The following is a 57671-nucleotide window of genomic DNA, read 5'->3' as shown; positions in this document are numbered from 1 at the left end:
CAGGGGCAGTAGTAGAAGCGGATCGCGTTAACCCATCCAAGTTTTACGCACTTTCCGGAAGCACCTTCTATATAAGTACCGATAAAGGCGCCACATTCAAAGCATCAGCAGCAACCAACCTTCCGGCAGCGCGCAAATTCAAAGCCGTCTACGGTTATGAAGGCGATATTTGGGTAGCTGGTGGCAGCAAGACAACAACCTACGGCTTGTGGCACTCAACCGATTCTGGCGCAACTTTCTCGCAGCTCGCTAATGTAGAAGAAGCTGATAACGTTAGTTTCGGAAAAGCAGCTAGCGGCCAAACTTATCCAACCATTTTTATCATCGGCAAAGTTGACGGTGTGCGCGGTGCATTCCGCTCCACCAATCAAGGTGCAAGCTGGGTGAGAATCAATGATGACCAACATCAATACGGCAATTTTGGTGAAGCAATTTCGGGCGATCCACGTATTTATGGTCGTTTGTATTTAGGCACTAACGGTCGCGGATTACTTTATGGTGACTCAGCCGGAATTGTTACTTCATCAAGCTCAAGTTCAATCGCATCATCAAGTAGTTCGCTAAGCAGTTTATCAAGCAGTATTGCAAGTGTTGCCAGCAGCTCTCGCTCAAGCAGTTCGATTTCAATTTCATCGTCAAGCAGATCCAGTAGTTCGAGCAGCGCAATTTCATCCAGCGCATCGAGCAGTTGCACAACGCTAAACGAACAGTGCAATTGGTACGGCACGCTCTATCCAACATGCGTGACAACTCAAAGTGGTTGGGGTTGGGAAAATCAAAAGAGCTGCATTGCGCGCAGCACTTGTAATACGCAGCCAGCGCCGTTCGGAATTGTGTCTGCGTGCAGCGTTAATTCATCCATCGCCAGTTCAATTGCAAGCTCTATTGCAAGCTCAATTCGCAGTTCGGCTGCGAGCTCTGTAATTAGCTCGTCGATTAGCTCAGTAGCATCAAGCAAATCATCTGTCGCATCGAGTGCAATCAGCTCTGCATCGAACACCGGTAATATCACTGCTGCAATGAAAATCACCAGTGATTGGAATTCAGGATATTGCGCAAGCGTCACAGTTACCAACAATGGCACCAGCACGGTCACTTGGACGACCAGCATTACCATTACCGGAACACTCAGCAATGCATGGGGCGCAACTGCAACGCAGTCGGGTAGTACACTCGCATTGAAAGGTTTGGCTTGGAACGCTGAGCTGCAAGCAGGGAAATCAATTACCGATATTGGCTTCTGTGCAAATAAATAATTTGTTAGAAAACTGAAAATAAACATGGCAACGGGTGGTAGTTGTCATGTTTATTTGATGTGAATTTTACCTATGAATAAAAAATCTGTTTTAGGCGATTTATTTTTAAAATTAATTGAAATTGAGATAAGTTTTCTCTATTTTGTGAATTGATCGCGCTGTCAATTTGCGTTACCGTGGAATAATAAACATAACAATAGATCTACCGTTAAAAAGCCATTTTTAATGAACAAGAACATAGCGCCAAACGGATAATTAAGGCGCCAGTATTATAAAAGCCGTGATAAGAACGAGGGAAATAAGTGCCCAATTCGCGAGAGTTATGCACTTTTCTGCTTCACCTTCCAGTAGAAATTAATTTGCGCGAAAGCGTTTTTAGAGAAATTTTCCGGTCGTAAAAATTCATTTTCAATTTTTTCGCCGAAAACCTTTATTGACAATTTGTTAGCGCAATCATAATAAACAAAATATAACAAAGTAATAACAATAACCTGACTGAAAACAACAACAAAGGCGCGGACGACTATGAAGACGTTGATTGTTTATGCCCATCTCTTGGCTGCTTGTGTGGCCGTAGGTATTTTGCTTATCCAGGACTTGGCATTAGCCAAATCCAAAGGTAGTCCCCTGTCGGCAACAGCGATCAGGGATCTCACTAAATCTGCTGAAATTATGTTTATCGCTTTGGTCGTTTTGTGGATTTCCGGCTTGGCATTGGTGCTGCTCGGTTATCTGGAAAACCCGCAGCAATATCTGATGAATGAAAAGTTGTGGGCAAAATTTACAGTTGTATCTGTCCTCACACTTAATGGCATTGCCCTGCACTATTTCAGTTTCCCGCGCGTCACTTCGCGCAAGGGATTACTCGGGTTGCCAACATTTGAACAAATTCTTGTCGCACTGACTGGCGCTCTCTCCTCTGTCTCCTGGTTATTTGCCTGTTATCTCGGCATTGCCCGTCCGTGGAATTACACCGTGGACTACAGCTTCGTCATGTTCATTTATTCGGGCCTGCTGGTTGCAGCATTTATCGTTGCAGGAGAAGTGCTACGCGCTATGCGCCGGGCTGAACCAGAGCCGCCCACACTCACCGAGCAAATCCGGTTAAACGCTTCCCGTAAGTTTGATTAAAACCTTGGCTCGATACTTATGTATCGAGTCTTTGTGCATGAAAAAGGCCGTAAATGACAGCGCTGTAAATAGCTGCCACTTCGGCTGGGATGTTTGAGTTTTTTTGCTTTTGTTCCACTTGTTTTACCCGTTTTGACAATAACGATTGTTGATGACCGTTACCGGTGAGAGCCGGTATTTACCTCCGAGGAAGACACTATGAGTAGCTTTAAAGCCTCTGCGATCGACCCGCGCGTGGCGGGAGTGCTAACGCGCTCCCTCTGTGTGGCAGGGTTCTCCCTGGCTGTATCCGCTCTTTCCACCCAGGCTTATGCCGGCTGCCAATACGTAGTCGCTAACCAGTGGAATAATGGATATACCGCCACAATAAAAATAACCAACGATGGGTCTACCGCGATTAGTGGCTGGAACATTAACTGGCAGTACAGCGGCGATAACCGCATTACTAGCAGTTACAACGCCACTTTGACTGGCACCAACCCCTACTCTGCAACCAACCTGAGCTGGAATGGAACTATCCAGCCCAAACAATCGGTTGAGTTTGGTTTTCAGGGCAGCAAAGGCGCTGCTAACGCAGAGGTACCGGTCGTTAACGGTACGGTATGTGGAACCACCACCACATCTTCAGTTGCTGCAGTTTCCAGCTCACGCTCTTCATCCTCGGCAGTTAGCCAAGGCGTAGCGCCGCTGGTAGTACAAGGCAATAAAGTGACCGCTAACGGTCAACCAGCAAATCTGGCAGGCATGAGCTTGTTCTGGAGTAATACGGGTTGGGGCGGCGAGAACTACTACAACGCCCAAACCGTGTCTTGGTTGAAATCCGATTGGAAAGCCAATCTTGTGCGTGTGGCGGTAGGTGTTGAAGCCGACGGCGGCCTTCTGACCGATTCGACCAATAAGACTCGCGCGATGACCGTTATTGACGCGGCGATTGCCAATAACATGTATGTGATTATTGATTGGCACACCCATACTGCCGAAGCCAATAAGCCGGCTGCTATTGCCTTCTTTAAAGAAATGGCAACCAAGTATGGCAACTACAACAACGTGATTTATGAGGTGTATAACGAACCGCTGCAGGTATCCTGGAGCAATGTTATCAAGCCTTATGCGACTGACGTCATCAAAGAAATCCGCGCTATTGACCCGGACAACTTGATCATTGTTGGTACTCCTGCCTGGTCACAAGATGTTGATGTGGCGTCGCAAGACAAGATTACTGCCTACAGCAATATCGCTTACACCCTGCACTTCTACGCAGGCACGCACAAACAATTCCTGCGCGATAAGGCACAAACCGCGCTTAACAATGGCATTGCGTTGTTCGTGACCGAATGGGGCACAGTGAATGCGGATGGCGACGGCAGTGTAGATGCCACTGAAACCGCTACCTGGCTCAACTTCCTCAAAACCAACGGTATCAGCCATGCAAACTGGTCGCTGACCGATAAAGTCGAGGGCGCATCTGCGCTAGTTGCCGGTGCAAGTGCAAACGGCGGCTGGACAGCTGCACAACTGACTCCATCCGGTACTCTGGTTCGCAACGCTATTATCGCTAACAACGGCGGCACAGTAGCCACCAGTTCTTCGCGTTCCAGCACTGCACCATCGTCTGTATCGTCAAGTTCTACTGCTTCTGTAAATAACGGCGCAGGAGTTCTCTTCACCGAAACTTTTGAAAACGGTGCAGTAAATACCCAACCTACCGGCTGGCAAAACTTCATCAATTGGACTGCTAATAACAGCAATACAATCTCAGGCACCAGCTATGCGTTGATCGATAGCTCAAAAGCCTATTCCGGCAGTAAATCCATTCATTTCAAAGCCAACGCAAACCCTGCACCTGCGCAAATCGTGCGTGAAATCCCAGCCGGAACACAACGTCTGTACACTCGTGCATACGTTAATTTGAGCGTTCCTTTCGGCAATATCGTTGGTGATAATCATGAACACATCTTCGGTACCAAAGGAACACTTGATGCGAATAACGAAATTCGTGTCGGTCAAATTAAGGGAGTTCTTGGTACTAATGAGTTCGGCAGCGACAACATTTCACCAACTCGTCCCAAATGGGAGAGTGGACTTCAATTAGCGGCCAATACCTGGTACTGCGTAGAAGCTGCCTATCTGCTCGATCAGCCTTACGACACACTTCATATGTGGGTGAATGGCAATCTGGTTCACACTATCGATTCAGAAGATGACTGGGGCAATGGATCAGAACCAGCGGATTGGATGGCCGACAAATTCAAATATGTCATGTTTGGCTTCCACAGCTTCAGCCAACGTAATGCTGATGTATGGATGGACGATATAGTTGTATCAACCCAACCAATCGGCTGCGGCACTGTTGCTCAATCAAGCTCTAGCACACCTAGTTCTGTAGCACCTTCGTCCTCCAGCAGCTCATCTGTCGTTGTAGTTCCGCCTTCATCATCCAGTGTGGCAACTACCAGCTCCAGATCTTCGTCATCTGTTGTACCAAGCAGCAGCTCAGCTATCTCGTCATCATCAGCAGCAAACAACGCTGCCTGGTCACTGGATACTACTGCGTCTTACCTGAACTTTGTGACTACCAAAAACACCAGCAACGTGGAAGTGCATAACTTCACCACCATCAACGGCTCGATCAGCAGCGCCAACGTGGCAACCCTGACTATCGATTTGAGCACGGTAAACAGCGGCGTTGCACTGCGCGATCAGCGTATGCGTGACTTGTTGTTCGATGTGGTCAACTTCCCGTCAGCTACCGTGACCGTACCAGTACCTGCAACCCTGATCAGCAGTCTCGCAGTTGGCCAATCAGCTACCACTGATATTTCAGCCACCCTGAACCTGCACGGTGTGAATGGCACTATCACGACCAAAGTCTCCGTCCAAAAACTGTCCAGCAACCGCGTCCTCGTACAAAGCCTTTCTCCGATCCTGGTTAAAGCGGGCGATTACGCACTTGCCGATGGTGTAGAAGCCCTGCGCGCCGCAGTTGGTATCGCCTCGATCAATGTCTCCGTACCCGTGGACTTCGCGCTCGTCTTTGACGCCCGTTAATTGGATGAAGCATAGAGAGAACTTATCATGAAAAAATTATTGAAAATGTCGATGCTCTCCACCGGGTTAATGGCCCTGGGGATCATGGCATCCAGCGGCGTTAACGCCCAGGGTGCCTGTAGTGTGGCTTACGATACGGTAAACACCTGGGGCAACGGTGGCCAATACAAGGTCACTGTTACCAATACCGGTGCAGCCAAAACCAGCTGGGAACTCTGCTGGACGTTCGCAGGCAATGACGTTATCCCCAATCTTTGGGATGGCATCCTTACCCAAACTGGCAAAAACGTGTGCGTGAAAAATGCCGCGTACAACCCCAACCTGCCCGCCAACGGCACTGCAACCTTTGGTTTCCTGGTTAACAATCCGGGTACCATCCCCACAGCATTCACCTTGAATGGTGCATCCTGTGGTGGCACAGCTAGCAGTACGCCAAGCAGCGTGCCAACGACCAGTAGTAGTCGAAGCAGTAGCAGTGTGGCACCAACAACAGCCGCTCGTTGGTTACTGGATGGCACTAACTCCACCTTCAACTTTGTTACTGTGAAGAAAAATACCGCCGGTGTGGAAACACCTGAAAGTATGACCTTCACCCAGTTACAAGGCACAGTGGCAACCAGCGGCCAAGCGACTCTGACCATCCCTCTGACCAGCATTTCTTCTGGCGTGGATCTACGCAACACTCGCTTGAAAGAGATTCTGTTCGAGTCACAGTACTTACCAAGCCTGCACTTCACTACACAGCTTGATTTGGCAGCGATTGATGCCATGGCAGCCGGTAGCGTCGCAGTTCAAAGCGTGACGGGTAATCTGGTTCTGCACGGTGTAGTTAAGTCAGTAGTATTTGATGCATTGGTCGTGAAGCACGCGAACAACAGCGTCAGTTTCTCTCCACGCAAACCTATCGTAATCAACTCTGCTGATTTCGATTTGAATGCCGGAGTTGAGGCGCTACGTGCCCTGATGAGCCTCACCACTATTGGCGAAAAGGTTCCGGTTTACTTCAAAGTCTTCCTTAACCGCGACAACCCTACCAATATTGCTGCGATTACTTTGCCAACTGCACCTAACGCACCACTCAGCTTGAGCGGTACCGTTAGTAATGCTACTGGCGCCGCTAGCTTGAATTGGGCGGATGCAAGCAATAATGAAACCGGCTTTTTGGTTCGTCGCAAACTGGGAGCAACCGGCCTCTGGACAACGGTAACAGGCACTGCGGCTAACACTGTTAGCTACAGCGACGCTCTGACAACTGCCGGCAGCTATGACTACAAAGTCATCAGCTACACCGACAGCGTTCCATCAACTGCAACCAGCCCACTGACTCTGGTGTACGCAACTGCTACAACATCAGCATCTTCCGTAAGCAGCGGTTCGAGCACCTCAGCAACCTCGGTGAGTTCATCAAGCAAGAGCGCAAGTTCACTTAGCTCTGGTAGCTCAAGCAGCAGCGGTAATCTGGTGGGTGACGTAACTCGCGGCGCGGCGCTTTGGACCCAACGTAGTTGTGTCGGTTGCCATGGTGTGGACGGTGCGAAAAACGCCAACGGTACTGCAGCGATCATTCAGCTAAACCCTAACCGTACTTTCTATCGCCACAGAAACGATACTCAGGATCGCTCACTGCGTGACTTTATCGCCCTGTGGATGCCACAAGGTGCTGAAGGAACCTGTACTGGCCAATGTGCTGCTGACCTTGAGGCTTATATCTGGACCTTCCGTAAACCAAGTGATGGCACTCCGGATGTACCAGTGTCTTATTTCAGCTGTCCATCCAACGCGCCAAGCTACGGCCAAAGAACCTTGCGTTTGTTAACCAAGCTTGAATACCAACGTTCAGTCAAAGACTTGGTGGCTTACCAAGCAGATGTTACTGCAAGTTTGCCCGATGACTTTGTGTCTGGTGCGTTTGTAAATAACAACACCTTGTCTATCGATAAGACCCGCTACACCAGCTATCTGGCTAACGCAGAGCGTATCGCTACCGATGTTGCTACACGTTGGAATGCAGTACTTAGCTGTACTCCATCTACCAGCTGTGCAAGCACATTGGTTAATACTCTCGGCCCACGTATCTTCCGTCGTCCGCTGACTACCGAAGAACAAACAGCCTATTTGGCAGTTGCTAATGGCACCACCGGTGGTCGCACTGTGGCTGACGGTATGCAAGTAGCACTGACCGCCATGTTGTCATCACCGCAGTTCTTGTACCGTTCTGAAGTAGGTACGCTCTCAAGCAGCGGTGTGTACAAACTTGATGGTTACGAAATGGCGACTTACATGGCCTATACCTTCACCGGTACTACGCCAACACCTACGTTGATGGCGGCAGCTGCCAACGGAACCTTGAACACGGCTACCGGTATTCGCCAACAAGCAACGGCCTTGCTCAGCTCAGCTAACACTAAGCTCCTGTTAACCGATCTGGTAAACCGCTGGTTGTTGACTGAGAAAATCGAAACTCTTACCAAACCTGCGGTAAGCAATTTCGCTGCTCTCGGCGCAGACATGAAGAATGAGCTGGGTAAAAACTTTGCCTATGCGATGCTGGAAACCAATGGTTCATTTGCCAATATCTACAACCCAAGTTACACCCACGTTAACCAACGTCTGGCTACCCACTACGGCGTACCATTCAGCGGCACGCAGGACAGCGACGGCTTTGCTCGTGTAACTACCAATGATCGCGGCGGTATTCTGATGTCCGGTGCATTTATGTCCCGTTACGCCAGCACTACCGACTCCAACATGATCACCCGTGCAGTAGCGATTCGTCGTAAGTTGATGTGTCAGGATATTCCTGAGCCACCGTCAGGTGTGAGTCTTGATCGTGAACAATTGTTTGCGCAAGACCGCGAGTTCTATGAGAACCCACATACTACCCAACGCATGATTTTTGATCGTCTGACCGGTGGAACTACCTGTTCCAACTGCCACGGCGAGATCATCAACCCATTGGGTGGCGGACTGGAGAACTTTGACGTTGCTGGTCGTATTCGTACAACTGACCTGAAAGGTAATGCGATTGTGTCTAGCGGCACCTTCTACTCTCCTTATCCACAACTGCAGTTCCTGAACGATCCGGATCGCGTGCGCTACACACCAGAGATTCAATTCAACGGTGCCAAAGATCTTGCACGTACGATTGTTGAACACCCACAAGTAGCTGGCTTGGCTCAAACCTGTCTGGCTACCCAATTCGTGAGCTACAGCTCGGGTATCAACTCAATCTTCTTGATCGACTCCGATAGAGAAGTTGGCTACAAGCGCATCAGCAAAGAGGAAGAAAATGCTTACCGCTGCGATGTGTCTGACTTGACCAACATACTGACCACCAGAGGCCCACGTGCAATGCTTGAAGAAATTCCAGCATTGGAATCTGTGATGTACCGGAAGGAGTGGGCGCGCTAATGCGCGCCCCCTTTTCCCTCGCCTTGTTAACGAATTGGAGTAAATAAAAATGAGATATAGAGACTGCTTCGATAAAGAGCGTAGAGATTTTCTGCGCATCGTGAGCAACGCCGGTATTTCCGCCGGTTTGCTGAGAGCCTCCAGCCTGATTGGCGGAGTTATGCTGGCGCGTACAGCAGAAGCACAAAGTGGTGTACCAACCAAAAGCTGCTTGATTTTCTCCGGTGGCGGTTGCCAGCCTGCATTATGGTATCCAAATGGTGGAGTGTTTCCTGCCCAATCCGCGCCGCTGCAAACCCATTACAGCAAAATTGCAGTAATGAAAAACGCATCACTTACCGGTGCAGGCCACGGCATAATGTTCCATCGTTTCGATAACGCCTCTTTCTCCAGAGACAGCTTTGACGTAAACATGGGACGCACCATTGGTGCTAACTATCCGGTTAAATACCTGAACGTGGGAACTACTGAAGAGTCGCAGCTGAGCCGCGAAGGCAATGCGAGTAAACCGACTATCACTAGCCCGCAAACTGCACTGGATATCCTCTTTAGCGGCGGCACCAGTACCTCCAGCGGTACCGCACCAAGAAAATCCATTGTTGATCTGCACTATCCCGCTGTTAACAGTTTGAAAACCAAATTGGGACAGCATGAAAAAGAGAAACTGGACAGCCACTTCACGGCGATCCAGGAGATCGAAGCAGCAATTGGATCTGGCGGCGGTGGTGGTGGTGGCTCATGCCCAAGACCTTCCAGCACAGCAGTTACTGGTTTTGACTCTCTCGCAAAATTGCAAACTGATATTGCGGTGCTTGCACTGAATTGTAATTTGACTGCTTCAGTATCAATTGCATTCGGTTCAGATGCGCACAACCATATCTTTGATGCGTTGGGCGGTCGTTCATCACACCAATCGCACCACTTCAATCAAGCGCAATACACCGAAGACATTGCCTACATGCAGAGCTTAACCAAAAATGTATTGGATAAACTCAATGCTCAAGGTTTGCTGAGCTCCACCACTGTGTTCCAAATGTCGGACATGGGCCTTGCAGATGCACATGGCAATGATGATGTACCTATGATCCTCGCTGGTGCTGGTATTGCAGGTGGACGTACATTGGAATTGGGCAAAAAGACCCAAGCTGATATCTTCCACACCCTTGCGCTGAAAATGCGTGCAGACCAAAGTCCGAACAGCACTGCTTACCGTAACTGGGGTGGCAGTATTATCGCCGGACTCTAAGGCTTTACTTCTCCTTATGGCGTCGGAGTATTACCTCTGGCGTCTAAAGGAGATTTCAATTACATTTTCCCCGCTGTAACCTCCCGTTTTAGCAAAGCAACTTCATAGCTGTAAAAAAATCAAAACTATTTCTATAACAATAATGAGTAAATGCAACCATGATGAGAGATTCCAAAAACAGTTTCGGTATTGCCAGCATTTTTTTCCACTGGGTCAGCGCTTTATTGACTTTATTTTTATTTGGCCTTGGCGCCTATCTGACCAGCTACGGTTATTATTCCCCTGACTATTTGAGTATTGCGCATTTGCATTACGCGCTAGGAGTTATTCTGGCTGGCGTGATTATTGTCAGGCTTGTGTGGCGCCTCACCAGCAAAACACCCAAGACACTGGTTAATTCCGTACCTGCAAAAATAGGTATTCCACTGAGTAAATTTTTACTTTATGTTTTTCTATTTATTATCTTAATAAGTGGCTATTTAATTTGTACTGCAGAAGGCCAATCGATTAATGTCTTCGGTTTATTCCAGCTTCCGTCGGTAGTATTGTTGGAAGTGGAACAGCTGAATATCGCGGGATTAACTCACAAATATGTAGCCTGGATTCTGATGGGATTAGTGCTGATTCACGCTGGCGCCGCACTGGCGCATCACTTCTTTTTGCGCGACCGCACGCTGGTTCGCATGCTCAAGCCAAGTAAAGATTAATTTACTCTGTCCATTTCTTTATCGCCTACGCAGTGTAAATTTTCCTCACTTCGTCGGCGATAATCTGTGCCCCCTGCTCCACCACATTCGGATCCTGACAATAAGTTACACGAATGCACTCATGGGAATGCTGCCAATCCCCTTTCAAGCCCGGAAAAAAGTGATGTCCGGAAACAACTAAAACACCACGCGCTTTCAAACGTTGATAAAGTTCTTCACTACTGATCGGTAAATCCTTAAACCACAACCACAGAAAGATCGCGCCTTCCGGTTTATGGATAAAGCACGGCAGATCGCCAAGATGTTTTTTAAAGGTCGCAACCGCATGTTCCATTCGTGCACGATAAAATGGTGCAACGACCTCACGGCTCAACTGCAAAATTTTTCCATCCGTCAATAAATGCCTTGCTAACGCAGGGCCGAAATTTCCCGTCGCTAAACTCAAAATGGTATTGGCTTTAGCGAAAGCATTAATCACATCAGGATTCGCGATCACAATACCGGTACGCGCACCGGGCAAACCTAATTTGGAAAGGCTCAACACCAAAATGGTATTGTCATTCCAATGGGGTTCGGCATTGGTAAATAAAATATTGGGGAAAGGAGTGCCGTAAGCGCCATCGACAATAAACGGAACCTTGTGCAAGCGCGCCAGTTCATCCAGCTTGACCAACTCTTCATCGCTGATCACATTGCCCGTAGGATTTGTGGGGCGCGATACACACAGAGCACCCGTCTCGGCAGTAATTTTTAATTGCGCAAAATCCACGTGATATTTAAAAAAGCCATCGGGTAACATTTCAATGCTGGGACGAGTTGAGGTAAAAAAATCCGCATCGATACCCAAATCGCTATAACCCAAATATTCTGGAGTCAGCGGTAATTGAATTCGTTTTTTACTGCCATCCGCATAGTCACCCGCGAATAAATTGAACAACACAAAAAATGCAGATTGGCTACCATTAGCAAGCGCAATATTCACGCGCGAAATCGGCCATTGATATTCGCTGTGCAAGAGCGCGGCTATGGCATCCAACAATTCCGCATCGCCCTGCGGTGGTTGGTACACACCTAACAGTTGATGTGTCTCCGCAGGATTATCCAGCGTTGCCCGCAACGCCTCCTCAAACGCTTGCTCCATTTCTGGAATACGCGCCGGGTTACCGCCGCCCATAAAAATCATATCGGGATTAACACGCAGCGCCTCACCTAGGTCATCCATCAGGGTGACTATGCCAGCATCAGTACAAAGTTTTTGGCCGAAGCGAGAAAATTGCATAAAGGAACACCAGATTAATTGGGACGGCTTGCGAAAGCCGTGCAATCTAGCGGGTACGATGTGAAAACACTAGGGGATTAAATCAGCCTGAACGTTTTAACAAGGGTCAGGCTTTTAGATAAGACCAAATTTCTTCAAGGTCTCGGCCAGCTTGTCAGCATTAACCGGTTTTTGAATGAACTCGATTGCGCCCAGCTCGGTTACACGGGCATGGGCTGTGGGCTGGATATCGCCAGAGATCACGATGATCATGGCATCAAGCCCTTCGTTTTTCACTGCTTCCAACACCTGATAACCATCCATCTCCGGCATGGTCAGGTCGAGAAACACCATTTCGCCTTTGCCTTCGCGAATCGCCTGCAATCCCTCTGCACCGTTGGTAGCAAAGGTGATATCGACATCCCATCCTTCGGGTAGTGAGCGCGCGACTTGCTTGCGCGCCATCATGGAATCATCACAAATCAGCAGAGGTGTCGCCATGGGTTAAACGTATCTTTTTAATTAGTGAATTTAATTACGAACGAGTTAACCAATCCTGGTCATTAGGTGACAAATTGACCGCACCCAATGCCGGGAACGCTCATTCACCATAAGTTACTGGAGAGTATAGTCAGGGATTTTTAATAGCAGAGAGTTTTTTACCCTCCTTTTCGTTTAGATCGCCGGATCAACCTTGGCGGCAATTGCAGAACCGGCCTCTTGCTCAAACAAATCAGCAATACTCACTGACAACAAAGCCTCCCGGCTGGCGTCTACATCGCCCAGATACTGGATGGCAGCCGGCCCCCAAGGTAGGCCGCGTAGATAGCGATGATCCTGCGGGAGCTGGTGCGGCAAGTTCAGGATATTCGCCAATTGCTGCAAACTGAGCAATTTCAGATTCTGGCTAAGCAGAAAATCGCCTTGATAGTTGGAGGTAAGCACCCGGTTTTTTACCAAAGCCCCACGGATACGCCCCCACTGCTCTGCCGATAATCCCTGATGCATCAGCGCTCGCTCGGATACTGCCGCTCCATCCGCCGAGGCGCGATAGCAGCGCCAGAGAATCAGCAGGCTGGCCAGCAAATCAGGATAATTGCGGTCGCGCAGGTCGATCTGATGGGCTCCAATGGTATGCACAAACACGGCACCACCAAGAACCACCGTCCAGATCAAATTCACCCACAACAGAAATAACGGTAGTGCGGCAAAGGCGCCATAGACCAGAGAGAAAGAAGAATGACCGACAATCCAACCAAACGCGGCCTTAAGACCCTGAAAGCCCAAAGTCGTGAAGAAACCGCCGATCAGCGCATGGCGCACCGAGACTTTGCAATTAGGGACCGCGACAAATAACAAGGTGAATGCCGCCCAAGTTAATACCCAAGGCGCAAATTGCAGCACCCATTCGAATACGCCGAGACTATCGTAGGTGCCGACTAATAGCCGGAAGGAAGTGAGATAAGTGCTCATCGCCAGCGCAACGCCCAGCAACAATGGCCCCAAACTCAGGATCGCCCAATAGAGTAAAAAGTTGGCGACACCGCGTCGGCCACGGGTTACTCCCCAAATTGCGTTAAAGTTTTGCTCGATATTTTTGAGCATTAAATAGGCGGATATAACCAGAAACAACAAACCAAAGGCGGTAAGTTGCCGCGCTTTAGCCGTAAAATCGGTGAGATAACGCCCCAAATCCTGCTCGCTATTGGGCAAAAAATGCTCAAACAACACTGACTGCAATTGATCGCCGAGATTCTGAAATGCGGGAATAATAGAAAACATCGCAAAGGTCACCGTCATCATCGGCACAGTTGCAAAGAGGGTGACATAGGTCAGTGAGGCGGCACTTTTCTGGCATTCCTTGGCTTGGTATTGGCGCACCATCAAGCAGAGAAATCCCCATAACCAGCGATAATTCCTACGCGCCAACTCACGCAGGGAGTGCATTTGCAACATAACGTTAAATCCTTAAACCAAGTCGGGGCGCAGCCGTTATAATCTGCCGCACCATCACGAATAGACGTTATTGAGAGAGAATTATGGTCACACTTTATCACAACCCGCGCTGCTCAAAATCGCGCGACGCGTTGAGCCTGTTGCGTGAGCAGGGCCATGAGCCTGAGATAGTTCTCTATTTGGATACTCCGCCCAATGCCAAAACCCTGAAAGCCCTGCTCGTTAAGTTGGGCATAAGTGCACGCGATTTGTTGCGCAAAGGTGAGGATGCTTACAAAGAGCTGCATCTGGCTGATGAAAAATTAAGCGAAGCTGCGCTGATCAAAGCGATGGTTGAGAATCCGAAATTGATTGAGCGCCCGATTGCAATTAATGGCGATAAAGCGGTGATTGGCCGTCCACCGGAAAATGTTTTGCAAGTAATTATCCAGCGCAAATAACCGCCTGATCAGCATGCGAGACACGCCGTAAATACGTCCCTGTAGGCTCGACTTCGGCATCCATGCCTCAGGCGGTCTCGCACACTGATCAGACAGTTATTTTCGCTCCACTATTTTCACTAAAGATTTCTTTATGGCACCTTACATTTTAGTTTTGTATTACAGCCGCAACGGCTCTACGCTCGAAATGGCAAAACAAATCGCGCGCGGTGTTGAGCAAGTGAGCGGTATTGAGGCGCGCTTGCGCACGGTTCCTGCAGTATCAACAGTGACCGAAGCAACTGAGCCAGCAATTCCGGATACTGGTGCGCTCTATTGCAGTGAAGACGATTTGAAACACTGCAGCGGTTTAATCCTCGGCAGCCCTACCCGCTTCGGCAATATGGCCGCACCGATGAAATATTTTCTCGATGGCACCAGTGGCATTTGGTTGAACGGCGATTTGATCAACAAACCTGCTGCGGTATTTACCTCCACCTCCAGTTTGCATGGCGGACAAGAATCAACATTGCTGTCGATGATGTTGCCGCTTTTACATCAAGGGATGGTGATTGCCGGCATCCCCTATAGCGAGGCAAGTGTAAGCAGCACACGCACCGGCGGCACGCCTTACGGCGCATCGCATCTTGCCAGCGGTGATATACCCAACAAACTCAGTAGTGACGAAATTACACTTTGCCAGGCACTCGGCAAACGCGTCGCCACTCTCGCGCTTCAATTGAAAGGCTAAACCATGACTCAACATACTGACGAACAACAACACACTGATGAAAAACCAAAAAAAGTCATTGTGATTACCGATGCAGACTCTGTGCTATTACATAAAAAATTACGCTTAGGTCAATTAGTTTGCAATCTGAGCTATGTGAGCCTACTAGTCGTATTCACCTTAAATTATTTTATAAATGACAATGTGAAACTGGTCACTTGGATCGTATCAATGTTTCCTCTGCTTATTTTTATTCCCGGACTATTAAAACCAAAACATCGGACATACAGCTGGATGTGTTTTGTATTGTTGATGTATTTTTTATTCCTCATTCCGCTACTCATGAGTAACTGGCATTGGGGCTACTGGCTAATGACTAGCCTAGTCACGTTATTGTTTATCGCTGCGATGATGACCAGTCGCTGGCTGCAATACTGGAATTATTATTTGTCCACCAAAACGAACCACTCATAAACTTTTCGGAAGGTAATTATTGTGTCTGTAAATTACGACGAATCAACACCACCCGCTGCGCCGCAATCAAATACTTCACGTCCAGTTGCTGCAAAAAAAACGGGAGCATGGAGCCGCTTGTTTGGTGGCGTAGGCAGATCTATCACCTGGTTCCGCAATGCGGTAATGAACACGCTGTTTATTATTTTCTTTCTTATCGTGGTGATTGCGATTGGTTCAAGCGCACCGCAGCCATTACCTGAAACATTCGCGCTGCGCATTGCGCCTACCGGTGTATTGGTTGACCAGCGTAGCTACATAGACCCAATGAGTTTGCTGATGTCGGATACCAATCCCGATGAAAGCGAAACATTAGTGCGCGACCTTGTCGAAGCTATCGACAAAGGTGCAAAAGATAAACGCGTAACCCTGTTGGTACTTGAGCCAGGCCGCCTGCTCGGTGGCGGCATTAGCAAGATGAATGAAATTGGCCAAGCGCTGGAAAACTTTAAAGCTGCCGGCAAAAAAATTATTGCAGTGAGTGACAATTACTCACAAGACCAATACTACCTCGCCAGTTTTGCCGATGAGATTTATTTGCACAATATGGGCGTAGTAGAAATCACCGGCTACGGCCGCTACATGAATTACTACAAAACGGCGCTGGATAAACTCGGCGTAACCATCCATGCATTCCGTTCCGGTAAATACAAAGATTATCTGGAACCCTATCTGCGCGACGACATGTCACCCGAATCACGCGAACACAACGAGCAATGGATTGGTGAGATGTGGAATTCCTACACCAACAAGATTGAGCAAGCGCGCAAACTGCCTGCGGGAAGTATTGCCGATTACGTGAATAACCTCGATGCACACATGGCCTTAACGGATGGCGATAGCGCAAAGCTCGCGCTGGAAAAAAAACTGGTTGATAAAGTCACTTCACGTCAGGAGATGGAACAAGCATTGATTGCTGCTGCCGGAAAAAGTAAAGACGGCGAGTGGTATAACAGTGTCGGCGTTAAAGGTTATCTCGCCGATGTACGCAAGCTTCCATCACTCACACAAGACAAAGTCGCCGTTGTAGTAGCATCGGGTTCAATTGTTGATGGCCACCAACCTGATGGCACCATCGGCAGCGAAAGCATGTTGGAATTGTTGCGCCAGGTAAAAGAAGACACCGCGGTAAAAGCTGTTGTTATCCGCATTGATTCCGGTGGCGGCAGTGCCTTTGCATCAGAAATTATCCGCTCGGAAATTATCGCCCTGCGCGACAAAAATATTCCCATTTATATTTCCATGGGAACAGTCGCAGCTTCAGGCGGTTATTGGATCGCTACCGCAGGCGATAAAATCTGGGCGCAACCTACCACCATCACCGGTTCTATCGGTGTGTTCGGTGCATTCCCGACCCTGGAAAAATCCTTGCAAAAAATTGGTATCAACACCGACGGTGTAGGCACTACCGAATTAGCTGGCACCATGCGCCTTGATCGCCAACTGTCAGAAAAAGCTGGTAAGGTTGTGCAACATAGCGTGGATAATATTTACCAACGTTTTATCTCGCTTGTAGCTGATGCGCGCAAGCAAGAGGTTAATGCGATAGATGAAATTGCCCAAGGCCATGTATGGACAGGTAACAAAGCAAAAGAAATTGGTTTGGTTGATGAACTTGGAACACTGAATGATGTGATTGCTGCCATTGCAGCAGAAGCAAAATTGAGTGATTACCGTGTGGAGTTTGCCCAGCGTCCACTTTCACCGAAAGAAGAATTTTTGCGTTCACTCACACAAAGCCATGTAGGAGCTTTTGTTCCCACCTCATTGCTGGAAAAATTCACTTCACTCAGTGTTGTGAATGAATTAAGCCCAGTATTGAAGCCGTTAAGTGATTTGAAAAAAATGAACGATCCGCAAGGCATTTATGTTCAATGTCTTGATTGTGTCGCGCCTTGATGAAATTGTAAGTGGACTATCAAAACCGATTGGCAGCCTCGCTGCCAATCGTCTTCTCTTCCCCCACACTCAATCCTATTCGCATCCCTGCAGGGAAGCGATCCAATCCGTGATTACATCAACCGCTGCCTGATCGACAAGATGCGATGCCAGTGGTGGCATCTGGTTAACATCACGCAATTTCATTCGCGCCAATAACACCGAGCGAGCAGGTTCGCCGGGTGCAATAAGGCGCGCGTTGGCAAGTCCAAGATCGCCGCTTGACGGCTGCTGATTACACGCCTGCATCGCAGCCAGCGATGTCGCATAACGTAAATCAAGGGTCACGGGTGTTGTGCCACCTGGGCTATGGCAATTACTGCAGTTGCTGTGCAAATAACTACGGGCACGTTGAGTCAGCGTTGCATTGGTATCATCCAGTGCAAACAATTTTTGTGCTTTTTGATTTGCTGAAAGACTGCTGGAGAATAATCCAATGTGCGCCAGCGTATCCAACTGACCAGCATCAACTCCCGATGATGGATAGCGCATGACTGAATTCAATTGCCGCGTTTCCAAACCAAGCGAGAAGTTAGCCACTTGTGTGTGGCAAATCAAACACTGCGCCGGGCTCGGGAATTCCCACTGAATCCCGCTGACCGTTTTTGTTTTTCCATCCGTTAACAACTGCGCATCGGTTTGGTCATCGCGCCACTCATAACTAAATCCCTGCCAGCCCAACTCGCCGCGCGCAAACAAACGGGTTTCGACAAAACGATTATTAAGTTTAAAGTGCTTCATCAACACGCTGCCGACGGGAAATAAAAAATCACCATCCGCCGCTAGCTCTATTTTGGTATTGTCGGGCAGTGATAAATAACGCTCTTTTTCCGCAGAATCAGACCACAACTCTGATTGCACCCTGTAAGGAATCATGGCTGCTGCAGGCTGCATCGGATTAGCTGCACTCACACAGCCCGTCGCGGACAAACGGTTCGCCATAGTGCCGGGTTGCAATTCACCACCGGAAGCTTGCAGTTTTACAATTTGCGAACCCGCTCCTGACTGACCAATCGCATAAAGCTCACCCTGATTGTCTTGTGCAAATGAAACTATGTCCACCGGCACACTACCGTGATTGCTCACACTGACATTACCACTCGAGTCGCGCGTAATTGACTGCATGGTATTAACACAGTAATCGGTGAAAAAATATTTACCATAGGCTGCAGGATATTGACTGCCGCGATAAACATAACCGCCAATCACCGAACACACATTGGTGTTGTGATTGATCGATAACACCGGTTTGATTTTATTGTCGGTAGAGCAATTTGGCCTGCCGCTGTAACAACCATCGCCTTCCATATCGCCCCAACCATAATTACCGCCACGCGTAATCAGGTTTACCTCTTCCCATGCACTTTGCCCTACATCACCGGCCCACAAATCACCATTTTCTTTATCAAAACTGAATCGCCAGGGGTTGCGCAAGCCATATGCCCAAATCTCCGCTGAGCCACCACCATTTACAAAGGGATTATCGGATGGAATGGCGTAGCTGCGTCCGCCACTGGTGTTATCAATATCGATACGTAAAATTTTTCCGAGTAAGTTATTTTTGTTTTGGCCATTTTGTTGTGGATCACCACCACTGCCACCGTCACCGGAACTGATATATAGGAAATTATCTTTTCCAAACGCAAGCTGTCCACCGTTGTGATTGGAATAGGGTTGATCAAAGCGAAGCAAAATAACTTCTGAGTTTTTATCGATCATTCCGTTTTGCGCGACTGCAAATCGGCTCACCCGTGTTTCCATTTGGTTGCTAATACCGGTGGCAATATAATTGAGATACACATAAGGCTTGCTCGCAAATTGCGGATGAAATGCAATTCCCAGCAACCCGGTTTCACCACCGGAAAAATCAACACGATCCTCAATATTCAGCACTTCAGCCAGCGCATTTGCCGATGCATTATTTTGAAAACGGACGACCCTGCCCGACTGCCGTGTTGCATACCAATAAGTATTATCACTTGGAACTTGAATCAAATTAGTTGCATTAGGAATATTGGGTAATGAGGGAAATACGGCCTGCCAACTAATACTGGTTGGCGCCCCCGAGTTGACTGCCGCAGGAGCGAGGCAAGTTGAGTTTGAAGGACGTGCAGCTAAGCCTGACACCACACTTGCCGAGGATGAATTAACCTGGGAACTTGCAACACTCGTTAACGACGATGAAGCAATAGAAAGTGATGAGACCGCAATAGAGGATGGCGAATTAGTAGAGCCGCCTCCACCCCCGCCGCATGCGACCAAAAATAGAAAACTGGAAATAACCAACAACTTTTTTACGCAATTTTTCATGCTAATTACCTCTCCGAGCAATACCCATTGAGAAAGTCTGGCTAAACGGTCATGAAGTTTATTTTTATAGAGAATAGGCTGCACAAGCGGTGCGCCGATTAGAAAGTATAACGCTGATGATCTCGTGCGTTCTGTGGGCGAAGCCCCATAAGTAAACTAATTGCACCCTCTTGAATTGCAGAAAAACCCCCGGGCAGCGAACTGGCCGGGGTCTTGTTGAATTATTGTATGCGGTGGTTTTACATTTTATCTAATAAACCCAACAACAGCGGAATATCAACAGGCTTCAATAAATGATGATCAAAACCAGCCTCTTTGGCTTTTGCACGGTCGCTATCTTGACCATAACCGGTAATCGCAACCAGCCCCGCATTTGCCGTAACAGCTTGCGAACGTAGCATTCGGGCAAGATCGTAACCATCTATTTCGGGCAAACCGATATCAAGCAAGAAAACATCAAAAGGCTGCTGCAATGATAGTGTTAACGCCTCTGTAGCAGTATGGGTGAAGGCAAGGCTGTGCCCCATTGCTTCCAGATACATCGCCAACATATGCGCTGCATCGACGTTATCATCGACAATCATAATGCGCAGCGATTTTGATGAACTGGATGTAGTACTGGATTTAAAATCAACACGTGAATCTGATTCATGCAATATCGGAAGCCAAATAGAAAACTCACTTCCTTTACCTAAACCTTCACTGCGCCCTTCAACTTCACCGTCATGAAGCTCCACCAGGCTTTTAACCAATGCCAAACCAATTCCCAAACCACCTTGAGTGCGGTCAGCGCTGCGCTCAGCTTGAGTGAATAATTGAAATGCATCGCGTGCAGTGACTGCATCCATTCCTATGCCGTCATCCTTAACAATAATGCCCACCCTGTTATTGTTCACTTTCAGTGCTAACTGGATGTTGCCGCCATCAGGGGTATATTTCGCTGCATTATTTAATAAATTCGCAACAGCCTGTATCAATCGTTTTTTATCGCCGTTTACAAAAATAGTATCAGTGGAAATTTCAATCGCTAATTGATGGTGGCGATGCTCCACCAATGGACGCAACTGCTCAACTGCTTCAAGCAGCATGTGCTGTAAATTAAGTTTTGTTTTTTCCAATGCGACTAAGCCACGGGTAACGCGTGACACATCCATTAAATCGTCAATCAAACCCGTCATGTGTTTAATCTGGCGAGAGATAATCTCGCTAGTTCGCTGCACACCTTGCGGATCAAGTTGACCAAGGCGCAACATTTCAGAAGCAGCGCTGATGGGTGAAAGTGGATTGCGCAGCTCGTGTGCGAGCATTGCCAAAAATTCGTTTTTTCGTTTATCGGCCAATTCAAGATCGTGAATTTTTTCAGCCAATTGTTCATTAACCCGCTTTAATTCCAGATCAATAAGGTATTGCTCTGTAACATCGTTGCCTTCGACAAAAATACCGCTAATGCTGCCATCGAACTCAAAAATGGGTTGTAAAATAAAATTGACGAATCGATCTTCCGGTGCGCTGTATTTGGTTTTAAAAACTTTGACCGGCATACCGTACCCCAGGAAGGGTTCGCCGGTTTTATAAACATTGTCGAGCAATTCTATATAACCCTGCCCTTCTAATTCGGGCACTGCCTGCCGCACCGAAAAACCAACATAATCACGCTGTCCGAGTAATTGCAGGATGGATGTATTCACCATCTCATAGACATGATCCGGCCCACGCAATACCGCCATAAAACTGGGAGCCTGTTGAAACAAGGCACTCAGTCGCTGGCTTTCTTCTTTTTGACGCTCATACAATTTTTCACGTGATGCCGCCCTGAAAGCTTCAATCTTCCGGCGCTCAATGGTTGAAAAAATTCGCTCCGCAACTTCCTTGAATAAATTGATTTCATTTTGACTCCAATCGCCCAGGACTGTGCGATGAGTACTCAAGCAGGCGACCAGTAAACCATTCCTGCGGATAGGCACACCCAACACAGCAAGTGACTCAAGTGAACCGTAAGCACCATCAATCGTTCGCTCATCCGATCGGGTGTCGGTAATACACATCACCTTGCCTTGGCGCAAATCATTTAAAATTGCAGGGCTGTAGTCCGCAATCGAACCACGCAATCCTTGAAGACTATTAATACCCGGCAAATTCCAACTGTACTCCACCACAAAATTGCCATCATTGGGATCGTCGATATTGGAAAAACTGATGCGCGCTAAACCCAATTGCCGACCGAGCATTTCAAATACTACGGACGCAATTTCGCTTGGCTCATTTATTTCGCTCAAGCTATCCAATAATTGCAATTGAAATGCCTGGTCTGCTTCCAACCGCTGGCAGTTATTGATTTGCACCAACAACTCTTCATTCAGGCGATGTAATTCGATTTTGGATTTATGCTCTTCGGTCACATCGTTGCAAATAACCAATACACCCTGCACACCACTGCTATCTGCAATTGGGCTGTAACCGTAAGTCCACCAGATATTTTCTTTTTTCCCGTGACGGGTTGTGGGAACCAGCTGTTCAACATGCCAGGTCGCTTCGCCACCGGCCATAATTGAATTAATTTGCGGGCCGATAATGTCCCAAATTTCACCCCAGCATTCATGACCGGGCTGACCAAGTGCGCTCGGGTGCCGCTCCGCCCCCATAGTTTGACGATAGGCATCGTTATAAAACTGGATAAGATCAGGCCCCCACCAAATAAACATTGGATGATGGGATGTCAGAACCAGCCGCAGAGTAGTTTTCAGGGTTTCGGGCCAATCTTCAGCGGGGCCCAGTGGTGAGGAATTCCAGTCATAGTCGCGCGTGAGCGAAGCCATTTCCCCGCCGCGCGCTAAAAATTCCAGTGAATGTTGCATTTTGGTGAAATTCCAACCGACTATTTTGAAAGGTAAAAACGCAATAGCCGGTATGAAACATCAATTAACCAAGAAAGGAAAGAGCTGGAGGATTTAAAAAGGAAATGATGATTCTGATCCTGACCTGCGCTATTTTTTTCACCATAAAACTGTGCGCCACTTCATTTTTTACATTATTACTATTTGAAATTTGGGACCCGCCTTTTTGCTCCACATAAAAAAGGCGGCCAATTGGCCGCCTTGTCTATTCATTTGCTGACTACAACTGCCCTGCTATTTTGTAGCCCAAGCGCGATCACCCACTTTGTAGGCCAGATTGCCATCGAAGCGGCCGGGAATCGGAGCATGGCGCAACACTTGCGTACCACCCACTTCCGAGGTGAAGAAACCAAACAAGGTCAGCTGCTTGATCATAGTGAAGTAATGCATTTTGCCTGCGGCAACATCCGCTTTGGCTTCACGATCCAAGCGATTAATAAACTCTTCGCGCTCAGCTCGCTGCAACTCCACAAAATTGCGCGTGTAGGCCTTCTTGCACGCATCCTCAAAAGTGATTAAACCTTTGTGAAATATCGCTTGCTCATCCAGTGTGTAGCAATCAGTCACATACACTTTCATAAACTCGCCGACTTTTGCATCTTTCGCACCCGGTGTTTCAGTACGCGGCAAAATGGTTTCAGCGATTTCATCCAGCAATGCAATATTGTCTGCAGAAAAATTCAGCGTAGTTGCGGTTTGTGTTGCACAACCACTCAACAGCGCTGTACCACCAATCATCGCAGTACCGGTTGCAGCGGTAATCAGTTTTAATAATTCGCGGCGATTCATTTCAGATTCCCCTTTTTCAATTCTTTTACAGCGTGATCAACTGCGCGTGCAGTCAGTGCCATATAAGTCAGCGATGGGTTTACACAGGATGCCGATGTCATACAGGCACCGTCGGTGACAAACACGTTGGGTGCATCCCACACCTGGTTAAAACCATTGAGTACGGAGGTCTTTGGATCACGCCCCATACGTGCAGTACCCATCTCGTGAATACCCATGCCCGGTGAGTAACCCCAGTCAGCGCCTTGCACATTTTTCACACCGGCAGCTTCAAGAATGTCTACTGCGTCTTGCATCATGTCTTTACGCATGGCCAATTCGTTTTCACGAATTTCTACGTCCATCGCTAAAACAGGCAAGCCCCATTTGTCTTTGGTGTTGCGGTCGAGAAAGATGCGGTTATCGTGATGCGGCAACATTTCACCAAATGCAGTCATACCGATAGTCCATGCACCTGGCTCAGCCAATGCATTTTTAAAATCGGCACCGACACCCATCTCGGCAATATCGCGGTTCCAATCCTGACGGCTTGCAGCACCTTGATAACCAAAGCCGCGCGAATAATTGCGCGTCTCATCACCGAGGTTGCGGAAACGTGGAATATAAAAACCGGCCGGACGACGCCCGTAATAATATTTGTCTTCGTAACCCTCAACCATACCACCGGCACCCACGCGAAAATGGTGATCCATTACGTTGTGGCCCAATTCACCACTGCTGCTGCCCAAACCACCTTCCCATACATCGGTAGCAGAGTTCATCAAAATCCAGGTGGAGTTAAAACTCGATGCGTTCAGGAACACAACGTTCGCAGTGAATTCGTAAGTTTGATTGGTTTCTGCATCAATAACTTCTACACCGCGCGCGCGTTTTTTATCTTTGTCGTAGAGCACTTGGCTTACGATAGAGAACGGACGCAAAGTGAGATTGCCAGTTTTCATCGCCGCTGGCAGTGTGGATGATTGCGTGCTGAAATAAGCACCGAACGGACAACCTAACCAACATTTATTACGGTACTGGCAATTTACCCTGCCCTGTTCCGGTTTTGGTTGGGTGATATTTGCGGTGCGGCTGTTAATCATCAAACGCTTGCCGCCGTAGGCTTTTTTAATGCGCGCTGCTACATCTTTTTCTACGCAGTTCAATTCGATTGGCGGTAAAAATTTTCCATCGGGTAAATGATCCAAGCCTTCAAGCGATCCGGAAATACCCGCAAAACTTTCAACATAATCGTACCAGGGCGCGATGTCGGCATAGCGAATCGGCCAATCGGTCGCAATACCTTCGCGCAGGTTTGCTTCAAAATCGCGCTGACTAAAACGATAGCTTTGACGGCCCCACAACAGCGAGCGACCACCGACGTGATAACCGCGAAACCAGTCGAATGGTTTTTTCTCAACGTAAGGGCTTTCTTGCTCGTTCGCCCACATGCCGTTGGTTTCTTCGTTAAGTACAAAATCGCGCTGCAATACTGGATGATTTCTTTTCATCTCCTGCGTAGGACGACCGCGATGCGGATAATCCCAAGGATCTTTTGCTGCATTCACATAATCTTTAATGTGCTCGATATTGCGCCCACGCTCGAGCATCAATACTTTCAAACCTTTTTCAGTTAATTCTTTTGCGGCCCAACCGCCGCTAATGCCGGAGCCAACAACGATGGCATCGAAGTGTTGTGTACTGGACATAGATGTACCTCTGGATAAACCTACTTCTGGATAGGAGATTAAACGTCGCAGATGCGGATAGCCGCTTGCAAGGATTCAATTTTTTCTTTATTGGTTGCGCGCTTGGGCATAAATTCCTGCGCGACATATCCCTTGAAACCAGTCGCGTGAATAGCGCGAACAATAGCCGGGTAATAAAGTTCCTGGGTGTCATCAATCTCATTGCGACCAGGCACACCAGCGGTGTGGTAATGACCAAAGTATTGATGATGATTTTGGATAGTGCGAATGATGTCGCCTTCGCTGATTTGCATGTGATAAATATCGTAGAGTAGTTTGAAGTTGGGTGAGTCGAGACGTTTGCACAACTCAATGCCCCAAGCTGAATTATCCGCAAAATAATCGGGGTGATTAACCTTGCTATTGAATAATTCCATCTGCAACACAACGCCGCGTTTTTCCGCTTGCGCAAGGATTTGCTTCAGGCCTTTGGTCGCTTGCTTCAAACCCTCTTCCGGATCTTTCCCACGCTTGTTGCCGCTAAAACAAATCAGGTTTTTGTAACCGGCATCGCTCACCAGATCGATATGTTTGCGATAGCTTTCTATAAGCGGTTTATGAAACTTGCCATCGCCCCAACCATCTTCCAGATTCAACTCGGCGCCATTGCACATAGACGAATCAACACCGTGTTGCTTAAGAATGTGCCACTCTTTCGGCCCGACTAAATCAATCGCCGAAAAACCCAAACGCTTAACTACCAGACACAATTCCTCGACCGAAAGAAAATCGAATGTCCAGCGCGCGACTGAGTGGGAAATATTGCCTTTCAGGGCAGTAGTGGGAGTACCAGATGATGAAGCGACTTCTGCGCCCAGCGCTGACAAGCTGGATAAACCTAAAGCACTTGCGACAGCACCGCGCATCAGGGCGCGGCGATTAACGGAATAGTTCATGGCTGCTAACTCTATTTTTTATTGCATAGTGGTGACCACGGCTCTCTCCAAAGCCGATAATAAAGGTTAGCTCGCCCTAAAATGGTTATCTACTTAGGTCAACGGATCTTTACTCTTTATGACAATAACGTGCATATAAGCGTAAAAGCATAGTAAAAAATGGACTAACCCAAGCAACTTTTGGTAACACAACAGATTTTTTTCAGCTGCTATTTAATAATTTTTTCCATTTGGAAAAACTTCATTTCAATTTGTAACCAACTCAAAAAGCCCTAAGACCTCGGCGAAGGCTCAACGAAAAAGCATGACATTTGTAATAAAAAAGCCAGCATAAAGCTGGCTTCCGTTAGCTAACTTAATTTCTATGAACGTCGTGAGCGTTCGTCGAGCACAAAAAATTCCATCATTTCTTGTAGTTGAATCGCTTGATTACTCATCTCTTCAGCGGTTGCATTTAATTCTTCCGCTGAGGATGCGTTTACTTGTGTGGTTTGCGCCAACTGACTAACAGCTGCGCTAATTTGTTCGAGGCCGTTTGATTGTTCGCTAGAGGCAGCGCTAATTTCCTGCACCAAATCAGCGGTCTTGCGAATTGAGGGCAGCATTTCATCCAACAAGCTACCAGCGCGTTCAGCAAGCTGCACACTTTTACTGGCCACTGTACCTATATCTTGTGCGGCCTCCTGGCTGCGTTGTGCAAGCTTGCGCACTTCGGCAGCAACTACAGCGAAACCTTTTCCGTGTTCGCCTGCGCGGCCCGCTTCAATCGCGGCATTGAGTGCGAGTAAATTGGTTTGGTAGGCAATTTCATCCACCAGTTTTATTTTGTCGGCGATTTGGCGCATAGCCAATACAGTTTCGCGCACCGCTTCACCACCTTCTGCAGCGGATTTAGCGCTGCGGCTTGCGATGCCGTCGGTTTCGCGTGAGTTATCGGAATTCTGCGCAACAGCAGCAGAAATTTCTTCGACGGATGCACTCGTCTCTTCCACAGTTGCCGCTTGTTGGGTCGCCGCTTGCGAGAGACTTTGCGATGTACTGCCAACCTGCTCGCTCGATTGCACCAGCTCTTGCGCGGAATCGCGGATATTCAAAATAATTCCAACCAGTTTTTCGCTCATGGTTTTCATGGCGCCAAGCAATTGCGCAATTTCATCTTTACCCTGCGCATCAATTCTTACCGACAAATCTCCCCCGGCAAGACGCAACGCTGCTGCACGCGCAACGTTAACCGGATTCAACACCCAGGTGCGAATTCCCCAGATAAGAATAAACGCCACCAACACAATACTGATCACGCCAATAATAATGGCGATGTTGCGCATCTCGATAACATTTTCCATCATTTTTTCTACGGGCACACTGACGCGAAATGACCAAGGTGTGGTGACGTGACCTACTATAACCGGCACAGAAATTTGGTAAGCATCTGCTTGCAAATGATCATCAAATGTTTCGCGACCAAAAATTTCACCCGCGCGAATCGCGGCAAGTAATTTTTCGTCTTTAATTTGTTTGCCTACATTTTCTGCTTTGGCATCGCCAACATAGGTTCCAGCGTTAGAGAGCAAACTCGCATAACCTACTTCGTAAGGTTTGATCTGGCTAACTTCATTTTGATAATCAGAGAGCGCAATATCGACTCCCGCCACCCCCAAAAATTGGCCGTTTTGGATAATCGGTACTACCACTGTGGTAATCAGCGTTTCTTTACCCGCTACGGTATAAAGGTAGGGTTCGATTAAGGTTTCAGCGCGATTGGCTTTCGGCAATTGATAAAAATCGCCTGCGCCCGGTTTATCGTAATCCACCAGAGCTTCAACGATTAACTTGCCCGAACCGCGGTTCCAATAAGGAACGTAGCGACCGCTCGCATCGTGACCCGGCGCATTGCGATAAGCATCATCTTTACCATCAAATGCATTTGGCTCCCAGCCACTCCACACACCTAGGAAGGCTGGATTTGCATCCAATACTTCGCGCAGCAATGCATCGGCAGTCGCGCGATTGCCATTAACTTTACGCAATCCGGCCAGCGCCTGCGCGAGCGTGCGCGAGGCATTCATCGCCACTTCCAACCTGCCCTTCACATCAAAGGCCTCATGCTGGGCCAACTCTTCCGCATATTCGGTGGCGAGGTCGTGCTGCATGCGGCTGGCTTGACTGTTGAGCACCCACAAGGTGATGACGTAACTCACCACGACGAGCAGGATGATCGACATCATTTTGGTATTCAGGCTATGGAAATTCACAAGGACTCCTTTACACGATTGCGATGAGGCGGCGGGAACTTTAAAAGCATAGACGGAATTCAGGAAAATCCAGCACGCGACGCAGGAATCCTTGTGGGTGTTTTTACTCAGGCATAAAAAAGCCAGCGCAAGGCTGGCTTAGTCGAAAATTTTTCTTATTTACAGCAGCTATTTTGGAGTCAATGCCTGAATGGCGGCAGATATGTACACTAATGGTGCATTCCAGTTAATCGCCACTTCGTTACTGGCATAACTGCAGTAATGATCGAGGTAGGATTTAGCGGTAATCGGCGATGGATAAGCAACTTCGCAATCATCTTTATCTTGCTGCCCCGCCTGTGGACCACCCGCAAGAAAGCCCGGTACAGGATCGGCAACTTTATCGGCACCCGACGGGCGATGATGTGGATGCAAAGTCGCCTTGGCTCCATAACCAGTGACGAACGACATATCAGTAGCATTGCGCCCAAGCACATAATCCAACGCAGCCTGCGCAGCATCCAGATACTCACGTTTGCCGTTCAACTGATAAGCCTGCACCAATATCATCGCCTGCCCCAAGGCAACCGAATTGCTTCCCCATTTGAAATCATTTTTTTGCATGGTGACGCGATAAGCCGAGGTCGCCCAAACCTTTTGCAAACTCTCTGCTAATTCATTAATGCGATTGGCAATCAATGGTTGATCGGCAATTGCGGTTAATTGATTGCGGTGATGTGCGAGCGAAATCCAACCCAAGCCGCGCACATCGCCCCATGAAGGAACTGTCGCAGTTGTTTCCGCTGGTTTCATAGCGGTGTAGTAATTGTCTTTTTTGGTGGTGATGTATAACTCAGCCGCCGCCCAGGCAAATTCATCAGCGAGATTTGCATCGCCATATTCGCCGGTTTTGATATCGTCCGGCTGCTTGTAAATCACTGCCGGATTAGCAATTGCCCAGGCCCATGCAGATTCCGCTGCAGCTAACATTTTTGCAGACATTCCCGGCAACTGATTTTCATATTGCGCCAGCACACGGCTGGACGTTGCCATTACTGCGGCAAAATCCAGCGCCGCTGCCGTTGTTTTCTGCACGACGTAGCGCTCAGTCGTTGCTTCATGTGGCATCACAGTGCCATCAAATCTTTTATTGGTGAGCTTGTGATAAACACCACCGTCATTTGGATCTTGCATAGTCAACATCCACTCAAGATTCCACAGGGTTTCATTGAGCAGATCAGGAATGGCATCACCACTCTCAGGAATATTTAAATTCTGGTTATTAAATATCTCCGGAAAATGTTCGTAAGCGGCAAGCAACGAATAAGTCGCGATACCGGAGTTAACAATGTATTTATTGTAATCGCCTGCGTCGTACCAACCCTTGGGGCTGGAGATCACTGTACCCGCAGGGCGCACTTCGCTGGCAGCGGACGGATGAACCAACACCTGCGTATCCGGATGCCCAAGCGGACGCGCATACACACCTGCATGCTCAGGCAATAACTCAGCACTGTTGCGATTAAAATAAAATGCTTTGATGCTCGCGGCATTTAACGCGTTGTACACATCATTACCAATCGCAAACGGGTATGAATTACTTACACCATCAACGTGCACACGATAATTGCCGGGCGTTTTTATGCTTGAGAAATCGGCAAGTTTTACGTTTTCTTCTGACGCATCCCAGTTAGCTGCTGCCGTTAAACTGCCGCTGTAAATTTCAGCACCGCTGGTTGCATCAACAATCTTAAATTGGGTTGCAGCGACATCAGGAATCACCGCCCATTTAGCGGATTCGGGTAAAAATCCCAACTGATTTAATTTGATATTACCCACCACTGCCGATGAAGCAGCGGAATTTTCTGTTGGTGTACTTTTGTTACCGCAACCCAGCATCAAACCGGATGCAGCGACCAACACCAGGGCTGACACCAGACCTGTCGGATTAAATAAAACCATTGTGAATCTCCATTGCGTAGCAGGCCCGCTTGAGCCTTTTGTTATAGTTTTTTATGTGAAAACTGAAGTGATGAATTAAACGGTAATCAAGCGGGAGAGATTTTGGTGGTGAAGCAAGAAGAGATCAAATCGCTAATACTTTCTTTACAAAAGGAATGGTAAGTTTACGCTGTTCGGCAAGCGAGGCGTGATCGAGCCGCTGTAATTGCCAGAAGAGTTCATTGGTATCGCGCGGTAAACGCTGGATGATGTATTGCGCTACGTCATCGCCCAATTCCAGACCACGTGCACGTGCGCGCATTTGCAGTGCTTGCTGTTTATCTTCATCGCTCAGGCTGTGAACTTGATAGGTCAAACCCCATTGCAAGCGCGAGCGTAAATCCTCCAGACTCAAGCCCAGTTCACGCGGGCTGTATTCCGCTGCAACCAATAAACATTTACCTGCATCGCGCAAACGGTTGTAGAGATGAAAAATAGCCTGTTCCCAATCAGGGCGGCCAGCGATGGCTGGCAAACAATCCAGACACACCAAATCGACCATTTCCAAACCGGTAAATAAATCGTCGGGCGCGTAGCCAACCAGATCGCGTAGTGGCAGATATTGAACAGAAAGTCCCATTTCCTGTGCTTGATGACAGGCTGCTTGTAATAGATGAGTCAGGCCGCAACCGGGAGCGCCCCACAAATAAATAAAAGCTTCGCCGCTACCATCTAACTGCTGACGCAAACCCTGAATCACCATCGCGTTGTGTGTTTGTGCGGGTGCGAAAAAATTTTCAAAGGTGGCGTCATCATTGAGATTAACGCTTAAAGATAATTGCTGTGGCAAATTCACCATCACTAACACTACTTCTGCCAAACGTACATCAAAGGGTTACCAACACTACCGGCATTTGCTGACACCACAGCAGAGCTACTGGTGGTATTTTCATTCGCCAATGCCTGATCCAACTCAGCCATAGCTTCTGCATCAACTCCGGCATCAGCGGCAATTGCTGCAGCGGTTGATGGATTCGTTGCCGTGGAATTACCTTGCGCAGGCGTCAAACGACGACCAAGTGCGAGCGTGGTCACTAACAATTTTGCATCGCCTTCTGCAGTGAGTCGCACAAGGATGCCATCGGCATTTACTTTCGCGACTTCCATACGCTGCACCATCGCCAGCTCATTCAAGTATGCCTGCGCCTGCTTGAAGTCACCAAAACTGGTGATGTTGCCGATCTGCAACATTATCGCTTGCGGTCCCTGACCTGACGGGGTGATCGCGTACTGGTTGGCAAAATAATCCGCCGCGCGATCAATCGCCGACGTAAATAAACCTTTCACCTCGGGAGTTTCGTCGGTAAATGATTGAACATTACCGCTATGGAATAACTGCCAGTCGCCCAGCCAAGGGCCCTGCCCCTGAGCGACACCTGCCGCAGTGGATGCAGCGCTATTCATTGCTCCTACCGCTGGAATTGGGCCAAGGCTGTAGGGGGTATAACGACCAATAAGGATTGCATCAGCCTTATAACGAGCGGAAACAGCTTCAAGGGTCGCACGATCCGGGCTCCATAAATCCCCCGCTGCGACACCGGCCTCTGCCAACACTAGTGGCAAACCGCGGTACTGCGCTTGCTGCTGCAACGCCTGGAGATCAATAGGATCCATCGCCAAATGCAAACCCGCTTGATCTTTGGCAACTAACCAGACCAACACTTTCGGGCGCTGCGCTGGCCATACCGGCAACTGCGACTGACGCAGCAATTGCTCAATCGCCCGAGGCTCATAGTTCAGCTGCAATCCGATCGCTGCGGATGTTTTGCCATCGACGGTGATGGTTTCATTGGAGGATTTGTAGCTAAAACCAAATAGATAATTCTGTGCTTTGCCAGTCGCTTCTTTAATAGCTGGATGATCGAACGCACTGCGCTGACCGGAGACACGCACTATAACTTCGCCCAAGGTCGCACGGGCAGCTGCATTTCGCTCGGCCTCTGCCTGGCTTTTCACCAGCGTATCGGCACGGTAGATATCAACCAATTGCGCAGCCCACAACGGACTGGCAAGGCCAATCATCAGACAGGAAACCAGCAAACGGATAAGCGGAGAGTGCGACAAATTTCACCCCTGAATGCAGCGACTAAAGTTGAGGAGGCGGCATTGTAACAGGCTTAAACAAGGACGCGGCAAGGCTAATCGGGGCGGCCGACACAAATTCCACAGATTCCCGCTCGCCGTTTAACCACTATCAAACAATAACTTAGCTCCAAACTGCGCTTTGGCCTGCAAGCGCTTACATAAGCTGTTAGAATGGCGGCCTTTTTTTAAACCACTCCAACTGCCCGAGCTGTGAGCCCTTTCTTATGAGCCAAAACCAAACCCCTACCCCATCCCTTAGCTACAAAGATGCAGGCGTTGATATTGACGCGGGCGATGCGCTGGTTGAACGCATTAAAAGCGTCGCCAAACGTACCCGTCGCCCCGAGGTAATGGCCGGTTTGGGCGGCTTTGCGGCTTTGTGTGAAATTCCTGAAGGCTATCGCCAACCAGTATTGGTATCCGGCACTGACGGCGTAGGCACCAAGTTGCGCTTGGCGATGAACCTGCAAAAGCACGACACCATCGGTATCGACCTGGTTGCCATGTGCGTTAACGATTTGGTTGTCACCGGCGCCGAGCCACTGTTTTTCCTCGATTATTACGCCACCGGCAAGCTGAATGTCGATGTTGCTGCTGCAGTAGTATCAGGTATTGGCGATGGCTGTGAATTGTCCGGCTGTTCATTGGTTGGCGGTGAAACTGCTGAAATGCCCGGTATGTACGAAGGCGAAGATTACGACCTTGCCGGTTTCTGCGTAGGCGTGGTTGAGAAATCAGAAATTATCGATGGCAGCAAAGTACAAGCTGGCGACACCTTGATCGCACTGACGTCAAGCGGCCCGCATTCAAATGGCTACTCGCTAATCCGCAAAATTATCGACGTCACCAACGCCGACCTGAATCAGGATTGCGGCGGCAAACCACTGGCCGATGCGCTGATGGAACCAACCCGCATTTATGTTAAGTCAGTACTCAAACTGATCAAAGAATCACAAGTTAATGCTATGGCCCACATCACCGGTGGCGGCCTGACCGAAAACATCCCGCGTGTATTGCCGGACGACTGCAAAGCCGTTATCGATACCCAAAGCTGGGCACTGCCACCAGTATTCCAATGGTTGCAACGTGGCGGCAACGTGGACATCCGCGAAATGTACCGCACCTTTAACTGCGGCGTGGGCATGGTGATCGCGGTTCCTGCGAGCGAAAAAGACAATGCCCTCAACATCCTGCGTGCAGCGGGTGAAAATGCATTCGTAATTGGTTCTATCGCTAAAGCCACTGGTGAAGAACACCAGGTTGAACTGCAAGGCCTCTAATCGAATGTCGTCCAGTGATGTAAAAAACTTGCGGGTTGTTGTCCTGATTTCAGGTAGCGGCAGCAACTTGCAAGCATTGATTGACGGTGTAACTCATGGCGATCTGCCAATCGAGATAGCTGCAGTAATTAGCAATCGCCCCGATGTATTTGGCCTGACGCGCGCGACTGAAGCAGGCATCCCGACGCTTGTGCTTGATCACAAAGGCTTTGCGAGCCGCGAAGCTTTTGATCAGGAACTCATGCGCCGCATTGATGCATATAACCCCGGCTTGGTTGTACTCGCTGGGTTTATGCGCATCCTCACGCCGGAATTCACCCAGCACTACCAAGGCAGAATGCTCAACATTCACCCGTCGCTACTGCCCAAATTCCAGGGATTGCATACCCATCAGCGTGCGATTGATGCTGGTGAAAGCACACACGGCGTAACTGTTCACTTTGTGACAGCAGAACTGGATGGCGGCCCTGCTATTGTCCAGGCAGTGGTGCCAGTACTCGCAAACGACGATGCCACTGTGCTCGCCAAGCGCGTGCAGCGTCAAGAACATGTGATTTATCCGCTCGCCGTAAAATGGTTTGCACAAGGCAAATTGAGAATGGTAGATAACAAAACCGAGCTAAATGGTGAACTTTTGCCTGCTTGCGGTTATCAAATTGAGGCAAATGAGCCTTAAAAGGAATATCCATGCCCAATATCCGTACAGCCTTGCTTTGTCTCATATCACTCGCCGCCCCACTGACTTTTGCAGCGGATGCCCCGATAACATTTGACAACGAATACAAAGCCAAGCTTTACGGCTTTAACATCACTGTCACCAATCGCCTGACCAAAACCAGTGACAACCAATATGAACTGCTCTTTAAAGCAGACTCCATGATTGGCACCATTACCGAACAAAGCAAAATGCATTGGAATCCGGCGCAACAAACCGTTAGCCCACTGCACTACAATTACGCCAGAAGCGGCCTCGGCAAAGCGCGCACTGCAGAATTAAGTTTTGACTGGCCCAATAAAACTGTCACTAACAACGTACAGAAAACCAGCTGGCAAATGGACATAGCACAAAAAGTGCAAGACAAACTGAGCTACCAAGTCCAGCTGCAACAAGATTTACGCAACGGTCACAAGAATTTTGCTTATCAGATAGCCGATGGCGGTCGCCTGAAAGAATACAAATTCACCACCGTGGGCGAAGAGCTGCTGGAAACCCCACTGGGCAAAGTCAACACGATTAAAGTTAAACGCAGCCGTGAAAATGATGAGCGCGTGACCTACGCGTGGCTTGCTAAAGATTGGAATTATTTATTGGTACGCTTACAGCAAGAAGAAAAAGGCGAGGCCTATACAATTTATATTCATAAGGCGACGCTAAACGGCAAAGCCATCGAAAAATTTTAATGATTTACGTATTAACTAAAAACCTATTCCACCTATTTGCTTACACGAACATTCACTCTATCACTTAAACGAAAAGGCTCTTTATGAACATCTCTGAAAATTGCGTTGCCAGCTTTCATTACACCTTGACCGATGGCTCAGGCAAAGTGCTTGACTCTTCAGAAGGCCAAGAGCCGCTGTCTTATCTGCACGGCGCAGGCAACATCATTCCAGGCTTGGAAGATGCACTGGAAGGCAGAACCGTTGGCGACAAATTGACTGTTGCTGTTGCCGCACCACAAGCCTACGGCCTGCGCGATGACAGCTTGGTACAAGAGCTTCCATCCAACATGTTCTCCGGCATCGACAACATCGAAGTGGGTATGGAATTCCACGCAGAAACTGAACAAGGCCTGCAAGTTGTTACCGTAACTAAAGTAGAAGGCGATCAAGTAACTATCGACGGCAACCATCCTTTAGCAGGTGTTGACCTGAGCTTCGATGTAGAAATTACCGAAGTGCGCAAAGCAACTGAAGAAGAGTTGAACCACGGCCATGCACACGGTGCAGGCGGCCATCATCACCACTAATCATCGGCGATGAAAACAAAAAGGCTCCTTTACGGAGCCTTTTTTATTGCAACTCAATTCGACAAAGCAATTATTTCAATTCAACTTTTTGTTCGCCACAGCGGCTACATTTATAAATAGTCACCAGCTTGCCCTGTTTCACATCAAATTGTTTTTCTTTGACCACTTCCCACTTATGAAAACCGCTGCGGCACAGCGTTTTGCCTTTATGCTTATCAAAAGGGCTTGGTTTTTTAAATTGGATTACATCACCCATTTTTTTAACGCCCTCTCGCTTTATCAAACATAAGTACCTGCCGCCACCGCTGATGCCCAAGCCCATTGGAAATTAAAACCACCCAAATGGCCGGTGACATCAACAACCTCACCAATAAAAAATAAACCCGGCTGTGTTTTTGTTTCCATGGTCTTAGAGGAGAGATGATTGGTATCAACACCGCCCAATGTCACTTCTGCAGTGCGGTAACCCTCTGTACCCGCAGGCATGATTTTCCATTGGTGAAATTGCGTAGCGATTGCCTGCAGCTCTGCATGCGTGTATTGATTAATGGGGCGATTGCCATTCCACTGCCCAGCCCAATAATCACACAAACACTGCGCAATATTTTTAGTGAGCAATTCACCGATGATTGTCGTAAGCAGTACTTTCGGGCGCGCTTTTTGTTGCTCACTTAAAAATTCGAACACGTTTAATTGTGGCAACAGATTGATTTCCAGCTCTTTACCGGGCTGCCAGTAAGACGATATCTGCAACATCACCGGACCGCTAAAACCACGATGTGTAAAGAGCATGGACTCGGCAAAACTCATCTGGCCACTAGCGGCTTCACAACTCACTGTCACATCAAGCGCATTGCCAACACACGGTGAAAATACAGCAAGCTGCGCAGGCGAAAGCGTGAATGGAACCAACCCTGCGCTGCGCGGCTTTAACGGCAGACCAAATTGTTCCGCCAATTCATAGCCAACACCTGTAGCGCCAAGCGTTGGAATTGAAAGACCACCGGTCGCAACCACTAATGACTCACAATAAATCGTGCCCTGTGATGTTTTGACTTTGTAACGCATCGGCAAATCGCCTTCCGCCAGCGTAGTAACTTGTTCAATATCACACAGAGTGTAGATATCAGCACCGGCATACGCGCATTCATCGAGCAACATCGACAAAATATCCTGCGCTTTGTTATCGCAAAATAATTGGCCCAGCTTTTTTTCGTGGTAGGGAATCTGATGCTTTTGCACCAGCGCAATAAAATCCCATTGGGTATAACGCGCTAACGCCGATTTGCAAAAGTGAGCGTTGTCCGAGAGATAGTTTTTAGGCAGCACATCCATATTGGTGAAGTTGCAACGACCACCACCGGACATAAGAATTTTTTTGCCGACCTTATTGGCATGGTCAATAACAACCACTGCACGACCACGTGCTCCAGCTGTTGCGGCGCACATTAACCCAGCCGCACCAGCACCAATAATTAAAACCTGTGTTTGAGAAGGGATTGCCATCGCAATAAGCTCCGCAAAGCTGGTGCAAGGCACCAGCGAATAATTACATGCGAAGCATTAAGTGCGAGGAAGAGTTACACCGCGCTGGCCCTGATACTTACCGCCGCGATCTTTGTACGAGGTTTCACAGATTTCATCAGATTCAAAAAACAGCATTTGCGCAACACCTTCGTTGGCATAAATTTTTGCGGGCAAAGGTGTGGTATTTGAAAATTCCAGCGTCACATGCCCTTCCCACTCGGGCTCAAGTGGAGTGACGTTTACAATAATTCCACAACGAGCGTAGGTCGACTTACCCAAGCACACTGTCAAAATGCTGCGCGGAATACGGAAGTATTCAACCGTGCGAGCCAAAGCAAATGAATTGGGCGGAATAATGCACACATCACTTTTAATATCGACAAAACTTTTTTCATCAAAGTTTTTTGGATCAACTACGGTGGAGTGTACGTTGGTGAAAATCTTAAACTCGTCAGCACAACGAACATCATAGCCATAGCTGGATGTACCATAAGAAATGATCCGCTGACCGGAAGCGTCGTGACGCACTTGGCCCGGCTCAAACGGCTCAATCATGCCGTGCTCTTCAACCATCCGGCGCATCCACTTATCGGATTTGATGCTCATAATCGCTCCAATTACAAATAGTTAATCGGCGCGCATCATAGCCTTTTTCAGGGTAGAAAAACACCGGCACGCGACCTAGGTGCGATCATTCCACGCAGCCTCATCCGGTGCATCTATGAGGGTAAAAGACATTGCACTTGGCTTTTTAATTGACGGAGTTTCGACCACTGCCAACTGATTGATAATTGCGCAATCACTGGTTTCATCGCCAGCGCATTCATTCGCCATACCGACCAAGGTGTCACGCATCGCATGCAGCGCAATCAGCTGCTGATCAACCTGGGTAATCTTCTCGCTCACCAATGCCTTAACCTGGACGCAACGCCGCTGGGGATTTGCCTGTAACGCAAGCAGCTCGCGACACTCATCAAGACTAAAGCCCACCGCCCTTGCCCGCTGCAGAAAGCGCAATTGAGCTACATCATCCAGCGAATAAATCCGGTAATCATTCGCCTGCTGCCGCTTAGGCACAACCAAGCCTATATCTTCGTAATAACGGATTGTCTTATTAGGTAAACCGCACGCCTGTGCCGCCTGACTGATATTCATCCCATACTCCATTCAATGTAGCCGATCACTCTCAGTTTACTTTAAACATTTCAGTTACTGTAATGTCAACAAAAAATGACGCACGGACTATAACTGCTTGTAACGGATTACAAAATTTTTGTCACCTTTAAACATAAAAATACAAATTTAAACGCCACTTTTTCACAAAATATCTCTATAATAGGTGAATTAACGCACACTTCTGTATAAATAACTTTATATAAATCATTAAGTTACTAATGATTCTTGACAAAGACATTTAATAAACCAGAATAACTGAACAACATTTATCCTGGTTTAGCAGCACGCTTTACCCATCAAAGGACGTTTTATGGAATATCTCGACATCAATCACCCAGAGTGGCAGAAGATGTGGGACGAATTAGCAGGCTATCGTATTAACGAAGGTGACCCACTTTGCGTTAATGATGGTTACTGCTGGGAATATATGGGCTCTACCCATGATCACCACCATTTACGCCATGCCTGCCACCCCATCACCAACAAAGTAGAATACATTTATATAGAACGCGCGGGCGTTGTATTACGCTGGGCATAATTCATCTGTAAAACAACAATCCCCTTCAAATATCCCCTCACCAGCCAGTCAATATATACAATCGTCACAATCCCTCTTTAAGCTCATTAGGGTTTTACAATTCCTACCCACCTTTGTGATAAAAGTATGCTAATGTGCTGCGATTTTTAGCCTAATAGATTTATTTTCAGTTCACGACAATAACAACTCAATAGAATAACAATGAAACGTTTCGTTCTGTTTGTAGGTATTGGTGGAGTGTCCACCCTGATCCAGTTTCTACTGCTGATCTTGTTTGTCGAATGCAATTTATTGCCAGAGGTTCTCGCCTCTGCCACCGGATATGTGCTTTCGTCATTCTTTAACTACTGGGCGAACTACCACTACACATTCAAGAGCTCAAGCAGTCACGCACAAACTTTTCCGAAGTATGCGCTTGCAGTTGCTATCGGCTTATCAACTAATACTTTGTTGTTTGCCGCCTTTTTATGGTTATTTGATAACTTTCTCGCCCTTCCTTGGGTCGAGCATTATGTGGTTGCCCAATTTCTGGCCACAGGAATAACTGTGGTATTGAATTTTGTGGTACATAAATTCTGGATTTACAGGAATCATTAAAATGACAGAGCCAATTCCGTCACTCGCCATTGTTATTCCATGCTACAACGAAGAAGAAATGCTTCCCAAAACATTGGCGACCATGCTGGGGCTGCGCGATGCAATGATCGCCAAAGGCAAAATCAATCACGATTCCAAAATTTATTTAATCGATGACGGCAGTAAAGATAAAACCTGGAAAATTCTCGCTGCTGAAGCTGCAAATAATTCTGCGCTGGTAGCAGTTAAATTGTCTCGGAATAAAGGACATCAAAATGCGCTTTATGCCGGTCTCTGCACCACAACTGAAGACATCACAGTCAGCATCGATGCCGATCTTCAAGATGATCCGCAAAATATCGAAAAAATGGTGGATGAATACCTAAAGGGAAATGATGTGGTTTACGGTGTACGTTCAGCGCGTCATACCGACACTTTCTTCAAACGTTTTACCGCCGAAGGCTATTACCATTTGATGAAAAAAATGGGCGTCGATCTAGTGTTCAATCACGCAGACTTTCGCCTTCTATCTCGTCGCGCTCTAGAATCATTAAAGGAATACGATGAATCCAATTTATTCTTGCGCGGCATCGTTCGCGAGGTCGGCTATCCATCATCTATCGTTGAATACGAACGTCAAGCACGCGAAGCTGGTGAAAGTAAATATCCATTAAAGAAAATGTTGTCCTTTGCATGGAAAGGTATCACCGCATTTTCCACTGCGCCGTTGCGCATGATTACCATCTTGGGCTTGTTATCAGGCTTTGCTTCCTTCGCCCTGATTGTCTGGGTACTAGTAATACGATTTCTTACTGACTATGCAACACCAGGCTGGGCATCCGTACTTTTGCCATTACTATTTATCGGAAGCGTACAACTAATTTGCTTGGGGATTATTGGCGAATACTTATCAAAAATTTATGAAGAAGTAAAAAGAAGACCCAAGTTCCATATTAGCGATGTCGTAGGAAAAAAGGATTAATCCAAACATCAATCCCAGGCAGGATAAGACTTTCACATGAGCGCTCCAGACAACAATAATCCGATTAGTGCAGCAGAACCGGTGACAACACCAGACGTAGGGCATCACGAGCCAACATCAAAGCTTACCGCTAATAATTCGCTGGCTGATCTTGCGCCGCTCAACACCAACCTGTCATCGCCTTGGTCCTCGAGCCTACTGCAGACATATTTGGTGCTTGCCGTCACTGCAAACTTTAGTTTGTTATTTTTGAAAGGCTATAGTCAGGATCTAGGTTACTGGCAAGATTGGGTTCGTCAGTTATCCACCAGTGGTTACGATGGATTTAACGGTAATTATCCCCCGCTGTATGTGCATTGGCTTTATCTGGTAGGGAAATTCTATACGCTCACTGGTATACCTCTTGAGCACAACGACTTCTTAAAATTCCTGACCCAAATTCCAGTCACGATCTTCCACTGCTTACTGGTTTTATTGGTATTTAGCCAACTCCAGCGATTTAATGCATCGCGTAGTTTCATGCACACAATGATGCTATTGACAGTATTAAATCCAGCTATTTTGGTTAACGGTCCCATTTGGGGACAAGTCGATTTGATACCAGCAGTAATGGTGTTTGCAGCAATGTTATTGGCTGTCGACCAACGCTGGAGTTACTTGTCCATTCCCATATTCGCACTGGCACTACTGACAAAATTTCAAATGATTGCTTTTGCACCGGTATTTGGCTTTTTATTTTTCCGCAACACCAGTAAACATCTAATAGGAATTCTGCTGGCGATAGTATTGGGAGCAGTCGTTTTTTTACCATCCATTTTAGCTGGGCATTTTTGGCAAGCGGTTAAGCAGGCGTACATAGATACACTCGGGCAATACCCGATGACCACATTTAATGCAGCCAATATTTGGATTTTGCTCACTGGCAATACAGCACCAGACAATATTGTACTTTTTGGTATCGCATCGGATTCAGCTCTCGCGACAATATTCACCGCCAAATACTTTGGCATGATTTTGTTCTCGTTAACTGCACTCTATATATTTTTGCAGGGCATCCATTTTTTAGTTAAAAACAATACTAACTACAACGAACGGCAGCTGTTAATCCATTCGTTCTTTTCAGCGATGATATGCGCAGTGGCTTTTTTCACCCTCCTCCCCGCCATGCATGAACGTTACTTATTCCCAGCAGTAGTGCTTGCAATCGCTTACTCAGCCATAGCACAACAAAAGCTTATTTATCCAATCATAATCTGCGTACTTTGTGCGCTGAATATGCTGATTATTTTGGAGATCAATGGCTCTGATATCTGGCATGGACTTTCATTGTTAATTGTTATTGTTTTAGTACTAGCAATAGCTGAGTTGATAGTGGGGAAAAAACTATTCGACGCACTATCAAAACTTATATCTCGCGCAACAAAAACCCCCTTTGCAGCGGTGATATTTACCATTATTGCTATCGCAGGGATGCTGAATTACTTTTTTGATCGTTATCAAATACATCAATTATCACTCGGGGAAAATCAACAATTTTTGACCGAATTACCACTCTCCTATGCCAGACAAGATCACGGAAAAATGGCATTAAATCGCAGTTATGACGGAAACCACCTATCACTCGCAAACCGCCGTTATGCGCAAGGGATCGGAACCCATGCGAACTCCGATATTCAATACCAATTACCAAGTGGCGCAACCGAGTTCAGTTTCAAAGTCGGCCTTGATGATGAAGTTGGTACAGCAGATGTTCAGTTCTCTGTTTGGGGTGATGGTGAGTTATTGTGGGAATCAAAACCCATTTTAGGGCATGAGCGTAACTTGCCTACCCATACGATTAAAATTACAGGTATCGAAAAACTTAATTTAAAAGTAGCCGCATTAAAAGATGATAAATGGGACCATGCCAATTGGGTTAATACAGTTATTAGCTTCACACCTAAAACAGCGGACATGCATGAATCTATACCGGTGGTCTCAAACTAACTAGCCAATTATTTAAATCAAGGTTTTGAAATGCGCGAGCGAGTTTTAATTATTATTCCGGCATATAACGAAGAGAAAAGCATTGCAAATGTAATTCAATCTTTGGCAGATGCTAGCCCCATTTACGAGCCTTTGGTAATAAACGACGGCTCCAGAGACAACACCCAAAACGAAGCCGAGGCTAGCGGATTGGCAACGGTTATTCAGTTACCGTCCAATCTTGGGATAGGCGGGGCAGTACAAACAGGTTTTAAATATGCTTTTTATAATAACTTTGACTACGCTATTCAGTTTGACGGTGATGGTCAACATCTCGCAAGCGAAATCCCAAAATTATTAAGACCACTACAAATAAATGAGTGCGATGTTTGCATAGGTTCACGATTTGTAGAAAAAACCCAAGGATTTCAATCTACATTTATGCGCAGGATCGGAATCAGAATTTTCGAATTAATGAGTGGTTTATTAATACAAAAAAAAATCACTGACAGTACATCAGGTTTCAGAGCCTACAATAAACAAGCAATTGCTTTCCTCGCCGCTAATTACCCGACTGATTACCCCGAACCCGAGACTGTCATCTTGCTGGGCACGAATGATTTCCGTCTTCAAGAAATTTCTGTAGAAATGGTAGAACGTCAGGGGGGAGAATCATCCATATCCGGATGGAAGTCAGCGCACTACATGATCAAAGTAATTCTCGCCATGTTGATGACTGCCCAACGGCAGAAGATTCGTAGGATTTAGCTATGTTAAACACCACAATTGATTTAGTAATTACCAATCGTATTCAAGTATTTTCAATTATTGGCAGCTTACTTTTATTTATATTCATACTGAAGCTGGTTAAACGTAAAAAGCTAAAAGAGGAATACTCATTACTTTGGCTGGGCTTTGGATTTATTTTTATCGCTCTCTCAGTTTTTAAACCACTACTAGCATTGGTAGCGGACGCGCTGGGCATTCTATATGCACCAGCAGCTTTACTTCTGATTTTGGTTTTATCTGTATTTTTTATTTTAATACAATTTTCAGTGGTAATTTCCAAACTTGCCGAAGGCAATAAGAACCTCATTCAGGAAGTAGGCATACTCAAGGCGGAGCTTAAGAAACTTCAGTTACATATTAAGGAAAAAGAATAAAATGAAAGTAGCGATATTAAATTTAATAAAATCCAAAACGCTTTACCTCCTTATTATTACCTTGGGGTTGATTGCCTATAGCCTGCAATCTATCCAGCCGTCCTTTTCAGACTTTATGTTGACAACGCCTTCAGGCAAGACCCAAGCAGTCGCTAGCCCCGGGTTTATGCAGTCATATGAAAGCGGCGTATATCGGTTGGCAGGAACGATTGAGATGAACCAAAGTTCCAGCTCAATCCTACGCATTATTCCTGACGATGAAATACTTTCATTAACAGTGAATCAAAAAAATGTCGACTTAAATCGTATTCCACATGAACAACGCAAAGACTACAACAAAGGCTTTATCTATGACCTGAGTGACTATTTGCACGAAGGGAAAAATCAGATAGAAATTCTTTATTCCGATCAAGGCGGAATGATGGGCATAGTGATTAGTGCTGAAGGTGACGCGAGCTTTGCCAAACTGACCTACTTATTACTAACTATTTTGGCAATTCTTATCGCATTAAAGCTGGTAAACAAGCTCAAATTTTCAATCCCAATAAAAGTGTTGTTTATCGGTGCATTAGTGATTCGTTTGGTCTACTTTATGGTAACACCGGGCGATGTCCGCGACCATGATTTAGGAGATCACATCGGCTACAGCGAATATCTCACCCAACATTGGATGCCACCGCCAGTAGATTACGCAATTGGCGGTGCATTTTTCCACCCACCACTTTATTACTATACCGGTGCAATTGTTTATAAAGCGACGCAATTGATTGAACCAAATAATAAAGTGGCTATTTACCGTGTGCAGCAGTTGTTAAGCCTGGTTTATTCCATGGGATTTGTATTATTTGGCTTAATGATTCTCAATGAACTGCTCAATCTTTATCGCAAGCCAAAATTGGAAGCAGAACCAATAACTCCAGCTCACGTACAAGAAGTACAAGAAAAGCCTGGCTTTATTCGGCGCTTATGCAAATCACTTAAAGAAGACAGTTTGTTATGGATTATAGGTGCACTCTTTGCCTTCTGGCCCTCGGCAATTATTCACTCGGTGCGCATCGGTAATGACCCACTGCTTTATTTCCTGTTCACTGCGAGTCTTTATTACATTGTTCTCTGGTATAGACATGATCAAAAGCGCGATTTAATGATCGCCAGCATCGTGGGCGCAGCAGCAATCCTAACCAAAGCAAATGGTGAAATTTTAGTGGCAGTACTGGGTGTTATTGGTTTGTACAAAATGATCAGCACCAAACAGTGGGCCACTTATTTCAAAATGGCAATTGTGCCCTGCGTAGTTATGCTGCTCGCTGTAGCAATTACCGTAGGCCCAGGTTTGATGCTAAAAATGCAAGGCAAGCGTGACAAATTGTATATCGACAATATCGATGGGCTTTCACAAGCAAACCTTGTTGGTAATACAGCCACCAATTATTTTTGGTTCGATGTGAAAATTTTTATTACTGAACCCTTTACTGATCCTTATGATGATCGTATGGGCCGTCAATTTTTTTGGAATTACCTTGGCAAAACCGGCCTGTTTGGCGAGTTTAAATACCCAAGCCTGATGTCAATTAATACTGCGGTTTCGACCAGCTTTCTCGCGGTACTCATGTTTATTTACATGATTTGTGGTCTTTACTACATGGCTCGGGAAGACTTTAAACGCATGACACCTATATTACTGTCGGGCTTTTTCCTATGGGCCGGAGTGACTTACATGCGCATGACATTCCCTGCCAATATTGATTTTCGTTACATAGTGCCAATTCTTGTAACTTTCTGCGGACTCTATGCTGTCAGCATTTTAAGTTTTGAGCGAATCGGTGCAACACGCATGGCCAATATAGGAAAAACCCTTTCCGTGCTATTTTCAATTTCCAGCGTGCTATTTATTCTTGGTATCGTTTAAGTCAGGAAATTTACAGCATGATCATGAAGCTGTATTCATGATCATGCTGATCGCCCTTCACGAGCAGCAACTCCAGTATATTTCCAAACCCCTTTCTTCCAACGCCATCCTTTAATCAGCGCACGAATAAATTCATCCAGAATTGCCGCAATTAACAAGCCGTATAATCCCAAACCGAATGGGATTGCTAAAACATAAGCAAATGGAACTGAAAATAACCAAATAACACCAATGCTGGAAATGGAGGTAAATGCTGCATCACCGGTACAGCGCAGTGCACTACCGATAGTGATATTAACGGTGCGCCAAGGTTCGGCAAGAAAACTTAGGAAAAAAGCCCAGGCTCCTATTGCGATCACCTCAGGATCATCGCTAAACAATTGCAAGACAGGTTTATTAAAGAGAAACCAGGTCAACGCTAATGCACTGGTACCAATTAGCGAAATTTTTAATGTTTGCTTAAGTTGTTTATCGACCAGATCAAATTCCTTCCGGCCAACTCGCTGCGCAATGATGGCTTCAGTTGCCATTCCCAAGGCGATAGAAATCATCAAGCAAAATAAAAACGTATTGTAAGCATAGACCTTCACTTTCAAAGCAAGATCACCTACTTCCGCCGCAATCCAATTAAGTGCAATCATGTAAGCTTGAAATGACATGGGCTCAAGAATTGAGGGAGCAGCAATCATTATCACCGGCGTGATAAGCACTCCAAAATTTTTCAGCCCTTCGCGCAGTGGAATATGGATGCGCAGCTTGAAGTGAACAACCACCATTACAAACGTCAGGCTTGCACCTGCGGCAATTACACTCGCCGTCGCGACACCAGTAACACCCGTCGGAGGTATCCCCATAAAACCGTACACGGCGATGGAGCAACCAATAATATTGGCTACAAATAAAATGATATTGCTATAGGTGTTCCACTGGGGTTCGCCATAAATATTGAGAATCGTTTGATAGATAACGCGGCAGCCCCAGAGCGCGACCATCCAACCAATAATCGATAAATAAGTGCGCGCATGCTGCTCAACATCAGCGCTCAACGACATAGCCGAAGCAACCCATGGTCCGCCATGATTTACTGTCAGCGCCGCAATTAATGCCAATACCATTACAAATACCGCATAGGCTGCAATGGTGGCATTGCCACGGGCGTAGTCATTTGCCCCGATGCGCTGACTCGCGATACTCGCCCCCGCAAACGCACTGACGATTAAAAAAGCATTGGCCACGAATACTAACGGGGCAATGGCTCCCACAGCGGCGGCGGCAGAGTCTGATATGCGGCTAAGGAAATACATATCGACCAGCGGGATGGTGTAAGTCACCGCTTGGTCGATAAACATAGGGCGACTCATGCCCCAAATGCCTTTGTCGAGGACACGGCTTTGCGGCACTTGTTTGCGTGCAGGTTTCATAACAGGTTCTGTGTAATCGAATAATCAGGCGGCGATTTTACTCCCCGCCTGATTAAACTATAAGAGTAGAATTACGCAGCTTCGCGCAATACAACAGCTGGAGGTGTTGTCACTACGTGGCGACAGCAGATATAGCCTAGTGCAGAAACAAATAGCGCGCCGCTGAGGGGAGAGATTAACCAGAAAATGTAGTGCGGTTGTATCGCGGTATCCAGTACGAATTTTTGCAAGCTGATCAGCAGTATTTCAGTGCCGACAATCGCAATCAATCCCGCAAGGAAACCCAGGATCGCAAACTCCGCACAGATACTACCTACAATCAACTGGCGCGGACTACCCAATGCACGCAGCAGGCCCGCTTGTTGTTTACGCGCAGCAATACTACCCATCACCGCGGCAAGCAATACCAGACAGCCGCCTATTAATGTCAGCCACAGCACCAGCAGTACACCATCACTCACCTGATTCACGATAGTGCGGATCTGCTCAATGATACGATCCAACTCCATCACCAATATAGTTGGATGATCATGCAACAACTCGTTGATAAATGATTTTTGCTCCGGCGGTAAATAAATGCTGGTGATAAAGGTCGGTGAGTAAGTATCCAACGAACCTGGCTCAAAGATAAAAAAGAAATTGGGGCGCATGCTGCGCCAATCGAGACTGCGGAAACTGGCCACTTCTGCGTCTAACAATAACCCGCCAAATGAAAACTGTAATTTATCGCCAATTTTCAAACCAATTTCTTTTGCAGTATTCGTCTCTACCGAAACACCCGGCAAATTGTTAGCGCTGCGCTGCCATTTATCCCACCACAATCCCTCAAGTACTTTGTTATCTGCCGCCAGATTTTCTGACCAGGTAACATTCAATTCACGGCGCAACGCATTGGCGGCCGAACGTTGATCTTCGGTAGTTTCGACGCCATTAATGTGCGTGAGACGCGCGCGCATCATCGGGTAAATAGGCTCAGGGCGCACCTTGGTTTTTTGCAGCAGAGCCTGCACTTGCGGTAATTCATCCGGCGGAATATTCACTAAGAAGTGATTGGGCGCATCATCAGGTACTTGTACCCGCCATTCCTCAATCAATGAAGTGCGCACGATGGTGAGAGTGAACAACAACATAATGGCAATCGCAAATACCAAAATCTGCACCAGACTTTGCCCACGCTGACGTTGCAAGTTGGCAAATGCCAAACGCCAAAATCCGCCCAATCGCAACACCATTTTTTTGCTTACAGCTAATAATCCGTAAGCAACCAGGATAGTCACAACAATGACCGCAAGTAATGCACCGCTAATACTCAAGGCCAACTCAAGATCGCGGCTGAACAATATCACCAGCGTGAGTACGGCAAATAAAGCTAACGCTGCTTGCACCCACACTTGCGGCATATTCACAGCCAACTCGCGGCGCAGAATTTTCAGCGGAGGAACAGTCGGCAAATACCAGAGCGCAGGTAATGCGAAAAATACTAAACACAATAGACCGGAAAAAAAGCTGAGGCCGTAAGGATAAAAAGTCGCATCACCCAAACGAATTTGATACACCTGCTGCAAACTGACAGCGACGGTTCGCTGCAGCAACTCACCAAATACCAAACCAATCAAGGATGCAATAACACCTAATAAAACCAGCTGGGAAAAATACAGGGTGCGAATACGCACAGCGCCAGCCCCCAAACTTTTCATAAGCGCAACTTGGTCAGTGTGGCGAGCTGAAAATTGCCGTGCAGTAATTGCAATGGCGACACCTGCAAGCAGCACCGCAATTACCGCCGACAATAATAAAAATTGGCGGCTGGTTTGTAAGGTACGCCCTACCCGTTCTTGCGCTGAATCTATATCAATTAATCGTTGATGCTTGCTTAATTGAGGCTTTAATTCATCGACAAACGCTTTTAACTTACCGTTATCGTCCGATGCAATTAACCACTGGTAATCTACACGGCTGCCCGGCTGAACCACATGAGTTTTTGGCAGATCAGCCATATTCATAATCAGGCGCGCGCCCGTCATACTAAAAGGACTGGCGCTGTCAGGTTCACGAATTAACACATGGGTAATGTTGAGATCATATTCTCCAACCGCGACCTTATCGCCTAGCTGGATTTTTAATAGCGGCAATAAACGCGAATCCACCCAAGCTTCACCCGGCGCGGGAATGCCGTTGGCGACTTTGATATCGGATGCATTAATCGCAAATGGCACATCACTGACTTCAAATTTTCCGCGCAAAGGGTAATCAGTATCTACCGCTTTTACCGATGCCAAATGCATTTCATCACCGGCGAATACCATGGAAGAAAATAAAGCCGCTTGTGTTTGCCGGATATCTTCCTTTTCAGCCAGCGCTGGCCACTCGGTATTGTGCGGTTGTGAACCACGTACGATGTAATCTGCCCCGAGAACACTATTACTTTCACTAATTAATGTTGTTTCAAGACGATTGGTAAAAATAGAAATACCGCTCAACACTGACACCGCGAGCAACAATGAAAAGCCAAGGAGTTTTAACTCGCCGCTGCGCCAATTGCGCCTTAATAAATTAATTGCCAGCATCATCGCGTCTACTCCCTGCCGGACACTATGGCGCCCGCCGCTAGTTCAATGCGACGTTGACACAACTGTGCCAAGCGCTCTTCATGGGTAATTAAAATCAAGGTCGTACCCTGCGCACGATTTAATTCAAACAAGAGTTCGATAATCCGCGCACCTGTCGCGCTATCAAGATTGCCCGTAGGTTCATCGGCAAATAACACTTGTGGCTCACTCGCAAATGCACGTGCAATCGCCACGCGTTGCTGCTCACCGCCGGATAGTTGCTGCGGATAATGGTGCAAGCGGGAATTCAAACCAACACGCTCCAAAAATTCACGCGCCTTACTGCTTGCCAATTTATCGCCGCGCAGCTCCAACGGCAGCATCACATTTTCGTGTGCGGTAAGACCGGGCAACAATTGAAAGGATTGAAAGATAAATCCGACATTACCTGCGCGAACTTTTGCACGACCTTCCTCGTCTAAGGCTGAGAGGTTATTGCCGTTGAGAATTACCTCACCGCTGCTAGGCACATCCAAACCGGCAAGAATACCTAACAAGGTAGATTTGCCCGAACCCGATGCCCCAGTGATAGCCAGTGATTCTCCAGCCAACACACTAATTGATATTGGGTGAAGAATCGTTAAATTACCTTCTTGCGTACTAACCTGTTTGGTAACTGAATTCGCTTGAACCATAGCAACAGCAGACATAATTGAGTAACCTTTGAGAAATACGAAACTGTCAATAAAATACGGATTCATCCATTCTATTGTTATAGGATTTTGATAACCATGTGCAAAATGAAGATTTACCTGTTTTTACTCCTGACATTTGTCACCAGTCTTGCTTATGCACAAAACACAACATCAGGCACAACAAAAGTTCTGGTGATGGGCGATAGCCTGAGTGCCGGTTATGGCATAGACATCCAACAAGGCTGGGTAAACCTGTTGGAAAAAGAGATAACGAAAAAACACGCGGTACAGATCATTAATGCAAGCGTGAGCGGTGAAACCAGTTCCGGTGGCAATACCCGCCTACCCGCATTACTTACCGAACATAAACCGGACATTGTCATCCTGGAATTAGGCGGCAACGATGGTTTGCGCGGACAACCGCTTAAGCTGCTGGAAAAAAACTTGCAGACCATGATTGATGCGAGCAAAAAAAATGGTGCGCAGGTATTACTCGCGGGGATGCAGATTCCACCCAATTACGGGCCACGTTATAGCACGCAATTCAAAACACTTTACGCACAACTTGCCGAAAAAAATCAGGCGGCACTGATTCCATTTTTATTAGAGGGGATTGGTGGGAATCCGGAATTGATTCAGCGGGATGGCATTCACCCCACCGCTGAAGCACAACCGATTATCGTGAAGAATGTCCAACCGGAATTGGAAAAACTGTTGCAGCAATAATATTATTGCTGCAGTGCGGGTTCCAAATAATCCACCAACAATTGCACGGTAGTGTTTCCACGAAATTCGTTGATATCCAATTTGTAGGCCGCACGGATTTTATTAACCTGATTATTTGGCCAAAAATCCGGATCTATATTAAAGGCAATTGCATCAACTAACTGCTGGCCTTGGGCATCAACAGCCAAGGTCATTTTCAGATGCTTGGCACCAACCAACTTTTGTTGCACCAGATAAAACTCACCATCAAAAATCGGCTCGGGAAAATGTTGCCCCCAAGGCCCTGCTTCACGCAACTGTGTAGCAACACCAAGCGATAATTCCTGCGCAGACAACTCCCCATCACTGACAACAACAGCCTGCAAATCATCGGATGTTAATTGCCTGCGAACCTCATCATCAAACGCTTGGGCAAAAGCAGGAAAATTTGCACGAGACAAACTCATACCCGCCGCCATCGCATGGCCGCCAAATTTATTGAGCAATCCCGGATGACGGGCAGCGACTGCATCAAGCGCGTCGCGAATGTGGAATCCGGGAACTGAACGTGCAGAGCCTTTTATCTCTCCATCACCTGCATCGGCAAATACGATTGTCGGGCGATGGTATTTGTCTTTAATTCGCGAAGCTAAAATTCCGATCACACCCTGATGCCAGGTTTCATCGAAGAGGCATAAACCCCAGGATAAATTCGCCGCATCAGCCTGCAACGTTTTCTGCAGCATGCCCATTGCTTCCTGCTGCATGCCAGTTTCAATCGCTTTGCGATCGCGATTTAATTCATCGAGCTGCGCCGCCATTTCGCGCGCAAGATTTTCGCTCTCGCACATCAGGCACTGAATGCCGAGCGACATATCATCCAACCGCCCCGCTGCGTTTAAGCGTGGCCCCAACGCAAAACCAAAATCACTTGCCACTAATTTATTGGCTTGTTTTCCCGACACTTCTAACATCGCTTTAATACCCGGCCGACAAACACCGGCGCGAATACGCTGCAAACCTTGCGCAACAAGAATGCGATTGTTGTAATCCAATGGAACCACATCAGCAACTGTACCCAACGCAACCAAGTCCAGAAAGCTCGCCATATTTGGCTCGGCAATCCCACTCTCTTCAAACCAACCCATTTGGCGCAGCTCGGCGCGCAGCGCATTCATCACATAAAAAATAACACCGACACCCGCAAGATTTTTGCTCGGAAATTCGCACCCGGGTTGATTGGGATTCACGATCGCATCTGCATCAGGCAAATACTCACCCGGCAAATGGTGATCAGTAACAATAACTGCAATACCGAGTTCGCGTGCAGCTTCTACGCCTTCAACACTGGAAATACCGTTATCAACGGTAACAATAATGTCTGGTTGTTGTGCAGCGGCGACAGCAACAATTTCCGGTGTTAGCCCGTAACCATATTCAAAGCGGTTGGGTACCAGAAAATCGACATAAGGCAACCCCATCGCACGCAATGCCAATACCGCTAACGCACTGCTGGTTGCACCATCCGCATCAAAATCGCCCACCACAATAATTTTTGCCTGCGCCACCACCGCATCAGCCAAAAGGCTTACTGCCTCAGCTAAACCTTTGAAATTAGGTTTGTACAAATTCGCCAATTGGTACTGCAGCTCTTGTTCATTTTTTACGCCGCGCGCACTGTAAATGCGCTGCAGAAGCGGATGAATAGCCGATTTAAATTCAGCAGGTTGGATAGAATCACGACGGCGAATAGTTTTTTGCATAATTTAATGTCAAGAAAAATAAAATAACGGCAGAAATAAAAACGCCGCAAGGAAAAATTCCTGCGGCGTTTTTTATTAACACAAGCTGCTGATGTTACTTGCGAACATTCGCCGCAACAAACTGCTGCACCTTTGCCAAGTCTTGCGGCAATATAGTGTAACGCTCTTCGCGCTCAAACAAATCCTGCATGTGGTGTGGCAATGCGGGATCTGCATCCTGCCCTGCTTTGCGAACCGCTTCAGGGAATTTTGCCGGATGTGCAGTGGCCAGAACAACCATTGGAATATCCTGACGGCGGCGAGTCTTACGCGCTGCATCTACACCAATTGCGGTGTGTGGATCGAGCAGGTATTCCGTGCGATCAAATACTTCACGAATCACATCGATAGTTACTTCATCGCTGACACCATGGCTGGTGAACAATTCGCGTGCGCGCACCAGCGCTGATTCTTTCAGGGTCATGCTACCGGATTTGAAATCTTCCATCAGCTGACGAATCGCATTGCCATCACGATCATATAAATCAAACAACATACGTTCGAAGTTGCTCGACACCATAATATCCATGCTTGGTGATAAGGTGTGTTGTAATTGGTGTTTGCTGTGATCGTTACTGCTGATGCAGCGATGCAAAATGTCATTGCTGTTAGTAGCAATAACTAATTGGTCAATCGGCAAGCCCATTTGTTTGGCGAGATAGCCAGCAAAAATATCGCCGAAGTTGCCAGTGGGAACAGAGAAAGCAATCGGGCGATGTGGAGCACCCAATGCCAAACCAGCGTAAAAGTAATACACGATTTGCGCCATGATACGCGCCCAGTTAATCGAGTTCACTGCTACCAGCTGGCGGCCTTCCGGCAAAAATGATTGATCACCGAAGCTCGCTTTCACCATGTTCTGGCAATCGTCGAAATTACCTTCCAATGCAATATTAAATACATTCGGTGCAAGCACAGTGGTCATTTGGCGACGCTGAACATTCGATACACGATTGTTCGGATGCATGATGAAAATATCGATGTTATCGCAGCGGCGGCAACCTTCAATTGCAGCAGAACCTGTATCGCCGGAAGTAGCGCCCATCACTACCACTTTTTGGTTACGCTTTTTCAATAAGTGATCGAGCAAGTGACCTAAAAATTGCAGCGCGAAATCTTTAAACGCGAGCGTTGGGCCCTGGAATAATTCCAAAATCCATTCGTTGTGAGCAGTTTGCACCAAGGGCGCAATGCCATCGTGACGGAAAGTCGCGTAAGCATCAGCGATAATTTTTTTGAAATCTTCGTCGCTGATCGCACCAGCAACAAAAGGCTTCATCACATTAAAAGCCAATTCCTGATAGGACAAACCAGCCCAGGAAGCGATTTCTTCTTTGGTAAATTTTGGCAGCGTCTCTGGTACATACAAGCCGCCATCCGGCGCAAGACCGGTGAGAACGACCTCTTCAAAACTGAGTGCAGGCGCTTGGCCGCGAGTGCTGATGTATTTCACGATTAATAACCTTTAAGAAATTTATTTCAATGCTTCAACACGGATGCGCTGAACAGAACCGGTGATGGAATCCAAAGCTTCGATGCTGCGAATTGCAGCTGCCAGCTTTTTATCCTGCACTTGATTAGTCAACAAAATCAGCGGCACTGTTGATTCGCCATCTTTGGCTTCTTTTTGAATCATCGCTTCGATACTGATACCGGAATCGCTCAGGATGGTGGCAATTTTTGACAGCACACCCGGCTTGTCTTGCGCTGACATGCGCAGGTAGTTAGCCGTTTCAACATCTTCAATTGGCAGAATCGGTTGTGCAGAAACAAAATCTGCACCGAAACCCAAATAAGGAACGCGGTGCTCAGGCGATGCAGTCAGCGTACGCGCCACATCAACGATATCGCCCACAATAGATGAACCAGTCGGCTCAGCACCTGCACCTGCACCGTAATATAAAGTAGCGCCAACAGCATCGCCTTTTACCAATACTGCGTTCATCACGCCATCAACGTTGGCAATCAAACGCTTCTCGGGAATCAAGGTTGGATGAACGCGCAACTCGATACCTTTATCGGTGCGGCGTGCGATGCCCAGATTTTTGATGCGATAACCCAGCTCTTCCGCGTAAGTCACATCCTCTGCAGCAATTTTGGTAATGCCTTCGGTAAATACTTTGTTGAACTCCAACGGAATACCAAACGCGAGTGATGCCAGGATCACCAGCTTGTGCGCAGCATCTATACCTTCTACGTCAAAAGTAGGATCAGCTTCTGCATAACCTAAAGCCTGGGCTTCGGCCAATACATCGGCAAATGAACGACCTTTATCGCGCATTTCGGTGAGGATGAAATTGCCAGTGCCGTTAATAATACCGGCAAGCCACTCTATCTTGTTCGCCGCCAAACCTTCACGGATTGCTTTGATAATCGGGATGCCACCAGCAACAGCAGCTTCAAATGCAACAGTCACACCTTTGGCTTTTGCGGCAGCAAAAATTTCATTGCCATGATGGGCGATCAGCGCTTTATTGGCGGTAATAATATGTTTGCCATTTTCAATGGCTTTGAGAATCAGGTCTTTCGCAACAGTGGTACCACCCATCACTTCAACCAGAACATCAACGTCCGGGTTGTTAGCAACATCGAACACATCGCGAGTTACGTTGTACTTTGAAGTATCGCAATTGGGGTTGTCACGACGCGCACCAATTTGCACGATGGAAATATTGCAACCGGCGCGGGCATCAATCAGCGCCTTATTGCGCGAAAGGATATTAACTGTACCGCTGCCCACGGTGCCCAGACCGCAGATACCTATTCTTACCGGATTCAAGGTGGATTCCTCGTCAAATTTAAGTGTGTTTTACGCCAATACTAAAAAAGACGGCCACCATACTCATGGTGGCCGTCAGTGTCAATTGTGCTCTGGAATCGCTATTGGATAAGTCGCTTTTAGCGAACCAACTTATCTAAAAGGTTATATTCCGAGGCTTTTCGCCAAGTCTTCTGGCGGCAAATAACCGGGCATTAACTTGCCATCAGGCAGGAATAAAGCTGGGGTGCCATTCACTCCCAACTGGCCACCCAGCTGGAATTGCGCTGCAACAGGGTTATCACAAGTTGCATTGGGAACAGATTGGTCAGACTTCAACTTGGTCATAGCATCTTGCTTGTCTTTTGCACACCAGGTGGAGATCAACTTGTCAGCTGATGGACTGGGAATACCAGCACGCGGGTAAGCAAGGTAGCGAATCTCGATACCTAAATCGTTGTAGCCAGGCTTTTGTTGGCCACCTTCACTATAGGCGTGCATCTGGCTATGCAATTTACGGCAGTAACCGCAATCGATATCGGTGAAGACATATACAACTGCCTTGGCTTTGCCTTTCGGTGCAAAGTTAATACTGCTTTTACCGTCCAAGGTCGCCAATGCTTTCTTGCGCTCCTCAATTACATAAGGGTCTTCAATTTTAGCGAAGCCGTTTTTATCGATACCGAAAACTTCCCCGGCGATAAATTTGTCACCTTCCGGCGTTACATACAGTACTGGACCGCCAGGTACCTGCACCTGATACAACCCCTTGATCATCGAAGGACGCGGCTTACCGAAATTAATGTCTGGGCGCGCTTCGTGGAGCTTCTCCAGAATGGTATCTTCCACGCTTTTACGCTTAAGTAGATCAGCTTGCGCCGCTGCAAAAGGCGTAGCTACAAACGCAGTTAAAGAGAAAGTCGCCAACGCTGCAAAGCCCAGCGTTTTTAGTGTTTTTATCATAGTCATATCTCTGCAGGTTTATTAATCGTTAATCGTAATCTAGCCACGAGGGTGATGCTGCGCATGCTGCTGTTTCATCCTCAATTTAGCTACATGGGTATATATTTGTGTTGTCGATAAATCGCTATGCCCGAGTAGCAACTGTACCACACGCAAATCAGCACCGTGATTCAATAAATGGGTAGCAAACGCATGGCGCAATGTATGGGGCGACAAATCTTTTTTAATCCCCGCCACCATCGCCCAATGCTTGATCCGATACCAAAATGTCTGGCGGGTCATTGGCTGGCCGCGATTGCTGGGAAATACTACCTCATCCGGCATATTATTCAGCAACACAGGTCGCGCTTCACGCAAATAACGCGCAAGCCATATTGCTGCTTCCTCTCCCATTGGAATCAAACGCTCCTTGCTGCCTTTGCCCATCACACGCACTACATTCTGGCGCAAGTTGATTTGCGGCATGGTCAACTCAACCAATTCGCTTACCCGCAACCCACAAGCGTATAGAACTTCCAGCATAGTGCGATCACGCAACCCTATCGGATCCGCTAAATCCGGAGCGGCAAGCAGGGCTTCGACATCAGCTTCGCTTAAAGATTTCGGTAATGGGCGAGATAATTTTGGATTATCCACCAATGCCACAGGGTTTTCACTGATGCGATTCTCGCGCAACAAGTAATGGTAAAAACCGCGCACACATGACAAGAAACGGGCAGAAGTACGGCTGGATAATTTTTGCTGCAAGCGGACATTCAGATACTCCTGCACTAGCGCAGCATCGGCAGAAATCAACGCATGCCCCTGCTGATTTAACCACAGCGCAAATTGCACTAAATCGCGCCGATAAGACTCCTGAGTATTATCGCTCAAACCTTTTTCCATCCAGATAGCATCCAGATATTCAGCAATAAGCTGTACATCTGCTACTGATGGAACCAACTCAGGAGGCTTATTACCAACCATAACAACAACCAGAAAACAAAAACCGACTGTAACGGCTCCATTCAAGCATGGCAATCATAAAGCGACGCAAAGAAAAGCAAAAAGCCGAAGCAGTTTCCTGCTTCGGCTTTTTGAAAATCGATATTAATATCGATTTAAACTTATACCAGCTTCTCTTTAATACGAGCCGCCTTACCAGTA

At 47.2% G+C, this 57671-nt stretch carries 46 protein-coding genes (1 of these 46 running past the window's edge); 22 read left to right on the top strand and 24 right to left on the bottom strand.

The genetic code is table 11. The features are described 5' to 3' along the window. The 6 genes from AAGC78_RS07140 to AAGC78_RS07115 all read left to right on the top strand — a co-directional run. Positions 1-1256, top strand: partial view of a cellulose binding domain-containing protein gene (locus tag AAGC78_RS07140; protein ID WP_435783370.1) — the 3' end only. 1789 nt of this gene lie to the left of the window's left edge; 1256 of the gene's 3045 nt are visible here — the last part of the coding sequence; its start codon lies beyond the left edge, outside the window; it ends in the stop codon at positions 1254-1256. Positions 1257-1781: 525 nt separating this feature from the next. Then, positions 1782-2387, top strand: coding sequence for a DUF2214 domain-containing protein (locus AAGC78_RS07135; RefSeq protein ID WP_435783369.1), 606 nt, complete (start codon positions 1782-1784; stop codon positions 2385-2387). Positions 2388-2585: 198 nt separating this feature from the next. Further along, positions 2586-5435 (top strand): cellulase family glycosylhydrolase, encoded by a 2850-nt coding sequence (locus tag AAGC78_RS07130; RefSeq protein WP_435783368.1) that lies wholly within the window; start codon positions 2586-2588, stop codon positions 5433-5435. Between the two features lie 27 nt (positions 5436-5462). Then, positions 5463-8846 carry a DUF1592 domain-containing protein gene (locus AAGC78_RS07125; RefSeq protein ID WP_435783367.1) on the top strand — a complete coding sequence of 1128 codons (3384 nt, stop codon included), beginning with the start codon at positions 5463-5465 and terminating at the stop codon, positions 8844-8846. Between the two features lie 49 nt (positions 8847-8895). After that, complete coding sequence (locus tag AAGC78_RS07120; protein WP_435783366.1) at positions 8896-10092, top strand: DUF1552 domain-containing protein; 1197 nt, start codon at positions 8896-8898, stop codon at positions 10090-10092. A 158-nt stretch (positions 10093-10250) separates the two neighbouring features. Continuing rightward, on the top strand, positions 10251-10799 hold the full coding sequence (locus tag AAGC78_RS07115) for a cytochrome b (RefSeq protein ID WP_435783365.1): 549 nt from the start codon (positions 10251-10253) through the stop codon (positions 10797-10799). A 25-nt stretch (positions 10800-10824) separates the two neighbouring features. Here the strand turns inward: AAGC78_RS07115 and AAGC78_RS07110 are convergent, their stop codons facing one another. The 3 genes from AAGC78_RS07110 to AAGC78_RS07100 all read right to left on the bottom strand — a co-directional run bounded on the left by AAGC78_RS07110 (position 10825) and on the right by AAGC78_RS07100 (position 14013). Continuing rightward, on the bottom strand, positions 10825-12078 hold the full coding sequence (locus AAGC78_RS07110; protein ID WP_435783364.1) for a valine--pyruvate transaminase: 1254 nt from the start codon (positions 12076-12078) through the stop codon (positions 10825-10827). Between the two features lie 114 nt (positions 12079-12192). After that, the gene (locus AAGC78_RS07105; protein WP_435783363.1) at positions 12193-12558 is read right to left on the bottom strand and encodes a response regulator; all 366 of its coding nucleotides are present in this window, start codon (positions 12556-12558) and stop codon (positions 12193-12195) included. A gap of 174 nt (positions 12559-12732) precedes the next feature. Beyond that, positions 12733-14013: a YihY family inner membrane protein gene (locus tag AAGC78_RS07100; protein WP_435783362.1), complete on the bottom strand. Its 1281-nt coding sequence runs from the start codon at positions 14011-14013 to the stop codon at positions 12733-12735. Between the two features lie 83 nt (positions 14014-14096). On the opposite strand from AAGC78_RS07100, the gene arsC reads away from it, so the two are divergent. From arsC to sppA, 4 genes are all read left to right on the top strand, one after another. Next, positions 14097-14453, top strand: a complete 357-nt coding sequence (gene arsC / locus AAGC78_RS07095; protein ID WP_435783361.1) for an arsenate reductase (glutaredoxin) — start codon at positions 14097-14099, stop codon at positions 14451-14453. Positions 14454-14586: 133 nt separating this feature from the next. Next, positions 14587-15183, top strand: a complete 597-nt coding sequence (gene wrbA / locus AAGC78_RS07090) for an NAD(P)H:quinone oxidoreductase (protein ID WP_435783360.1) — start codon at positions 14587-14589, stop codon at positions 15181-15183. Positions 15184-15186: 3 nt separating this feature from the next. After that, the gene (locus AAGC78_RS07085; RefSeq protein WP_435783359.1) at positions 15187-15636 is read left to right on the top strand and encodes a DUF2069 domain-containing protein; all 450 of its coding nucleotides are present in this window, start codon (positions 15187-15189) and stop codon (positions 15634-15636) included. A gap of 21 nt (positions 15637-15657) precedes the next feature. Continuing rightward, entirely contained in the window at positions 15658-17574 is a 1917-nt protein-coding gene (gene sppA, locus AAGC78_RS07080) for a signal peptide peptidase SppA (RefSeq protein ID WP_435783358.1), read from the top strand. 75 nt (positions 17575-17649) lie between these two features. Here sppA and AAGC78_RS07075 read toward each other — a convergent pair whose 3' ends face one another. The 9 genes from AAGC78_RS07075 to AAGC78_RS07035 all read right to left on the bottom strand — a co-directional run bounded on the left by AAGC78_RS07075 (position 17650) and on the right by AAGC78_RS07035 (position 32525). Then, positions 17650-19923, bottom strand: a complete 2274-nt coding sequence (locus AAGC78_RS07075; RefSeq protein ID WP_435783357.1) for a PQQ-dependent sugar dehydrogenase — start codon at positions 19921-19923, stop codon at positions 17650-17652. Between the two features lie 239 nt (positions 19924-20162). Then, positions 20163-22778, bottom strand: a complete 2616-nt coding sequence (locus AAGC78_RS07070) for an ATP-binding protein (protein WP_435783356.1) — start codon at positions 22776-22778, stop codon at positions 20163-20165. Positions 22779-23051: 273 nt separating this feature from the next. After that, a complete protein-coding gene (locus AAGC78_RS07065) occupies positions 23052-23606 on the bottom strand; it encodes a gluconate 2-dehydrogenase subunit 3 family protein (RefSeq protein ID WP_435783355.1) in 555 nt (184 codons plus the stop codon). After that, entirely contained in the window at positions 23603-25294 is a 1692-nt protein-coding gene (locus AAGC78_RS07060) for a GMC oxidoreductase (protein WP_435783354.1), read from the bottom strand. The genes AAGC78_RS07065 and AAGC78_RS07060 overlap by 4 nt, the downstream gene beginning before the upstream one ends. Positions 25295-25332: 38 nt before the next feature. Further along, positions 25333-26229, bottom strand: a complete 897-nt coding sequence (locus tag AAGC78_RS07055; RefSeq protein ID WP_435783353.1) for a hydroxypyruvate isomerase family protein — start codon at positions 26227-26229, stop codon at positions 25333-25335. 362 nt (positions 26230-26591) lie between these two features. Then, entirely contained in the window at positions 26592-28481 is a 1890-nt protein-coding gene (locus AAGC78_RS07050; RefSeq protein WP_435783352.1) for a methyl-accepting chemotaxis protein, read from the bottom strand. A 168-nt stretch (positions 28482-28649) separates the two neighbouring features. Continuing rightward, positions 28650-30422 (bottom strand): glycoside hydrolase family 9 protein, encoded by a 1773-nt coding sequence (locus tag AAGC78_RS07045; protein WP_435783351.1) that lies wholly within the window; start codon positions 30420-30422, stop codon positions 28650-28652. A gap of 124 nt (positions 30423-30546) precedes the next feature. Next, a complete protein-coding gene (hda, locus tag AAGC78_RS07040) occupies positions 30547-31281 on the bottom strand; it encodes a DnaA regulatory inactivator Hda (protein WP_435783350.1) in 735 nt (244 codons plus the stop codon). Beyond that, on the bottom strand, positions 31269-32525 hold the full coding sequence (locus tag AAGC78_RS07035; RefSeq protein ID WP_435783349.1) for a DUF2066 domain-containing protein: 1257 nt from the start codon (positions 32523-32525) through the stop codon (positions 31269-31271). Before AAGC78_RS07035 ends, hda begins: the two co-directional genes overlap by 13 nt. Positions 32526-32770: 245 nt before the next feature. Here AAGC78_RS07035 and purM point away from each other — a divergent pair, with 245 nt between their 5' ends. From purM to AAGC78_RS07015, 4 genes are all read left to right on the top strand, one after another. Further along, positions 32771-33826 (top strand): phosphoribosylformylglycinamidine cyclo-ligase, encoded by a 1056-nt coding sequence (gene purM / locus AAGC78_RS07030; protein WP_435783348.1) that lies wholly within the window; start codon positions 32771-32773, stop codon positions 33824-33826. A 4-nt stretch (positions 33827-33830) separates the two neighbouring features. After that, positions 33831-34502 carry a phosphoribosylglycinamide formyltransferase gene (purN, locus tag AAGC78_RS07025; protein WP_435783347.1) on the top strand — a complete coding sequence of 224 codons (672 nt, stop codon included), beginning with the start codon at positions 33831-33833 and terminating at the stop codon, positions 34500-34502. 11 nt (positions 34503-34513) lie between these two features. Beyond that, entirely contained in the window at positions 34514-35227 is a 714-nt protein-coding gene (locus tag AAGC78_RS07020; RefSeq protein WP_435783346.1) for a DUF3108 domain-containing protein, read from the top strand. 83 nt (positions 35228-35310) lie between these two features. Continuing rightward, complete coding sequence (locus AAGC78_RS07015) at positions 35311-35796, top strand: FKBP-type peptidyl-prolyl cis-trans isomerase (protein WP_435783345.1); 486 nt, start codon at positions 35311-35313, stop codon at positions 35794-35796. A gap of 70 nt (positions 35797-35866) precedes the next feature. On the opposite strand, the gene AAGC78_RS07010 is transcribed toward AAGC78_RS07015, so the two are convergent. The 4 genes from AAGC78_RS07010 to AAGC78_RS06995 all read right to left on the bottom strand — a co-directional run bounded on the left by AAGC78_RS07010 (position 35867) and on the right by AAGC78_RS06995 (position 38478). Then, a complete protein-coding gene (locus AAGC78_RS07010; RefSeq protein ID WP_062058844.1) occupies positions 35867-36052 on the bottom strand; it encodes a hypothetical protein in 186 nt (61 codons plus the stop codon). A 23-nt stretch (positions 36053-36075) separates the two neighbouring features. Continuing rightward, positions 36076-37302, bottom strand: coding sequence for an NAD(P)/FAD-dependent oxidoreductase (locus AAGC78_RS07005; RefSeq protein WP_435783344.1), 1227 nt, complete (start codon positions 37300-37302; stop codon positions 36076-36078). Between the two features lie 57 nt (positions 37303-37359). Continuing rightward, the gene (dcd, locus tag AAGC78_RS07000) at positions 37360-37929 is read right to left on the bottom strand and encodes a dCTP deaminase (RefSeq protein WP_435783343.1); all 570 of its coding nucleotides are present in this window, start codon (positions 37927-37929) and stop codon (positions 37360-37362) included. 75 nt (positions 37930-38004) lie between these two features. After that, positions 38005-38478 carry a MerR family DNA-binding protein gene (locus tag AAGC78_RS06995; protein WP_435783342.1) on the bottom strand — a complete coding sequence of 158 codons (474 nt, stop codon included), beginning with the start codon at positions 38476-38478 and terminating at the stop codon, positions 38005-38007. A gap of 331 nt (positions 38479-38809) precedes the next feature. Between AAGC78_RS06995 and AAGC78_RS06990 the strand changes: the two genes are divergently transcribed. From AAGC78_RS06990 to AAGC78_RS06960, 7 genes are all read left to right on the top strand, one after another. After that, positions 38810-39037: a 4-diphosphocytidyl-2C-methyl-D-erythritol kinase gene (locus AAGC78_RS06990; RefSeq protein ID WP_435783341.1), complete on the top strand. Its 228-nt coding sequence runs from the start codon at positions 38810-38812 to the stop codon at positions 39035-39037. Positions 39038-39238: 201 nt separating this feature from the next. Continuing rightward, positions 39239-39634: a GtrA family protein gene (locus AAGC78_RS06985; protein ID WP_435783340.1), complete on the top strand. Its 396-nt coding sequence runs from the start codon at positions 39239-39241 to the stop codon at positions 39632-39634. A 1-nt stretch (position 39635) separates the two neighbouring features. Then, a complete protein-coding gene (locus tag AAGC78_RS06980; RefSeq protein ID WP_435783339.1) occupies positions 39636-40595 on the top strand; it encodes a glycosyltransferase family 2 protein in 960 nt (319 codons plus the stop codon). A gap of 36 nt (positions 40596-40631) precedes the next feature. Then, entirely contained in the window at positions 40632-42581 is a 1950-nt protein-coding gene (locus AAGC78_RS06975) for an NPCBM/NEW2 domain-containing protein (RefSeq protein ID WP_435783338.1), read from the top strand. A 30-nt stretch (positions 42582-42611) separates the two neighbouring features. Beyond that, positions 42612-43328, top strand: coding sequence for a glycosyltransferase family 2 protein (locus AAGC78_RS06970; RefSeq protein WP_435783337.1), 717 nt, complete (start codon positions 42612-42614; stop codon positions 43326-43328). 2 nt (positions 43329-43330) lie between these two features. After that, entirely contained in the window at positions 43331-43723 is a 393-nt protein-coding gene (locus AAGC78_RS06965) for a DUF2304 domain-containing protein (RefSeq protein WP_435783336.1), read from the top strand. Position 43724: 1 nt separating this feature from the next. Continuing rightward, entirely contained in the window at positions 43725-45632 is a 1908-nt protein-coding gene (locus tag AAGC78_RS06960; protein WP_435783335.1) for a hypothetical protein, read from the top strand. A 41-nt stretch (positions 45633-45673) separates the two neighbouring features. On the opposite strand, the gene AAGC78_RS06955 is transcribed toward AAGC78_RS06960, so the two are convergent. The 3 genes from AAGC78_RS06955 to AAGC78_RS06945 all read right to left on the bottom strand — a co-directional run bounded on the left by AAGC78_RS06955 (position 45674) and on the right by AAGC78_RS06945 (position 50312). After that, on the bottom strand, positions 45674-47053 hold the full coding sequence (locus AAGC78_RS06955) for an MATE family efflux transporter (protein ID WP_435783334.1): 1380 nt from the start codon (positions 47051-47053) through the stop codon (positions 45674-45676). Between the two features lie 71 nt (positions 47054-47124). After that, positions 47125-49623 (bottom strand): ABC transporter permease, encoded by a 2499-nt coding sequence (locus AAGC78_RS06950; protein WP_435783333.1) that lies wholly within the window; start codon positions 49621-49623, stop codon positions 47125-47127. Positions 49624-49628: 5 nt separating this feature from the next. Continuing rightward, entirely contained in the window at positions 49629-50312 is a 684-nt protein-coding gene (locus AAGC78_RS06945; RefSeq protein ID WP_435783332.1) for an ABC transporter ATP-binding protein, read from the bottom strand. Positions 50313-50402: 90 nt separating this feature from the next. Here AAGC78_RS06945 and AAGC78_RS06940 point away from each other — a divergent pair, with 90 nt between their 5' ends. Beyond that, positions 50403-51023, top strand: a complete 621-nt coding sequence (locus AAGC78_RS06940) for an arylesterase (protein ID WP_435783331.1) — start codon at positions 50403-50405, stop codon at positions 51021-51023. A gap of 2 nt (positions 51024-51025) precedes the next feature. Here the strand turns inward: AAGC78_RS06940 and recJ are convergent, their stop codons facing one another. The 5 genes from recJ to xerD all read right to left on the bottom strand — a co-directional run bounded on the left by recJ (position 51026) and on the right by xerD (position 57491). Beyond that, positions 51026-52765, bottom strand: coding sequence for a single-stranded-DNA-specific exonuclease RecJ (recJ, locus tag AAGC78_RS06935; RefSeq protein WP_435783330.1), 1740 nt, complete (start codon positions 52763-52765; stop codon positions 51026-51028). A 94-nt stretch (positions 52766-52859) separates the two neighbouring features. Beyond that, positions 52860-54257, bottom strand: a complete 1398-nt coding sequence (gene thrC / locus AAGC78_RS06930) for a threonine synthase (protein ID WP_435783329.1) — start codon at positions 54255-54257, stop codon at positions 52860-52862. A gap of 21 nt (positions 54258-54278) precedes the next feature. Next, on the bottom strand, positions 54279-55583 hold the full coding sequence (locus AAGC78_RS06925) for a homoserine dehydrogenase (RefSeq protein ID WP_435783328.1): 1305 nt from the start codon (positions 55581-55583) through the stop codon (positions 54279-54281). A gap of 144 nt (positions 55584-55727) precedes the next feature. Next, positions 55728-56525 (bottom strand): DsbC family protein, encoded by a 798-nt coding sequence (locus AAGC78_RS06920; RefSeq protein WP_435783327.1) that lies wholly within the window; start codon positions 56523-56525, stop codon positions 55728-55730. Positions 56526-56564: 39 nt separating this feature from the next. Continuing rightward, positions 56565-57491: a site-specific tyrosine recombinase XerD gene (gene xerD / locus AAGC78_RS06915; protein ID WP_435783326.1), complete on the bottom strand. Its 927-nt coding sequence runs from the start codon at positions 57489-57491 to the stop codon at positions 56565-56567. Positions 57492-57671 lie beyond the last annotated feature (180 nt).

Source organism: Cellvibrio sp., assembly GCF_039207905.1.
Lineage (GTDB): Bacteria > Pseudomonadota > Gammaproteobacteria > Pseudomonadales > Cellvibrionaceae > Cellvibrio.
The sequence above is the reverse complement of the archived record's forward strand: the minus strand, read 5'-3'. Positions and strand labels throughout refer to the sequence as shown.

Bases quoted from the DNA above. Each gene is read 5' to 3' on its own strand.
- AAGC78_RS07135 (WP_435783369.1), top strand. From the start codon at position 1,782: ATGAAGACGTTGATTGTTTATGCCCATCTCTTGGCTGCTTGTGTGGCC.
- AAGC78_RS07130 (WP_435783368.1), top strand. From the start codon at position 2,586: ATGAGTAGCTTTAAAGCCTCTGCGATCGACCCGCGCGTGGCGGGAGTG.
- AAGC78_RS07125 (WP_435783367.1), top strand. From the start codon at position 5,463: ATGAAAAAATTATTGAAAATGTCGATGCTCTCCACCGGGTTAATGGCC.
- AAGC78_RS07120 (WP_435783366.1), top strand. From the start codon at position 8,896: ATGAGATATAGAGACTGCTTCGATAAAGAGCGTAGAGATTTTCTGCGC.
- AAGC78_RS07115 (WP_435783365.1), top strand. From the start codon at position 10,251: ATGATGAGAGATTCCAAAAACAGTTTCGGTATTGCCAGCATTTTTTTC.
- AAGC78_RS07110 (WP_435783364.1), bottom strand. From the start codon at position 12,078: ATGCAATTTTCTCGCTTCGGCCAAAAACTTTGTACTGATGCTGGCATA.
- AAGC78_RS07105 (WP_435783363.1), bottom strand. From the start codon at position 12,558: ATGGCGACACCTCTGCTGATTTGTGATGATTCCATGATGGCGCGCAAG.
- AAGC78_RS07100 (WP_435783362.1), bottom strand. From the start codon at position 14,013: ATGTTGCAAATGCACTCCCTGCGTGAGTTGGCGCGTAGGAATTATCGC.
- arsC (WP_435783361.1), top strand. From the start codon at position 14,097: ATGGTCACACTTTATCACAACCCGCGCTGCTCAAAATCGCGCGACGCG.
- wrbA (WP_435783360.1), top strand. From the start codon at position 14,587: ATGGCACCTTACATTTTAGTTTTGTATTACAGCCGCAACGGCTCTACG.
- AAGC78_RS07085 (WP_435783359.1), top strand. From the start codon at position 15,187: ATGACTCAACATACTGACGAACAACAACACACTGATGAAAAACCAAAA.
- AAGC78_RS07075 (WP_435783357.1), bottom strand. From the start codon at position 19,923: ATGAAAAATTGCGTAAAAAAGTTGTTGGTTATTTCCAGTTTTCTATTT.
- AAGC78_RS07070 (WP_435783356.1), bottom strand. From the start codon at position 22,778: ATGCAACATTCACTGGAATTTTTAGCGCGCGGCGGGGAAATGGCTTCG.
- AAGC78_RS07065 (WP_435783355.1), bottom strand. From the start codon at position 23,606: ATGAATCGCCGCGAATTATTAAAACTGATTACCGCTGCAACCGGTACT.
- AAGC78_RS07060 (WP_435783354.1), bottom strand. From the start codon at position 25,294: ATGTCCAGTACACAACACTTCGATGCCATCGTTGTTGGCTCCGGCATT.
- AAGC78_RS07055 (WP_435783353.1), bottom strand. From the start codon at position 26,229: ATGAACTATTCCGTTAATCGCCGCGCCCTGATGCGCGGTGCTGTCGCA.
- AAGC78_RS07045 (WP_435783351.1), bottom strand. From the start codon at position 30,422: ATGGTTTTATTTAATCCGACAGGTCTGGTGTCAGCCCTGGTGTTGGTC.
- purM (WP_435783348.1), top strand. From the start codon at position 32,771: ATGAGCCAAAACCAAACCCCTACCCCATCCCTTAGCTACAAAGATGCA.
- purN (WP_435783347.1), top strand. From the start codon at position 33,831: ATGTCGTCCAGTGATGTAAAAAACTTGCGGGTTGTTGTCCTGATTTCA.
- AAGC78_RS07020 (WP_435783346.1), top strand. From the start codon at position 34,514: ATGCCCAATATCCGTACAGCCTTGCTTTGTCTCATATCACTCGCCGCC.
- AAGC78_RS07015 (WP_435783345.1), top strand. From the start codon at position 35,311: ATGAACATCTCTGAAAATTGCGTTGCCAGCTTTCATTACACCTTGACC.
- AAGC78_RS07010 (WP_062058844.1), bottom strand. From the start codon at position 36,052: ATGGGTGATGTAATCCAATTTAAAAAACCAAGCCCTTTTGATAAGCAT.
- AAGC78_RS07005 (WP_435783344.1), bottom strand. From the start codon at position 37,302: ATGGCAATCCCTTCTCAAACACAGGTTTTAATTATTGGTGCTGGTGCG.
- dcd (WP_435783343.1), bottom strand. From the start codon at position 37,929: ATGAGCATCAAATCCGATAAGTGGATGCGCCGGATGGTTGAAGAGCAC.
- AAGC78_RS06995 (WP_435783342.1), bottom strand. From the start codon at position 38,478: ATGAATATCAGTCAGGCGGCACAGGCGTGCGGTTTACCTAATAAGACA.
- AAGC78_RS06990 (WP_435783341.1), top strand. From the start codon at position 38,810: ATGGAATATCTCGACATCAATCACCCAGAGTGGCAGAAGATGTGGGAC.
- AAGC78_RS06985 (WP_435783340.1), top strand. From the start codon at position 39,239: ATGAAACGTTTCGTTCTGTTTGTAGGTATTGGTGGAGTGTCCACCCTG.
- AAGC78_RS06980 (WP_435783339.1), top strand. From the start codon at position 39,636: ATGACAGAGCCAATTCCGTCACTCGCCATTGTTATTCCATGCTACAAC.
- AAGC78_RS06975 (WP_435783338.1), top strand. From the start codon at position 40,632: ATGAGCGCTCCAGACAACAATAATCCGATTAGTGCAGCAGAACCGGTG.
- AAGC78_RS06970 (WP_435783337.1), top strand. From the start codon at position 42,612: ATGCGCGAGCGAGTTTTAATTATTATTCCGGCATATAACGAAGAGAAA.
- AAGC78_RS06965 (WP_435783336.1), top strand. From the start codon at position 43,331: ATGTTAAACACCACAATTGATTTAGTAATTACCAATCGTATTCAAGTA.
- AAGC78_RS06960 (WP_435783335.1), top strand. From the start codon at position 43,725: ATGAAAGTAGCGATATTAAATTTAATAAAATCCAAAACGCTTTACCTC.
- AAGC78_RS06955 (WP_435783334.1), bottom strand. From the start codon at position 47,053: ATGAAACCTGCACGCAAACAAGTGCCGCAAAGCCGTGTCCTCGACAAA.
- AAGC78_RS06950 (WP_435783333.1), bottom strand. From the start codon at position 49,623: ATGATGCTGGCAATTAATTTATTAAGGCGCAATTGGCGCAGCGGCGAG.
- AAGC78_RS06945 (WP_435783332.1), bottom strand. From the start codon at position 50,312: ATGTCTGCTGTTGCTATGGTTCAAGCGAATTCAGTTACCAAACAGGTT.
- AAGC78_RS06940 (WP_435783331.1), top strand. From the start codon at position 50,403: ATGAAGATTTACCTGTTTTTACTCCTGACATTTGTCACCAGTCTTGCT.
- recJ (WP_435783330.1), bottom strand. From the start codon at position 52,765: ATGCAAAAAACTATTCGCCGTCGTGATTCTATCCAACCTGCTGAATTT.
- AAGC78_RS06920 (WP_435783327.1), bottom strand. From the start codon at position 56,525: ATGATAAAAACACTAAAAACGCTGGGCTTTGCAGCGTTGGCGACTTTC.
- xerD (WP_435783326.1), bottom strand. From the start codon at position 57,491: ATGGTTGGTAATAAGCCTCCTGAGTTGGTTCCATCAGTAGCAGATGTA.